Below are 56,797 nucleotides of genomic sequence, written 5' to 3'. Positions count from 1 at the left end.
GCTCTCGTGAGCACGTGGGGGCGTCACCTGCCCCCGAACCACCGACGCCTGGGGCCGCGCCCCGCCGACGGAGCCTCCCCGTCCGGCGGCGGCGCGGTCACCACGTCGAGAACGACCGGCATCCCGAGTCGACTCTGTCCCGGTGTCAGGACGGAGGCGACGCCCGCCACGTGGACGTAATCGCCCGCCTCAGGCACCCGTCTCGCCTCCAGAATTCCTGCGACCGCATCCCGCAGTGCGGCGTGAGCCTCGGCGGGAGCAAGCACCGAGGAGACCAGCTGAACGTCCGGCGCGCCGAAGCGGCCGAGGCCGATGGTGTGGGCGATCGATGCCGTCTCGTCGAGGCGAGCGGCCATCGTGTGGAACCAGTTCAGCGCCGGACGCTCGGACACCTCACCCACGTACATGACGTCCGTGGTCGCGAGATCAGCATCGGGAAGCCAGACCGCGAGGCCGTTCTCCTGCGCGAACGCGGCGCCCAGCTGCGACACGACGTGATGGGCGTCGAACACATCCGTCGGCGCCTCGACGCTCACCACGAGGTGAGCGACATGACGAGCGACCGCCTCGGACACGAGTGCGCTCAGCGGCGACTGGGCGACGGCATAGTCGAGCTCACGGGCTCGAAGCGGCTCGCTGCGCAGGTGGAATGTCACGGGCACACCGTTGACCGTGACCTCGATCCGCGAAACCGGCGCGCCGTGAAGCGATTGCGCCACGGTCGGGGCGACCGGAGCCAGCACCTCACCGATTCCCGCCGGCAGCGTCCTCAGCAGGATCACGATCCGCGCGACGCTCTGCCCACCCGTCTGCGCCGGTTCAGCACCTGTTCCCGTCATGCTCGATCTCCCTCCGACCTCGACGGGAGCCTACGGGCATCGGTCCGCGTCAGCGGCCCCTGGACATCACCGCACTCGCTGGCAGTGCGGGCAGTAGTGGCTCGAGCGGTTCGTGAAGGCGACCCGCACGATGGCGTGGCCGCAGCGGGCACACGGTTCGCCGGTACGCCCGTACGCGTTCAGCGAGTGGGCGAAGTAGCCGGCTTGACCGTTGACATTGACGTACTGGGCGTCGAAGCTCGTGCCGCCCTCCGCGAGCGCCTTCTGCAGCACGGCGCGCACTTCGGCGAGGAGCCGGTTGACGGCGCGGGTGCTCAGCGTCGCAGCTGCGGTCTCGGGATGGATCCTGGCGGCCCACAGGGCCTCATCGGCGTAGATGTTGCCGATGCCGCTCACCACACCCTGATCGAGCAGGACCCGCTTGATGCCCGACCGCTTGCGCGCGACGAGACGGCGAAAGCTCCCGTCGTCGAACGCCGGATCGAGCGGGTCGCGCGCGATGTGCGACACCTGCGTCGGAACGCTCGGGCGATCTGTGCCGTAGCCTCCTGCCGCCCCGTCACCGGTGGGCACGAGGTGATCCAGGGCGAGGGAGCCGAACGTGCGCTGATCGGCGAAAACGACCGCCAGCTCGCCGTGCTGCGGATGCCGGATGTCGAGCCGTACGCGCTCGTGGCGCTCGCGGGGCGCCCCCGGCTCGCGCAGAAGCATCTGCCCGCTCATCCCGAGGTGCGCGACGACGGCCTGCTCCCCCGCGTCCGCCAACGGGATCCAGAGGAACTTGCCGCGGCGCGCCGGGGCGCCGAACGTGCGGCCCGCGAGCTCGGCCTCGAAGTGCGACCCGTCGCCGGAATGGCGGGTGAGCGCGCGCTCATCGAGCACCTCCACGCCGTTCACGAACGCACCATCCACGGCGGGCGCGAGACCCGCGCGCACGACTTCGACCTCGGGGAGCTCAGGCACCTCAGTCGCGTCCGCTGAGGGTGCGCCACGCCGTCAGGGCAGCGGCCATCTCGGCCTGCTTCTTGCTCGTCCCCGATCCCGTGGTGCTCACCTCGCCCACCGTCACGGTGCCCTCGAAGACGCGGGCGTGGTCCGGCCCGGTCGAATCCACCCGGTACACGGGCGCGGGCAGCCCCATCCGGGCCGCGAGCTCCTGCAGCGCGGTCTTCGGGTCGACGGCGGCGTCGTACCGTTCCGGATCGGCGAGCAACGGCTCGATGAGGCGCAGCACGAGTCCGGTCGCGGCCTCCGCTCCGGCGGAGAGGTACGTCGCGCCGATGATCGCCTCGGTCGTGTCGGCGAGGATCGAGTCCTTGTCGTCGCCACGCGTCAGCTGCTCACCGCGGCCGAGCCGGATGTACGCGCCCAGACCGATCGAGCGGGCGACCTCTGCGAGGGCGACCGTCGACACGACGCTCGCCCGACGCTTGGCCAAGGATCCCTCGTCGAGCTCGGGGTGCGAACGGTAGAGCTTGACCGTCACCGCCTGTCCGAGCACCGAGTCGCCGAGGAACTCGAGACGCTCGTTGTGCGGAATCTGGCCGTGCTCGTACGCGTACGAGCGATGCGTCAGCGCCAGCGCAAGAAGCTCGGGGTCGATATCGACCCCGAGCTTCTCGGAGAGTGCGGAGAGATCCGCAGCTGCGTCCGTCACGGAACGCGGCTCAGATGTCAGCGACCTTGCGGCCCTTGTACTCGAGGAACAGCTCGGTACCCTGCGAGTCGGTGACGACCTTCGCCTGGTGCGGGCGGCTGTAGACGACCTTGCCGTTCTCGATGGTCTTGACGAGGGCGGGAGCCTCGGCCTTCCACTGCGCGCGGCGCGAACGGGTGTTGGAGCGCGAAACCTTGCGCTTCGGGGGGTTACCTGCCATGGTCTTCTCTTTCTATGAGGTCTGTGTGCTTTGTCCTGCGTCGCCGGGCTCCGTGGCCGGTTCCGCTACCAGGTCCGCAAGCGCTGCCCAGCGAGGATCGAGGGCTTCGCGCGGTGCCTGCGCGGGGTGGTCTGCCAGACGCTCACCGGTCTCGGGGTCGAGACCTGGGCAATCCGGCCGGCACACCGGCTGGAACGGAAGCGACAGGACGACGCCATCCCTGACCAGATTTTCAAGATCCACGTGGTCGTCTTGAACTTCGAAGTCGGACGCTTCCGATCCAGGATACGCGAAAAGCTCCTGGAACTCGACTTCGACAGGCGCGGCGATGTCGATGAGGCATCGCCCGCACACTCCCGTGTACTCCGCCTCGACGTCGCCCGTGACGAGGATGCCCTCGTGAACGGACTCCAGACGAGCCTCGATGTGCACCTCTTCGCCCTGTGCCACAGAGACGAGTCCCTCGCCCCACTTCTCGGGTGCGGGGACGTCGAAGGACACCTCGCGCATCTCGCCGGGGCGATTGACGATGTCGCGCACACCGATGCTGAAGGGGCCGGGTCGACGATTTCTCACCCGGAGAGTCTAGCCCGCCGGCGCGCGGCGAGATCCGTCAGATGCCCCGGCCCCCGGTGTCCAGGAAGCGCGAGACGACCGGCGGAACGTACGGCGACACGTCCCCGCCGAGTGAGGCGACCTGTCGCACGAGCGAGCTCGATACGAGCGCATGCGAAGGGTCGGGCAGCAGGAAGACGGTCTCGACCCCCGCCAGATGGCGGTTGACGATCGCCATCGGCGTCTCGTAGGCGACGTCCACCTGCGAGCGGATGCCCTTCACCAGCACGCCGGCACCGACCTCGGTGGCGTAGTCGACCAGCAGGCCCACACTCCACGACGCCACTGTGACGTGCTCGGCCGGAAAGCCGTCCTCACGGATCGACTGCTCCAGCAGGGAGACACGTTGCGCGATGGGGAGCATGGCCTCCTTACCCGGATTGTGCACGACGAGCACGTGGACCTCGTCGTACAGACCCGCGGCACGACGGATGACGTCGAGATGACCGAGGGTGGGCGGGTCGAAGGAGCCGGGGACGACGGCGATCCGGTTGCTCACCCTCTCACCCTAGCGGGGCGCCTTCGACAGAAGAGGAACGCGCCGCGAGGCCGTCAGTTCTTTCCCAGCGCCGCGCGTTCGTCGGCGTCCAGTCGACGCTCGATGGCGCCCGCGAGTCCCGGATGCCGCAGCAACGCGGGGTCGTCGGCCAGGATCACCTCGCCGTCGCTGCGCGCCCGCGCGATGAGGTCGGCGTCTGTGACCACGCGCAGCATCCGCAGCGAAGAGCGCGCTCCCGACTGCGCAGCGCCGAGGACGTTGCCCTCGCCGCGCAACTGGAGGTCGACCTCGGCGAGCTCGAAGCCGTCGAGCGTCGCCGCGACCGCTTCGACACGGGTTCGAGCCGATGTGCGCGGTGGTGCGTCCGTGACGAGGAGGCAGAGCCCCGGCACCGAACCTCTCCCGACACGCCCGCGGAGCTGGTGCAGCTGCGAGACACCGAACCGATCGGCGTCGAGGATGATCATCGTCGACGCGTTCGGCACATCGACGCCGACCTCGACGACCGTGGTCGCCACGAGCACGTCGATGTCGCCGGCGGCAAAGGCGCGCATCACCGCATCCTTCTCTTCGGAGGGAAGCTTGCCGTGCAGCAGGGCGATGCGCTTGTCGGCGAACCGGGGATGCTCGGCGAGAAGCCCGACGACCTGCACGACGCCCCACCGTGGACGAGCAGCACCGGCGTCGTCGGGCAGATCGTCGATCGTGGTCGACGGCTCTTGCCCGGCCTCGGCGATGGCGGTCTCAGGCTCGACGTCGATCGCCGGGCACACCACGAAAACCTGATAGCCCTTCTCGACCTCCTCCGCGGCGCGCATCCAGACACGTTCGAACCAGGCGGGCTTCTCCCCCACCGGCGCGACGAACGATTCGATGCCGGCACGGCCTGCAGGCATCGTGCGGATCGTGGAGACGTCGAGGTCGCCGAACACCGTCATCGCCACGGTGCGCGGGATCGGCGTCGCCGTGAGCACGAGCGCGTGCGGGCTCGTGCCCTTGGCCCGGAGCGTCTCGCGCTGCTCGACGCCGAAGCGGTGCTGCTCGTCCACGACGACCAGGGCGAGGTCGGCGAAGGTCGTCTTGTCGCTGAGCAGCGCGTGCGTGCCCACGACGATCAGCGCCTGCCCGGCGGCGACCCGCAACGCCGCCTTGCGTCGCTCAGCGGCGCCCATCTGCCCGGTGAGCAGTGTCGGCATAAGTTCGGGGGCGAGGGCCGGACCGAGCATCTTCGTGAGCGAGCGCAGATGCTGCGCGGCAAGCACCTCCGTGGGGGCGATCAGTGCCGACTGCCCGCCGCTCTGCGCCACCTGGAGCATGGCCCGTAGCGCGACGAGAGTCTTACCCGAGCCCACCTCGCCCTGCACCAGACGGTTCATGGGCCACGGACCCACGAGGTCGGCGGCGATCGCCTCGCCGACCGAGACCTGGTCGGGTGTGCGGTCGAACGGCAGCGCCGCGTCGAAACGCTCCAGCAGCGAGCCCGCAGGCCGGGGCTCGGCCGACAGCGCGCGCACGAGTTGGCGCTGCTGCAGCAAGGCGGTCTGCAGGACGAGCGCCTCCTGCCAACGCAGGGTGTGCACCGCCTGGTCGATGACGTCGTCGAAGTCCGGCCGATGCACGCGCTCGAGGCCCTCGCGGAAGCCCAACAGGCCCTCTCGGGCGCGGATGTCGTCGGGGATCGGATCGTCCAGTGGCGCGAGCAGATCGAGCGTGTGGGAGATCAGCTCACCGATCTTCCAGCTCGAGAGAGACGCGGTCGCGGGGTAGATCGGGATGGGTTGCGAAGCGTACGCCTGCGCGTTCATCAGCGCGACGCTCTCGTCTTCGAAGAGCTGGTAGTCCGGATGAGCGAGCTGCATCTGGCGGCGGTACTCGCCCACCTTGCCCGAGAAGGTGCCGCGCCGGCCCACCTTGAGCTGATCTTGACGCCACGGCTGGTTGAAGAAGGTGAGCACGAGGTCACCGCGGCCGTCGGTGATGACGACCTCGAGGATCGAGCCGCGCCGGTTCTTCATCTTCCGATCGGTGACGCTCTTGACCTGCGCCACGATCGTGACCTGCTCGTCGACGGTCAGCGAGTCGATGGGGGTCAGCTCGCCGTGTTTCGCATAGCGACGCGGGTAGTGCGTGAGCAGATCGCTCACCGTCCGCATCCCGAACGCCCGCTGCAGGGTCGTCGCGGCCTTGCCTCCGATCACCCCGTCGAGGCGGGAGTCGAGGGTGACGGACATGAGCCGATTCTACGGCGGGCCTCCCCCACGCCCGTCGGTAGGGTGAGGGGGTGACGCGCATCATCGCCGGATCCGCCGGCGGACTCCGACTCGACGTGCCGGCCAGCGGAACCCGGCCCACGAGCGACCGTGTCCGCGAGTCCCTCTTCGCCGCGCTCGAGTCGCAGGACATGCTCGCCGGCGCCCGCGTGCTGGATCTGTATGCGGGTTCAGGCGCGCTCGGCCTCGAGGCGCTGAGCCGCGGCGCGGTGCACGTCGACCTCGTCGAGCACAACGCGAAGGCCGCCGCCGTGGTGCGGCGCAACGCCGAGGTCATCGCCCGCGCGACCGGTGCGACGGCGCGGGCGCACCGCAGCACCGTCGCCGCCTTCCTGCGCCAGGGCGCATCCACGTACGACCTCGTGTTCCTCGACCCGCCCTACGACATCGCCGACGAGGATCTCGCCGAGGCACTCGCGCTGCTGCGGCCTTTGCTCACCGACGACGCTCTCGTGGTCGTCGAGCGCGCGAAGCGCTCCGCCGAACCCGAGTGGGAGCGAGCCGACCTGGAGCAGGTGCGCGAGCGCCGTCACGGCGACACCGCGCTCTGGTGGGCTCAGCCGCGACCGGCGTCCCAGTCGGCGTAAGGATCCCATCCGCCGCGATCGGCGGGACTCGCGCCGTCGACCGTGACCGGATGTTCGCCGCGCGTGCGCACCGTCCCGATCGGCCGGAAGGCGTCGGGCAGAGCGAGGTGCGCGGGGAAGGTGGCGAGGAGGGCGTGATCCTCTCCACCGCTCAGCGCGGTGTCGGCATCCGGACCGAGGGATGCCGCATCGAGCGCGATCGTGACCCCCGACGCGTCGGCCAGGCGCGTCGCGTCCAGCACGAGACCGTCGGAGACATCCATCATGGCGTGCGCCCCGGCCGCCGCGGCTCGCGGCCCGATGGCGATCGGCGGATGCGGGCGCAACTGCGCCGCGATGTCGTCGCGTTCCGCATCCGTGAGAATCTGCGGGTCCACCGGCACGGGGCGAAGATCGGTGTCGCGGAACCGCGTGAACAGGAGTCGCAATCCTCGTGCGGCACCGCCCAGCTCCCCCGCGACCGCGACCGTGTCACCCTCCCGTGCGCCGGAGCGGAGCACCGCGGGACCGTCGAGCTCGCCCAACGCGGTGACGGCGACGGTGAGCGTGTCGGAGACCGTGAGGTCGCCGCCCTCGACGGCGCATCCCGGCGCGAGCTCGTCGCACGCCGCGCGCAGGCCGTCCGCCACGGCCTCGACGAAGCCGATCGTCGTGTCGTCGGGCATCGCGAGGGCCACGAGCAACGCCGTCGGGCGAGCGCCCATCGCGGCGACGTCCGCGAGGTTCACGGCGGCGGCCTTCCAGCCGAGGTCGAATCCGCCGGTCCACGCGAGCCGGAAATCCGGACCGTGGACGAGGGTGTCCACGGTCGCCACGATCTGCCCGCCGGGGGCCAGCACCGCCGCGTCGTCGCCGGGGCCGACCACGGCGGAGCCCGTCCCGACGCGCGCCAGGATGCGGCGCAGGATCTCCCGCTCGCTGAGCTCCGCCACGGTCTTCTCGCTGCGCTCGTTCACCCCGCCACGCTACCTTCCACGGCACTGACGCGAGACGGATGCGGCCGCGGCCGGGGTTAGCCTGGAGAGGTGATCCGCCCCCGACTCGGCCGCCTGGCAGCCGTCGCCCTCGCGCTGCTCGCCCTCACCGGCTGCAGCAGCACGGTCGCGCTCGAACCCGCCCCGGCCGCGAACGATCCGCGCTGCGCGGATATCACCGCCTACCTGCCCCAGAATGTGGCGGGCCAGGACCGTCGATGGACGGACGCGCAGGCGACGGGGGCGTGGGGCGACCCGGCCGCCGTGATCCTGACCTGCGGTGTGACACCGCCGGGACCCTCCACCCTCGTCTGCCAGACGGTGTCGGGCGTGGACTGGCTCATCGACGACAGCGACGCGCCCCGATACCGCCTCACGAGCTTCGGGCGCACGCCCGCCGTCGAGATCTACCTCGACAACGACGTGGTCTCCAGCGTCGACGTGCTCGACAGTCTTTCGTCGCTGGTCGCGAAACTGCCGAAGGACGGGGAGTGCACCGCACGCCCCGGCACCTCGTAGGCGTCAGCGCCGCGCGAGCGCCGTCTCGATGAGCTCCGACAGCAGCTCGGAGTAGCTGAGGCCGGACGCGATCCAGCACTTCGGGAACATCGAGATCGGCGTGAAGCCGGGCATCGTGTTCAATTCGTTGACGATCGGGCCGTCGGCGGTCAGGAAGAAGTCGACGCGTGCGAGACCGCGGCCGTCGACAGCAGCGAACGCACGCAAGGCCATGTCGCGAACCGTGTCGATCTCGGCGTCGGTCATGGCTGCGGGGCACACCACATCCACGCCGTCGCCGCCGAGGTACTTGCCCTCGAAGTCGTAGAACTCCCGCGAACTCAACACGATCTCGCCGGGAAGCGAGGCGCGCACGACGCCGTCGCGCCCCTCGAGCACGCCGACCTCGACCTCGCGGCCGACGATGCCCTGCTCGACGAGCACCTTGTCGTCCTCGTCGAAGGCGATCCGCAGGGCCGCGTCGAGCTCGTCAGCGGAGTGCACCTTCGACACGCCCACGCTCGAGCCCGCCCGAGCGGGTTTGACGAACCAGGGAAGCTCCAGGTGCGCCAGGCGCGGGCGCACCGCATCCGTGTCCTCGCTCCAGTCGGAACGCCGCAGCGTCACTCCGGGCGAGACCGGGATGCCGTCCGCCTGCAGCGCGACCTTCATGAAGTGCTTGTCCATGCACAGCGCCGAGTCGATCACTCCGCCGCCCGCGTAGGCCAGCTCGAGTGTGTCGAAGAAGCCCTGGATGGTGCCGTCCTCACCGTGAGAACCGTGCAGGATCGGCAGAACCGCATCGACCGCACCCAGCTCGCGCACGGTGCCGTCGGCGTCGCGGACGCGCAGTACGCGATCCCCCGCGGCCTCGGGCCAGATGATGCGCGTGCCGTTGTCGATCACGGCCGGCAGGCGATCGGCGACGAGGGCGAACTTGCCCGGGTCGTCGTCCTCGAGCACGAACGCGCCCTCGCGGGTGAGACCGACCGGGATCACCCGGTACCGCTCGCGGTCAAGCGAGCCCAGAACCCCGCCCGCCGTGGCGGAGCTGATCGAATGCTCGCTGGAGCGACCGCCAAAGAGCACCACCACTACCGGCTTGTCCATTCTGGGTCCTCTCCCCCTGCGGGGTGTCGTCGTCGGTCGTCAGGTGGGGGGCGATCTCGCGCGGATTCATCGTGCCATCGAGCACGCGCTTGACCTGCTCGACGATCGGCATCTGCACGCCGCTCGCCTTGGCCAGCTGCAGGATGGGGGCGACGGATGCGAGCCCTTCCGCCGTCTGCTGCATCTGCGCCACGACATCCTGGAACTTGTACCCCTGTCCCAGGAGCCTGCCGGCCGTGTTGTTCCGGCTGAGGGGTGATTGGCACGTGGCGATCAGGTCGCCGAGCCCGGCGAGCCCCTGCAGGGTCTCCGGCTGCGCGCCCTGAGCGACGGCGAAGTCCGTCATCTCGACCAGACCGCGCGTGATGATCGACGCCTTCGTGTTCTCGCCGTAGCCGACTCCGTCGACGATGCCGATCGCCACCGCGATCAGGTTCTTCAGCACACCGCCGAACTCGGTGCCGATCACGTCCGTGTTGACGAAGGAACGGAAGTAGCGGTTGCGCGCCGCACGTGCGACGACTTCCGCCGTCTCGGGACTGATCGAGGAGATCACCGCGGCGGTGGGCTGCTCCTGGGCGATCTCGAGCGCAAGGTTCGGCCCGGAAGCCACGGCGATGCGCGCCGGGTCGCAGCCGAGCGCCTGCTCGATGACCTGACTCATCCGCAGTCCGGTGCGCTTCTCGACGCCCTTCATCAGTGAGACGACGGGCACCGAGCTGCCCTCGAGCAGCGGCCGGACACCCGCGAGGTTCTCGCGCAGCGACTGGCTCGGGATCGACAGGTAGACCTGGTCGGCGCCCTCGAGCGCCTCCGCGAGGTGCGAGGTCGCGGTCATCGTGCGCGGCAGATTGATGCCGGGCAGGTACTTCGTGTTGCGCTTACCGGTGTGGATCTCGTTCGCGAGCTCCGGGCGGCGTGCCCACATCACGACGTTCGCACCGCCGTCGGCGAGGATCTTGCCGAAGGTGGTGCCCCAGCTGCCCGCGCCGAGCACGGCGACGCGGGTCACAGGGGTGGCGCCACGCCTACTCAAGACGGCCCGTCTCGCTCTGCCCGTGAGCGCCGGGCTCCCAGCGCGCAGCGGGGGCGGGCTCGCCGCGGAGGTCGGACAGGAGTCCTGCGATCTCGTCCATGACGCGCGTGGTGAGCTCCGCCTGCGCTGCGGGATGGGCGGCGCGGTCGCGGTACTCCTCGAGCGCGATCGGTTGCCCCACTCGCACACGCACGCGCCTGCGGAGCGGCCAGAGGCGGAACTTGCCGTAGCGCGGCATGATCTGCTGCGCGCCCCACTGCGCCATCGGGATGAGGGGGATGTCGCCGGCCAGCGCCAGGCGCGCCGCCCCAGTCTTTCCGCGCATCGGCCACAGGTCGGGGTCGCGGGTGAGCGTGCCCTCGGGGTACACGATGACGCCCGCGCGCCGCTCCGCGAGGTGACGCGCCGTGTCGAGCGCCTGCTTCGCGGCGGCCGCGCTCGAGGCGCGCGCCACGGGGATCATGCCGGTCGCGCGCAGCGCCCAGCCGAGCACGGGAACCCGGAAGAGGCTCTCCTTGGCCATGAACCGCGGGGCACGCCCCATGCGCCACACGGCCACGGCCACCAGAAGCGGGTCGATCTCGCTGTGGTGGTTGGGAGCCAGCACGAACGGACCCTCTTCGGGCAGGTTCTCCTCGCCCTCGATCTCGATCTTGGCGATCAGTCCGACGAACGGGACCACGATCCCGCCGAGCAGCCAGAACACGCTCGGCCGTGTCTTCTCCGTCGACGCGCGCCGCCGACGGGGCGTGGGCGCCGCCATCAGCCGATGACGTCGAAGTCGGCGCCGAGCGCGGTCAGCTTCGCGAGGAAGTCCGCGTATCCGCGGCGGATGATCCCGATGTTGCGCACCGTCGAGGTGCCCTCGGCGGCCAGCGCCGCGATCACGTGGCTGTACCCGCCCCGGAGGTCCGGAACGGTGATGTCGGCGCCGTGCAGCGGGGTCGGTCCGGTGATCACCGCGGCCTGCTCCAGTGAGCGGCGCGGCACACGGCGCGGCCCCTCCTGCAGTCCGTGCGGGTAGACCGTGATGTCCGCCCCCATCTTGACCAGAGCCTGGGTGAAACCGAAGCGGTTCTCGTACACCGTCTCGTGGACGACCGAACGGCCGGTCGCCTGCGTCAGGGCGACGATGAGCGGCTGCTGCCAGTCGGTCATGAAGCCGGGGTGCACGTCGGTCTCGACCGTGACGGGCTTCAGTGCCTCACCGCGGGCGAACAGGATGCCGTCCTCGCGGACCTCGAAGTGCGCTCCGATCTTGCGGAGCACGTTGAGGAAGGTGAGCATCTCCTGCTGGCGCGCACCGGCGACGAAGATCTCCCCGTCCGTGGCGATGGCAGCGCTCGCCCAGCTGGCGGCCTCGTTGCGGTCGAAGATCGACCGGTGGTCGTAGCCGTTGAGCTTCGGGACGCCCTCGATCAGGATGACGCGGTTCGGCTCGTAGGAGATGATCGCGCCCATCTTCTGCAGCAGCGCGATGAGATCCATGATCTCCGGCTCGATCGCGGCGTTGCGCAGCTCCGTAATGCCCTGTGCCCGCACCGCGGTCAGCAGCACCTGCTCGGTCGCCCCGACACTCGGGTAGGGCAGGTGGATGTTGGCGCCGTGCAGACCCCGCGGCGCAGACAGCCGGATGCCGCTGGGCAGCTTCTCCACGATCGCGCCGAACTTGCGCAGCGCGTCGAGGTGGAAGTCGATCGGACGGTCACCGATGCGGCATCCGCCGAGGTCGGGGATGAACGCCTGTCCGAGGCGGTGCAGCAGCGGGCCGCAGAAGAGGATCGGGATGCGCGACGCACCCGCGTGCGCGTCGATCTCCTCCATGTGGGCGCTCTCGACGTCACGGGGGTCGAGCACGAGCGAGCCGGGCTCGTCGCCCTCCGCGACACGCACGCCGTGCACCTCGAGCAGCGATCGCACCACGGCGACGTCGCTGATCATCGGCACGTCGCGCAGGAGGCTCGGGCTCTCTCCCAGGAGGGCCGCGACCATCGCCTTGGTGACGAGGTTCTTCGCCCCCTTGACCTCGACGGTGCCCCGCAGGGGCCGTCCGCCGCGGATCTCGAGGATCTCCGCTTCCTCCGCCAGCGGGCTGGAGGAGTCGGTCGTCTGCCCGAGAAGTGTCATATGCGGTACCTCACTGTGCGGGAAGGGGCGGGAGTGTCCGCGGCTTCCAGGATTCGCGTCGCGCTTCGTAGGCGGCGATCTTGTCTTCGTTGCGGAGCGTCAGCCCGATGTCGTCGAGGCCCTCCAGCAACCGCCATCTAGTGTAATCGTCGATCTCGAACGGTACCCGGAGCTCGCCCGCGACGACCTCGCGCGCCGTCAGGTCGACCGTCATCTCGATGCCGGGCTCTGCGTCGATCGCCGCCCAGAGCGCTTCGACGTCGGCTTCGGTGACGACGCCCGTCACGAGACCCTGTTTACCCGCGTTGCCGCGGAAGATGTCGGCGAACTTGGGGCTCAGCACGACCTTGAACCCGTAGTCGCGCAGAGCCCAGACCGCGTGCTCCCGGCTCGAGCCGGTGCCGAAGTCGGGACCGGCGACGAGGATCGAGCTCTGCGCGAACGCGGGCTGGTTGAGCACGAAGTCGGGATCCTGACGCCAGTTGGCGAACAGGGCGTCCTCGAAGCCCGTCTTGGTCACCCGCTTGAGGTAGACGGCGGGGATGATCTGGTCCGTGTCGACGGCAGAACGCTTGAGCGCGGCTGCGACACCCGTGTGAACGCTGAACTTCTCCATGTCAGACCCCCGCCCCGACGATCGCCGGCTCTTCGACGGGATCGAGATCCCCCGGACTCGACAGCGTTCCGCGCACCGCGGTCGCGGCGGCGACGAGCGGCGAGACCAGGTGCGTGCGCCCGCCCTTGCCCTGCCGACCCTCGAAGTTGCGGTTCGACGTCGATGCGCACCGCTCGCCCGGAGCGAGCTGATCCGGGTTCATGCCCAGGCACATCGAGCAGCCGGCGAAGCGCCACTCGGCGCCGAACTCCTCGAAGATGCGGTGCAGACCCTCGGCCTCGGCCTCCAGCCGCACGCGCGCCGAGCCCGGCACGACCATGACCCGCACGCCCTCGGCCTTCTTGCGGCCCTTCACGATCGACGCGAATGCGCGCAGGTCCTCGATACGGCTGTTGGTGCACGAGCCCATGAAGACCGCATCCACGGGAACGTCCTTCAGCTTCGTGCCCGGGGCGAGATCCATGTACTCCAGAGCCCGCTCGGCGGCCACGCGCTCGTTCGGATCCGCGATCTCGGACGGCGTCGGCACGACGTCGTTCAGCGACACGCCCTGGCCGGGGTTCGTGCCCCACGTGACGAAGGGCTCGAGCTGGTCCGCGTCGAGGAAGACCTCCGCGTCGTACACGGCGCCCTCGTCGCTCGGGAGCGTGCGCCAGTAGGCGACCGCATCCTCCCAGTCCTGACCCTTCGGAGCGTGCGGACGGCCCTTCAAGTAGGCGAACGTGGTCTCGTCGGGGGCGACCATGCCCGCGCGAGCACCGGCCTCGATCGACATGTTGCACATCGTCATGCGCCCCTCCATCGAGAGGGCGCGGATGGCGCTGCCACGGAACTCGAGCACATATCCCTGCCCGCCGTTCGTGCCGATCTTCGCGATGACGGCGAGGATGATGTCCTTCGCGGTGACGCCGGGACGCAGCGTCCCCTCGACGGTGATGGCCATGGTCTTGAACGGCTTCAGCGGCAGGGTCTGCGTCGCCATCACGTGCTCGACCTCGCTCGTGCCGATGCCGAACGCCATGGCGCCGAAAGCGCCGTGGGTCGAGGTGTGCGAGTCGCCGCAGACGACCGTGATGCCGGGCATGGTGAGCCCCAGCTGCGGACCGACGACGTGCACGATTCCCTGCTCGGCGTCGCCCAGCGAATGGATGCGCACCCCGAACTCGGCGGCGTTGCGGCGCAGCGTCTCGATCTGGAGGCGGCTGGTCGGGTCGGCGATCGGCTTGTCGATGGCGAGGGTCGGGGTGTTGTGGTCCTCGGTCGCGATCGTCAGATCGAGACGGCGCAGGCCACGCCCTTCGGCACGGAGACCATCGAAGGCCTGCGGGCTCGTGACCTCGTGCACGAGGTGCAGATCGATGTAGATGAGGTCGGGCTGGCCGTCCTCGCCCTTGACCACCAGGTGGTTGTCCCAGACCTTCTCGGCCAGGGTGCGCGGCGCGGACGCCACGGAGTGATCGGGATTGCTCATGCTGTCGTTCTCCTGAGATGACGGTGGATCAAGCCCGCAACGAACTCCGCGACGAGGGAGGCCTGGGTCTAGGACTCGTCGCGGCTGCGAAGGAGAAGGCGAGCGATCCGCACCCGCACAGGCTACCACCGCGCTCCGGCGGCGCGGCCCACGCGCAGCGGCGCGCAGGTGACGTTGTGTGTCGGCGCACTCGTGCGCGAGCCGTCCGCACACTTAGGCTGCTGCGACCCGAGACGGCAGGACTCCCATGACCGAACCCACCTACGGATTCGCCACGCGACAGGTGCACAGCGGCACCGAATGGACGGATGCGGCATCGCGCACCGTCCCGGTCTACATGACCGCCGGTTTCCGCTTCGACGACTTCGATCACGCGGCTGCCCACTTCGCCACGGGCGACGGTTACGGCTACACACGTACCGGCAATCCGACCATTGACGCGCTCGAGCGGCGCCTCGCCGAGCTCGAGGGCGGTGCCGGCGCGGTGTTCGTCGGCAGCGGCCAGGCCGCCGTCTCGGTCGCGCTGATGTCGCTGCTGTCGGCCGGCGATCATCTGGTGAGCTCCACCCACATCTACGAGGGCACGCGCGGGCTCGTGAACGATCTGCTCGCCCGGTTCGGGGTGACGGTCACGTACGTCGACGACATCGCAAACCCGCGCGCGTGGCAGGACGCGATCCGCCTCGAGACGCGTGCCCTGTTCGCCGAATCGATCGGCAACGCGCGCAACGACCTTCTCGACGTGCCCGCGATCGCCGCGGTCGCGGACGAGCACGGGATCCCTCTCGTCGTCGACAACACCTTCGCAACGCCCTATCTGCTGCGGCCGATCGAGCTGGGCGCGGCCGTCGTCGTGCATTCGGCGAGCAAGTTCCTGGCCGGGCACGGGGCGGCGCTCGGCGGCGCCATCGTCGACGACGGCCGCTTCGACGCCGCTCGTTCGGGCGCACTGTTCCCGCAGCTGGTGACCGCGCGCCACGACGGCGCGCCCAGCGTCTGGGAGCGCCACGGCGCCCGCGCGCGGCTGGCCTATGTGCGCGAGTCCGTCGCCCCGCGACTGGGCCCCACTCCCTCGCCGCTCAATGCCTTCCTCGTCTCGCAGGGGATCGAGACGCTGCACCTGCGCGTGCGCGAGCAGTCGGCGAACGCGGCGCGGATCGCGGCGTGGTTGGAGACCCGCGACGAAGTGGCGTCGGTCGATTACGCGGGGCTCGCGAGCCACCCGCACCACGCCCTTGCGGAGCGCCTTCTCCCCCGCGGCGCCGGCTCCGTCTTCACCTTCACCCTGCACGGTGGGCAAAGAGCGGCCCGTGCCTTCGTCGAGGCCGTTGAGGTCGTGACCCACATGACCCATCTCGGCGATGTCCGTACGCTCGTGCTGCATCCGGCGACGACGAGCCACGCCCAGCACAGCGACGACGCACGCGCGGCGCTCGGCGTGTATCCGGGAACGCTGCGCCTGTCGATCGGCATCGAGGATGCCGACGACCTGATCGCCGATCTCGAGGGCGCCCTCACGGCAGCGTCTCTTGCCGCATCCTCCCGGACGATCGAGGTCATCGGGTGAGTCGTCTTCAGCACTTCGGCTGGTTCCTGGCTCGAGGGTTCGGCCCGCACGGCTGGGGCTTGCCGAGCCTGGACTGGGACTACGACTGGACGGCTCCTCGCCTCTACCAGGAGTCCGCACGCACCCTGGAGCAGGCCGGTTTCGATCTGCTGATCATCGAGGACGCACCCTCGCTCGGCTCTGCGGAAACGATCGACCTGCGGGTGCGACACGCGTTCGGTGGCCCCAAGCACGATCCGTTCGTCCTGGCACCGTATCTGTTCGCGGCGACACAACACCTCGGCGTCGTCCCCACCGTCAACCCTGCGGCGTACCTGCCCTACACGGCCGCGCGCCAGTTCGCGTCGCTGCAGCACCTGAGCGGCCACCGGTTGGGCCTGAACGTGGTGACCGACACCGGCAGCGCCCGTCACTTCGGCACCGACACACCGCTCGGACACGATGCGGCCTACGACCGCGCGGAGGAGTGGCTGGACGGCATCCGCTCGCTGTGGCGCAGCTGGGACGAGGGTGCGCTGGTGCGCGACCGCGCCGATGATCGGTACGCGGACGGCACCCGGATGCGGGCGGTCCGCCATCGCGGCGAACACTTCGGTTTCGACGGCCCGCTGAACGCGCTGCCGTTCACCGACGGTGAACCCGCGATCGTGTCACCGGGCGGGTCGGAGCGCGGTCTGGCCTTCGCCGGAGCGCACTCGGACGTACAGCTCGCTCTCGCCCCTCTGGACGAGGCGAGCGTGCGCGCCAATCGGGAGAGCATCCACCGCGCCGCACGCGAGCGCGGCCGCACCCCGTCGGACGTGAAGGTGCTGTTCGCGATCCAGCCCGTGCTCGTCTCTTCCCCCGAGGAGGCGGACCGACTCGTGGCAGCGTCGCGCACGCCCGACGAGTCCGCGCTGCGCGCGATCGCCAGACGCCAGTCCTCGGATCTGGAGACGGATCTCACCGCGCTCGATCTCGACCGGCCGTTGCCGGACGGGCTCTTCGCCCCGCACGTGTCGCACGGCAGCATCCGTCGGCTCGTCGGCGACCACGATGCGCGCGAGACGCCCCTGCGGCAGATCCTGGCCGCGCACGCACGCCTCGGTCGCATCTCTGACGGCTCGGGTTGGGTGGGAACCGCGGGCGAGCTCGCGGACCGCATCGAGCAGCTCGGCGACTGGGGCAACGACGGCGTGCTGCTGTGGGGTGATCTGCATCCGGTCACCGTGCACCGCATGCTCGACGAGCTCGTGCCGATCCTCCGCCGTCGCGGAGTCCTGCGCCGCGAATACGACGGCGCCGGCCTCGGCGCCAATCTGCGCGCGTTCTGAGCGAACCGCTCAGCTCTCGTCGACGGATGCGGCCTCGCGCCGCGCCGCCACGACACTCGCCACAGTCGCGGTCGCCATGGCGACCACGATGACGATGAGCGAGACCCACGCCGAGATGTCGGGCGCCCACTCGACGCCGTGACCGCCGTTGATGAAGGGCAGCTCGTTCTCGTGCAGGGCGTGCAGGAAGAGCTTCACGCCGATGAAGGCGAGGATGAATGCGATCCCGTAGTGCAGGTAGCGCAGCCGATCGAGCAGCCCGCCCAGCAGGAAGTAGAGCTGGCGCAGCCCCATGAGCGCGAAGATGTTCGCGGTGAAGACGATGAAGGCGCTCTGCGTGATGCCGAAGATCGCCGGGATCGAGTCGATCGCGAAGACGAGGTCGGTGAAACCGATCGCCACGAACACGAGCAGCATCGGGGTGAAGACCTTCTTACCGCCGACCACCGTGCGCAACTTGGATCCGTCGTACTCGTCGCGGATCTGGATGAAGCGCCGCAGCATCCGCACGACGGCGTTCTCGCGCTGCTCGCCGTGCTCGTCGTCGCCGGGGAACGCCTGGCGCCACGCGGTCCAGACGAGGAACAACCCGAACACGTAGAAGATCCACGAGAGGTTGTCGATCAGAACGGCACCGAATGCGATGAAGATGCCCCGCAGGACGAGCGCGATGATGATCCCCACCATCAGCACCTCCTGCTGGTACTTGCGCGGGACGGCGAACTGACCCATCAGCAGGACGAAGACGAAGAGGTTGTCGACCGAGAGGCTGTACTCGGTCAACCATCCGGCCACGAACTGGCCCGCCGCATCGCCGCTGCCCGACACCCACAACAGGATGAGGGCGAACACGAGCGCGAGCGACACGTAGAACACGACCCACAGCGTGGCCTCCCGCGCGGAGGGGGTGTGCGGTCGACGGAGGATGAGGAGAAGGTCGGCGGCCAGGATCAGAACGAGCACGATGAGCGCGACGATCTGGAACCACACCGGGATCTCGAAGCCCATGAGAGCCTTTCGGAATCGGCGGACGCCACAGTTTATGCGGATCTGAGACGATCGCGCGGACGGGGACACCTGAGGGTGAGAGAAGACGACGGCGCATCCGACGCCGAGGGATTGGGGCACGATGACCAGCGATCGGGAGCTGATCGCCCGCGCATCGCACGGAGACCAGGAGGCCTTCCGGGCGCTGTACCGCGGCAACATCGACGCCGTGTACCGCGTCGCGGCGATCCTGTTGCCGACGAGCGCCGATGCCGAGGATGCGGCGCAGGAGACGTTCGTGACCGCGTGGCGCAAGCTCCGCGGGTTCCAGCTGGAGGGGGCCTCCGCTCTGCCGTGGCTCGCCACGATCTGCCGGCTCGTATGCGCCAACAAGCTGCGGGCGCTGCGCCGCGAACGCGACCACGTGGGCGCGACGCTCGACGAGCGGATGCCTGCGGCGATCGATGTGGAGCAGGCGGTCATCGACGCCGAGCTTGCTGATCGCGTCGCCCGCGAGGTGGCGAAGCTCGACGAGCTCGATCGCGACCTGTTCATCCTGTGCGCGGCCCGCGGCTACGCCTACGATGCCGCCGCTGCGGCACTCGGCCTCAGCCACGGCGCCGTCCGCAATCGTCTCTCCCGCATCCGCAGCCGCCTGCGCGGCACCGTCCAGGAGGGGAACGCATCATGACGATCGACGACCGGGATCAGGGGCACGATCTCTCCCTGCCGGATGCTCCGACCGCTCAACAGATCGACCGGATCGAGCGAGGCATCGAGCGGGATCTCGAGTTCGACCGTGTCCACCGACGGGCACGGCGCCGCGGGGGCTGGGCGGTCGCCGCCGCCGGTGTCTCGGTGGTCGCGCTGGCGGCGCTCGTCTCCCCCGTCGTGCTCGGCAGTCGCGGCGTCGAGATGAACAGCCCGGTGTCACTCACCGGAACCGCGGTGGCTGGGCAGCCCGAGACGGGGCCTCTCGTGGTCCAGGACGGGGCCGGAAGTGCGGACGCGAGCAGGTCGGGGTCCGCGGATGCCGGGCGCGAAGTCTCCGCGTCCGGTTGGCTGCAGATGACGGTCGACGACCCGAAGGATGCCCAGCAGCAGATCACCGCGATCGCGACGGGTGCGCAGGGGTACGTCTCGTCATCGAACACGGCGGAATCGCCGACCGCAACGGATGTGGCCTACCCCGTGCCCGCGCAGAGTTCCATCACGGTGCGCGTTCCCGCTGAGCGCCTGCAAGACGTGATCGACCAGGTCAGCGCGTTGGGAACCGTGTCCACGTCATCCGTGGACCGCGTCGACGTCACCGATCAGGCGGTCGACCTGCGCGCACGGATCGCAGCCCAGGAGACCTCCGTCGCACGCCTCACCGAACTGCTCGCGCAGTCGGGCTCCGTGTCGGACCTCATCGCCGCCGAGTCCGCGCTCGCCGACCGACAGGCGGCGCTGGATGCGGATCGACAGCAGCTGGAGATGCTCGAGGATCAGGTCGCGATGTCTACCTTGACCGTCAACCTCGCTGCGCGGGACGCAGCGCCCCAGGCCGACCCCGCCGGCTTCGGCGACGGGATCGCGGCCGGCTGGGCAGGGCTCGTCGCGACCGTCAACGGCATCGTCATCGGATTCGGCTTTCTCCTGCCATGGCTCGCCGTGATCGCCGTGGCCGGCGTCATCGTATGGGCCGTGCGAGCTGCCCTTCGTCGCCGGCGCGCCCACCGAGCACAGCCCGTTGCGCCGGCCCCGCAGCGGCCGACGGACCCGACTGAGGCCGGCTGAGGCGCACTATCACGCAGCGCTTCTCGTCGCGCGCCCCCGGGGCCGGGGTGCGCGATGAGGCATGCTGGTCAACGTGGTGATCGACGGAGTCAACATCCCCGAGGACGGCTCGGGGGGAATCGACCATGTGGCGACGTTGCTGGCGGCCATCGCCGGCGGCGATCAGAGCGCCTTCGCACAGTTGTACGACATGCTGTCGCCGCGCGTGTTCGGCCTGATCCGTCGCGTCCTCGTCGACCCGTCGCAGAGCGAAGAGGTGCTGCAGGAGGTCTTTCTCGAGATCTGGCAATCCGCTTCGCGGTTCGCTCCGAAGAAGGGGCAAGGAAGGTCGTGGGTTCTCACCATCGCGCACCGCCGAGCCGTCGACCGCGTGCGGGCGTCGCAGGCCAGCGCGGACCGTGACGCACGCATCGGCCTCCGCGATCTCGACGTGGCATATGACGGCGTCGCCGAGACGGTGGAACTGAAGATCGAGGGCGGGCGCGTCGCCGAGGCGCTCGCCGAGCTACCCGAAGCGCAGCGCGAGACAATCGTTCTCGCATACTACGGCGGCTACTCTCAGACCGAGATCGCAGCCCTCGTCGCGGCGCCGTTGGGAACCGTGAAGACGCGCATGCGCGATGGACTGAACAGATTGCGAACCAGGATGGGGGTGCAGTGATGGAAGAGGAAGAGTTCCGCGACCTCGCCGCCGGCCATGCCCTGAATGCGCTCTCCGCCGAAGACGAGATGCGCTTCCAGGAGCTGCTCGCCGCCCATCCCGCGTGGAGCTCGATCGTAGCCACCGAACTCGACACCGCGGCCGCCCTTGCCGATGGCGTGGACGAGGTGGTACCCCGTCCGCAGGTGCGCGACGCGCTTCTCGCGAAGCTCACCTCCGTCCCCCAGGACGCTCGCGTCGATGACGCGGCCCCTGCCCCCGCGCAGCGCCGCTCGCGCTCGCGGATGTGGTTCGCGCTCGCCGCCTCCCTCGCCTTCATCCTCGCGCTCGGCATCGGCGGCCTCGCACTTGGGCGCCTTCTGACCCCTGAGGACAGCGCTCAGGTCGCGCTGGAGCAGATCCAAGACGCCCCCGACGCCCAGTCCGCGAGTGTCGTCCTCGACGACGGCGCGTCGGCGACGGCGCATTGGTCCGCATCCACAGGTCGCGCGGTTCTTGTCACGGACGGCATGCCGACCCTCGAGGACGACAAGACGTTCGAGATGTGGTTCATCCGCGACGGCGCCCCGCTTCCAGCCGGCACGTTCTCGTCGGATGACCCCGTGGCCGAGCTGGACGGCACGTTCCACTCCGGCGATGTGATCGCCGTCACCGTCGAGGCCGCCGGCGGCTCCCCGAACGGGCTCCCGACCACCGACGCCATGTTCGCCATCACGACCTGACCCAGGCGGAATTCCGCACGGGCGCCGCTCCTTCGTGGAGCGGCGACGTGGCTGCTGGCGAGCGAACCCGCGCACACGAGCATCGTGGGCGTCGCAGTGTGTGTCGGCCTCAGCGCGGCACTCGGGGCCTGTGCGGCGGCGGCGACCCACGCCAGCGTGCCCGCGCAGCGTCTGCGGGTCGGTCAGCTGCTCGCCGCTGCCGCGCTCATCGCAGCGTTGGTGACGCCCGCCCTCGGCGCCGTGCAGGACGGCATCCTGCTGCGCGATGACGGCACCGTTCCGGTCGTCCCGCACCACTGAGGCGTCAGCGCCCCTCGTCGTCCGGCAAGTCCTCGAGGAGCTCGGCGAGGATCTCGAGCGCCGCGTGCGTGGTCGCCTCGACGATCTGCTCCGGGTCGTCTCCCTCGAAAGAGAACTCGCGCGCGCCGGCGTGCGGTCCCCGTGCCCATCCGATGAAGACGGTTCCGGGCGCGTGCCCGTCTTGCGGGTCGGGCCCGCCGATACCCGTCGTGGCGACCGCCGCGTCCACCTCGAGCGCATCACGCACCCCGGCAGCCATCGTGCGCGCGCACTCGGCCGAGCACGGGTCGATGTCCGTCGGAACGCCCAGGACGAGATTCTTCGTCTCGATCGTGTAGGCGACGACTCCCCCGGCGAACCATTCGGATGCCCCCGGCGTCGCGCCGAGAGCCGTGCACACCTGCCCGCCGGTCAGCGATTCCGCAGCAGCGACGCGGATGCCCGCATCCGTCGCCAGCTCACCGATCTTCTCGGTCACGTCCACGTCCTGCTCCCCTCGATCGCGTCGGACCTCGGCACCGTATGCCGCGACCGCATGCGGGCAGAGGGGATTGCATGGGCGACCTGCGCGCACTACGCACCGCACCGCAGTAGCGCTGGTCCCCACGCGCCTCTAGCGTCGAGAGGTGCCGAACGATCTGGAGAAGTCGATCCTGCGGTTCGAACAGGAACGGCTCGGGACTGTCGCCCGGGTGACCGCATACAACAACGTCGAGGACACTCTGTCGATCCCCGTCGCCCTCCTTCCGGCGTGCCCTCAGCCAGGGCTCACCACCGTGGCGACAATCGGTCTCAGTCAGTACGACAACGGCCTGACCGACGCTACCGGACAGCCTCTGCGTGTTGAGATGCTGGCCACTGGCCGCTCCGACATCGACTTCCTGGGCGACGTGGTCGCGAACGCGGCGCTGAATGTGGCATCGGAGGAGTTTCACGCGCGTCCGGGTGTGGTCTTCCCCGGTGTCTTCGGCGGATACTCTCGCGAGACGACGACCCCGCACGCTCTTCTCTGGCATCCGTTTCCGTGGGGCGATCGACTGAGCGGATTCGACCATCACGGGCTGCGCGTCGAGTGGCTGCTTCTCATTCCCCTCACCGACGCAGAGCTCGGTTTCATCGCGACCGTCGGTCCCGGAGTCGGCGGTGCGGGCTCCGAGCGACTTGTCGACGCTTTCGAACAGCAGAAGACCGACGTCTGGGATTATGGCCGCCGCAGCGCCGTCTGAGGGCCGCGCCTCGGTGACGTCATGGGTCGCGATCCGCGCGCGGCCGAACGTCATCGAGAAAACAAGAAAACCCCCGGATGAACCGGGGGTTTTCTGTTGGTGACCCCAGCGGGATTCGAACCCGCGTTACCGCCGTGAGAGGGCGGCGTACTAGGCCGCTATACGATGGGGCCGCTGCCGTGGCAACCGTTCAAGTATGCCATGCGGTCTTGCGTTGCGCCAAATCGAGGCCGGGATTCGTGTCGGGTTTGCCCCGGCGACCCGCGAAGAGTTGACTCGCGTCATGCGAATCACCAAGCACGAGCATGCCGCCCTCACCCTCGAGAAGCAGGGCCGCAAGCTCATCATCGACCCCGGTTCGTTCACGACTCCCCTGCCCGACACGGCGAACGTCGCGGCCCTCGTGATCACCCACGAGCACCCCGACCACTGGACGGCCGATCACATCGATCGCCTCGTCGCCGCCAATCCCGGGCTGCCCATCTACGCGCCCGAGGGCGTCAAGAACGCCGCGCCGGGATACGACGTCACCGTCGTGGCCCCCGGCGACACCGTCGAGGTGGAGCCGTTCCGCCTGCGCTTCTTCGGCGGGCGCCACGCCGTCATCCACGAGAGCATCCCGGTGATCGACAACGTCGGCGTCCTGGTCGACGACACGTTCTACTACCCGGGCGACTCGTACGCCCTCCCCAAGGGCCACGACGTGGCCGTGCTCGCCGCCCCCGTCGGCGCGCCCTGGTTGAAGATCGGCGACGCCATGGACTTCGTTCTCGCCGTGAAACCACGCCAGGTGTTCGGAACGCACGACATGACGCTGTCCGTCGCCGGCAAGGAGATGGGCCGCGCCCGACTGAAGTGGGCCGCAGAGCAACACGGCGGAGAGCTCGTCGTGCTCGAGCCGGGCGACACGCTCGAACTCTGAGCACGAACGACGAAGGCGGATGCGGCACCCGCAGGTGTCCGCATCCGCCTTCGTCGTCTGAAGGACGCTCTACTCGGCGTCGAGATCCGTCTCGAGCAGCGTGACGAGCTCATCGAGGGCCTGCTCGGCCCCCTCACCCTCCGCCTTCAGGGTCACGACACTGCCGTGCGAGGCACCGAGACCGATGATCGACAGGATGCTTCCCGCGTTAAGGTCGGGGCCACCATCGAGCGCGATCGTGACGGGGAGCTTCTTCTCCTGCACCGCCTGCACGAAGAGCTTGGCGGGGCGGGCGTGAAGGCCCGAGCTGCTGGCGATTGTCGCCTGACGTTCTGCCATGAGTGATTCCTCTCGTCTTACCCTTCTATGCTCTCAGGCCGCGACGGGTGCTGCGGTCGCTTCTGCCTGAGCGAGTTCCTTGCGTCCGACCCACTTCTTCAGCGCGACGACCACGAGGGCGGTCGCGACGGTTCCGGCCACGACCGAGATCAAAAAGCCCCAGATCGGGTCGATGGCGAAGAAGACGAAGATGCCGCCGTGCGGTGCGAGCGACGAGACGCCCAGTGCCATGCTGAGACCACCGGTGATGGCGCCGCCGACGAGGTTGGCCGGGATCACCCGGAGCGGGTCGGCAGCGGCGAACGGGATGGCGCCCTCGCTGATGAAGGCGGCACCCAGCAGCCAGGCCGCCTTGCCGTTCTCCTTCTCGACCGGCGTGAACAGGCCACGTGCGAGGACAGTCGAGGCCAGCGCCATCGCGAGCGGCGGGACCATGCCCGAGGCCATGACGGCGGCCATGATCAGGAACGGCACCGCGTGGATGTCGGCCGTCGATACGCTCGCCAAGCCCGCGGTCGCAAAGGCATAGGCGACCTTGTTGACCGGTCCGCCGAGGTCGAAGCACATCATGAGGCCCAGGATGATGCCGACGACGACGATCGCGCCGGTTCCGGCCAGATCCGTCAGACCGACGTTGAGGGCGTCCATGAGCGCCGCGATCGGGCGGCCCAGGAAGAGGATCATGAGTCCCGAAGCGATGATCGAGCCGATCAGCGGGATGATCACGACCGGCATCAGACCGCGCAGCCAGCGGGGCGGGTTGAGGCGCCCGAGCCACCAGGCGATGAAACCGGCGAGCAGACCGCCGATGATGCCGCCGATGAAGCCGGCGTTCATGAGCACGGCCACCGCACCGGCGACGAAACCGGGGGCGATGCCGGGGCGGTCGGCGATCGCGAAGGCGATGTAGCCGGCCAGCGCCGAGACCAGGAAGCCCATCGACGTCGCACCGATCATGAAGGCGACGGATCCCAGGTACTGACCGAGCGGGCCCAGCGGCGACGTGATGTTCTCCGTCGGCAGGTTCCACAGCGAGTTGTCGATGATCACCTTGCCGGCGTCAGCGGTGACCTGGTAGCCGCCCAGGAGGAAGCCGAGAGCGATCAACAGACCACCGCCGGCGACGAACGGGATCATGTAGCTCACACCCGTGAGGAGGATGCGCTGGATCTTCGCGCCCCATCGCTCGTTCTGGGCGGGAGCGCTGCTCGACGCCGAACCGGAGCCGGACGCGGCCGGCACGCGTGCACCGTTCGGGTCCTTCGCCGCGGCGAGAGCCTCGGTGATGAGGGCGACGGGCTGCTCGATGCCGCGCTTCACTCCCGAGCGCACGACGGGCTTGCCCGCGAACCGCTGCGGCTCACGCACGTCCACGTCGACGGCGAAGATCACCGCGTCGGCGTCGTCGATCACGCTCTGCGGAAGCGCCTTATAGCCACTGGAGCCCTGGGGCTCCACGATGAGGTCGATGCCCTGCTCCTTGCCGGCCGCGGTCAGCGCGTCGGCCGCCATGAAGGTGTGCGCGATTCCGGTGGCGCAGGCGGTGACGGCGACGATCCGCGCGGGGCGGCCGTCGACCTCGAGCGCGGCGGAGGCGGATGCGGCGGGCGCCGCCTGGGTCGTCGCGGGCGCTGCGGCCTGCTCCTCGCCGATCGCCTGGCGCACGGTGGACACGACCGCGGCGGCGTCGGCGGCGGCGCGCAGGTCGCTGGTGAACGACTCCTGCATCAGGCTCCGCGCGAGGCGCGACAGCACGGCGAGGTGCTCCTCGGCGGCGTCCGCGGGAGCGGCGATGAGGAAGACGAGATCGGCCGGCCCGTCGGCCGCGCCGAAGGCGACGGCGGGCTTCAGCCGCGCGAAGGCGAGAGAGGCCTGCGAGACGGCGGGGCTCTTCGCGTGCGGGATCGCGATGCCGCCGGGCAGGCCGGTCTCATCCTTCTCCTCGCGCGCCCAGGCATCGGCGAAGAGCGCGTCGGCATCCGTGGCCCGACCCGCGGCGACCACGCGCGCGGCAAGGGCCCGGATGACGGCTGCCTTGTCGGCGCCGAGATCCTCGTCGAGGACGACGAGCTCCGGTGTGATGGTGTCGGACACGATGACCTCCAGTGGTCGGGTTCGTCAGCGGATGATCCGCTGCACGGGAATCTCGGCGGTCACAAGATCCGCCGGGGTCGGGGGTTGGGTTCCAGGAAGGGATGCGGCGGCCGCGCCGTATCGCATCCCCATACGCAGACGTTCGGCGGGCTCGGCGCCGGCCACATCGGCCAGCAGGTATCCGGCGAGGGAGCTGTCGCCCGCGCCCACCGTGCTGACCGCGGTGATGCGAGGGGCCGTTCCCACCCAGACGCCGTCCTCTGTGACCAGCAGCGCACCCGCGGCGCCGAGCGTCACCAGGGCAGCACCGACACGCGGACCGACGAGGTCCTGCGCGAGAGCGACGATGCCGTCGATGTCGCGCGTGTCGGCGGGAGCGCCGGTCAGCTCGGCGAGCTCGTGCTCGTTGGGCTTGATGAGATCCGGGCGGGCCTCGGCCACGGCCGCCGCGAGTGCGGCGCCGGAGGTGTCGAGGGCGATGCGAGGAGTCGCGTCGCCGTGCGCGGCGCGCACGGCGACGATCGCGCGCACGTAGAAGTCGTCGCCCGCACCCGGCGGCAGGGATCCTGCGAGCACGAGCCAGTCGGCGCCTGCCGTGGCCGCGACGATCGTCTCGATCAACGCGTCCGCATCCGCCGCGCCGAGCTCGGCGCCGGGCAGGTTGACCTTGGTCGTCGTGCCGTGCGGGTCCGCCAGGGTGAGGTTCGCGCGGGCGTGGCCGTGCACGGGGACGGACCGCACCGGGATGCCGGTCTGAGCGAGCGCGGCGGCGTAGGGATCCTGGTCGGCCAGCGGAAGAACGGCGAGCGTCGCCGTTCCGGCGGCCGCGACGACGCGGGAGACATTCACGCCCTTCCCGCCCGCATCCTCGCGCACGGCGAGGGCGCTTTGCACCTCGCCGACCTGGAGCGGGGTTGCCAGCGAAACGGCTCGATCGAGGGACGGGTTGGCGGTGACGGTGACGATCATGCGACCACCACCTCGATGTCGGCGCGCTCGAGCGCTTCCGCCAGCGCGGCGGGCGGAGCCGCATCCGTTACGAGCACGTCGAGTGCAGACAGCGGCGCGAACGACACGAGGAGCTCGAGGTCGAACTTCTGCGCATCGCAGAGCACGACGACGCGCCGCGCCGCCGCGACGGCCGCGCGCTTGACGGCAGCCTCTTCCGGATCGGGGGTGCTGAGACCGAACGCGGCGGAGAGTCCGTTGGTGCCGAGGAAGGCGACGTCAGGGCGAAGACCCTGGAGCGCGGCGACCGTCGTCGCCCCGACCGCAGCGCCCGTCACGCGACGCACCCGACCGCCCACGAGCGTGAGGTCGATCCCGTCCTGTTCCGCGAGCAGAGGCGCGTGGGCGAAGGAGTGCGTGACCACATCCGCGCGGCCGCCGCGTGCCACGAGAGAGGATGGCAGTTCTTGCGCAAGTGCGCCCACTGTAGAGCCGGCATCCAACAAGACGGATCCGCTGAAGCGGTCGCCGAGGAGGTTCAGCGCCGCGCGGGCGATCCGGCCCTTCGCGTCGCTGCGTTCGTGAATGCGTTCGCTGATCGATGTCTCACGAGTGCTGGAGCGACCCTGGGCGACGGCTCCGCCGTGCACGCGCTGCAGGACACCGCGCTGTTCCAGAGTCGCGAGGTCTCGCCGGACGGTCTCTGTGGTGACGTCGAAGCGTTCCGCGAGGTCGACGACGACCAGTCGTCCCTCGGCGTCCAAGATTCGCTCGATCGCCGCCTGGCGCTCCGTTGCGTACATGATCCTCCTCGAAGGATCAACACATTACAACAGAAAACAACACAAAGAAATGCTCGAGCCGGGGAAAACCACACGGGGTCGATCACATGAGCCGAGGGTCCGCCGGTGTGAGCGTGACGATCATCCAGCTGCGCTCTCCGTCGGAGGTGCGTCGCAGGCAAGCCCAGTGCCCGGTCGAAGTCACGACAGCGTCGCCTCGCAACAGACGCCGTGCGTCGATCTGGCCGAAACCCGCACTCGCGATCGCGAACTCGATCGCCTTGCCGTCGGTGGCGGACATGTCGACACGCACGAACGAGGCGACCACAGCGACGAGAAGGCTCAGGAACCCGCCGAAAGCGAGAATCAGCACTGCGGGCACCACACCCAAGCCGGCGAATGGGATCGTCACCGCCAGGATGGCCGCGACGATCAACGCACCCCCACCCACGATCGCGCAGACGACCGTCACGATCATCCATGTGCGCATTGCCCGCGCTCTGGGCGCGTCGATGACCACCTCACTCGGCTGCATGCCCTCCCCCTCGTTCCGCTCCATCCTGAGTCATCGCCTCCTGACGGCCCCGCCTCTTGACGCGCGAGCGCGCGCACGCAAAACGGTGGCCCGATCCGCGCTGCGGATCGGGCCACCGTTGTGAGGGGTCTCAGGCCTCGCTCATGGCCTGGACGGCCGCCTGGCCCTTCGCGGCGTAGTACGCGGCGCGCGCCGCATCCTTACGCGCCTGCTCGGCGTAGCCGTGCTCGAGCACGTCCTGCGGAACTTCCACGCTCTCGACGTGGTTCACACCGTGGTACTTCTCGATGTAGGCGTCGAGCTCCGGGCCCGACGTCCACGAGGTGATGAGGCAGTAGCGCGGGTCGGTGCCGTTGTGCGTGGCCGCGTGCCAGAGGCGCTGGGTGTCGATGATCAGCTGGGCGCCGGCGGGGAGCGCGATGCGCACCTCGCCACGCGGGTCCGTGCGGTTCTCGCGCAGAACGAAGTAGCTGTCCTTGTCGTCCGTCAGGTTGAAGAAGCCGCGCACGACCCAGCCGGTTCCGTCCGGGTTCAGGCGGTTGTTGTCGTCCTGGTGCAGGTTGTAGAGGCAGTCGCCGTAGGGCGTGGGCTGCAGCTCGATGACGCGGCAGCGGCCCACGTTCGCACCCGGCTCCTGCGCGCGGCGCACGAGATTCGGGGCCTTCGCGACCTGCGAGTCGATCCACACGCCGTCCTTGTCGGTGCGCGGCGGCTTGTGGTTCCAGAACCCGTTGCACTCGATCTCGCCGAAGGCGCTGGCAAGAGGAGCGAACCGGGTGTCGCCCGAGGACTTCCAGTCGTTGTACTCGATGTCGAGCCACTCCTTGGGATCGAGCTCCTGGTTGTAGCTGTCGAGGACGACGTAGCCGGTCTCCTCGAGAGCGGCGGACTTGATGTAACCCATGACGAATCATGCCTTTCGGTGGGGGGTCAGCGCGTTTTTACTGGCCCAGGTAAGGTCAGCCTACTCGGGCACCTCGGCAATACCCGGGAGCCCCGTTGCCCCGGCCTAGAGTGGTCTGGTCGCCCCGCGCGACGCGCTTCGCCCGCAACGAGATCGAGGATCATGGCCACCGCCACCAACGTCGATGCGACTGCCGTCAACACGATCGCCTGGCTGAGCGATCCCGACCTCGCCATCGTCGTTCCCGTCTACCAACGGCAGTACCGCTGGGACATCGGCGGCTGCGAGCAGCTGCTGGCCGATGTGCGCCAGGTCGCTGACCTCCCGGAGGGACACACGCACTTCCTCGCCTCCATCCTGTCGTCGCGCGGCGGGGACTCCGACGACGCAGAGCTCGTGCTGATCGACGGCCAGCAGCGCATCACGACGCTGATGCTTCTGGTCGCCGCCCTCGAGCACACCGTGCGAGACAGCGACCCCGCGCTGGCGGCACGCCTGCACGAGGTTCTCGTGCGCGGCGGCGAAACCCACCGCACGAAACTGCGCCCCCACCGGGCGTGGGCGGACGTCTTCGAGAGCGTGGTGCTGGATCGACGACAGGCCGACGCCGACGATCGCACATCGCGCTTCGACGACAACTACGCGTTCTTCCGCAGCCAGATCCGCCCCGAGGAGGCGCCCCGCATCTGGCGAGGGCTCCAGCGCCTCGAGCACGTCGCCATCGCGCTCGGCGCCGATGCCAACGCGCAGCAGATCTTCGAGAGCCTGAACTCGACGGGCGAACCCCTGCGCGACCACGAGCTCATCCACAACTACATCCTCATGGGTCTCACCCACGCGGAGCAGACCGAGATCGAGGAGCGGTTCTGGCTGCCGATCGAACAGAACACGGGTGAGGCGATCGCGGACTTCTGGCGGCACTACCTGGTGATGCGCACCGGACGCGAGCTCACGGGCGGCACGACGCGCGCCGTGTACGACGCGTTCCGCGGCGAGTTCCCGGTCCTCGAAGCCGAGACCCTCGAGCGGGATGCGGCCGAGTGGAAGGCGTACTCGGAGATCTACCGCGTGCTCCTCGAGCCCGCGCACGCCTCCGACGAGGGCGTCGCCGCGCAGCTTCGCTTCCTCGGCACGTTCGGGCGCGGCACCTTCCCCCTGGTGATGGCCGCCTACCGCGACCATGAGCGGGGCGTCATCGACCGCGGCGCACTGATCGAGACGCTGGAGGATCTGCAGGCGCTTCTGCTGCGCCGGCTGGTCGCCGGTCTCACCAACGATCGGCTCGTCGCGCGTCTCTGTCGTGCGCGAGCCGAGGGCCCCGAGGCGCTGAGCCACGCGTTCGGGCGCATCACGCCCTCCGACGAGCGGATGCGGATCGCCCTCAAGTTCACTCCGCTGCCGCATCCCGCCTACGTGCTGGCACGCCTCGCGGGGCTCGACTCCGCGGCGGATCTCGACGTCGAGCACATCGTTCCGCTCGCACCGGGCGATGGCTGGAGCGGCGACGGTGTCCGCACCTGGAGCGAGTTCACGGAGGACGAGCAGAACAGCCACCGCGCGCTGGCCGCGACACTGGGCAACCTGGCGCTGCTCGAGGAACCGCTCGCGGAGCGCGCGCTCGATCGCTCGTTCCCGGACAAGCGCGACCTGTACCGACGCAGCGCCGTCGAGCTGACCGCATCCGTCGCTGACCTCGAGGCGTGGAACACCGCCGCGATCTCCCGGCGCACCGTGGTGCTCATCGAGCAGTTCCTCGCGGTGTGGCGACGCAGAGCCGATGTGCTCATCGACGACGACGATCTGACCCCCATCCTCGACGCGAAGAAGCGCCGCGGGTTTCCGCCGGGCTGGCAGCAGGAGTGGTCGTACGTGGAGTACCGCGGCGAGCACTGGGAGATCTACGACATCGCGTCCCTGTTCAACCGCATCTTCAAGCGGCTGTGGGCCGATGCCCGTGAGGACCTCCTGTCGTTCAGCGCTCGGCGCGGCGGGCCGGTGTACGAGACCCGGGCATGGAACGGCCAGTGGGACGAGCTCGGCGACGGAGCCTTCCTCTACATGGGCTGGGATTCGCGATACATGCTCGCCGCCGTGCAGGGCGTGCTCGAAGAGGCGGGGATCGCCGCAGAGGTCTTCGTGAAGTACTCCTACATCGGCAACGCGATGCGCGACTGAGTCGCAGAGCTCAGGCGTCTCGCTGCGGGTCGCGCGCCCGCATCCAGGCACGGTCGTCAGGTCGGCGAGGCGCAGCGACCGGCCTCACCGCGACGGCCACGGTGATCGCGGCGACCAGAGCGAGCCCGCACGCCGGCAGTTGCAGGGCGACCTCGGGCCAATCGGCGGGGATGTCGACGGTCGCCCATACGCCGATGATGACGGCGCCCAGCGCCGTCGCCGGGGTGAGCCACCAGAAGACGTCGCGGACGAGACCGGGAGCCATCCGGCGCGTCCCGCGCACGCGCCAGGCGACGACGGCGGTCAACCCCAGTGCGACCGCCATGGCGGCGGTCGAGAGCACGATGATCGTGGGAAGCGCCCACGCCAACTGCTCGGCGTCGCGCGCAGCGGGATTTGGTCCCGCCCAGGTGCCCGCGGGGAACTCCAGGAGCACGCCGAGATCCGCATAGAGGCTGTCGGTGGGGTACCCGTACTCGCCGTGGGTGACTCGGAGGGAATGCACACGTGCGTCCGACAGTGATTCGTCCGATTCCGTGATCGTGCCCGCCTCCTCGCCGGAGGAGGGCGGCGGCTCCAGCTCCGCCTCCAGCGTGCCGAAGGCGTACGAAGAGTCCTTCCAATCGCGCGCATCCTCGGCTGTCTCGGGGTCCTCGCGCAACCAGCCGGCAGAGAAGGCCCGCTGGGCGACCTCGTCGTCGACGCGCAGCGTGACGGTGACCGGATCGGGCTCGGACGGATAGGTCCACCCGCTCTCCCACCCGTCGACCAGCGCCGCCCACCGGATGCGGTCGACCGACTCACCCTCTCGCCCCGATGCTCGCGAGGCCTCCCCCGCGACGGCCGGCGAGGTGTACGCGTAGCGCACCTCGACCTCGGCCCGGCCGCTGCGCACCTGGGTCATCGCGGTTGTGATCGTGCCCGCGTCGTCGCGCAGCGACAGATGGAACGGGACGGCCTCACCGTCGACCCGCACCTCGTCGACCTCCAGCCCGAGCGACTGACCCTCGATCGCTGTGCGCACGGGGGTCGCGAACTGCGGCACGCGATGGGATTCGTCGTCGAAGTCCACCACCGTGGTCTGCACGACGTCGAGACGCGGTCGGTCGCCATCCGCGCTGAGGCGCGCGTCGACGTCCACACTGGCGACCTGCGTGTAGAGCGTGCCGGGGTCTTCGAAATCCCACCGCTCGTACGTCGTGAGCCGAAGGTAGGGATTGGGCAACACGGCAACAAGCACGACCGCACCCGCGACAATCAGGAGAGCGGCGGAGCGCACGAGCAGACGGGGCCACGACAGGAAGTCCGAGGTGCGCCATGCGCGCAGCTCTGCGTCGCCGCCGAGTTCGCGCTCGACGAGCGCCGAGACGCGGCGCCCCGCCTCCCGTGGGTCGGCCACGATCACGGCGTAGGGCAGCAACGCGTCATCGATCGTGGTGCGCGTCAACATCGAGGTGCGCCGGGCGTAGACGTCGATGCCCGCCAGATACTGCCGCGCGAGAGCGCCCTTCCGGGTCAACGGGCGGGCGGAGACGGCGATCCACAGCACGATGGCCGACACCGCGAGCGAGACGAGCACAAAAACGCCGGGCCACCAGATTACGGCGAGCGTCTCCTGGTGTGAGAGCTGGCGGATGATGGCGAACTGCACGACGGTCAGCGCGAGCGGCGCTGCGATGAACCAGTCGCGGACGAAGCCGCTCGGGATGCGGCGGAATCCGTCAGCGATCTGACGCGACCTGGTTCGGTCGAGCAGGTATCCCGCGCGTGCCCGGAAGCCGTCGCCGACCCGCCCGCTCCGCCGCGCAGCGCGCCCCGCGGCGATCAGGGCCGCGCGTCGGGCGGATCGACGTGTGCCGCGCACCGCGGCGACGGCGAGGGCGAGCTCGCGGTTGCGGGGACGTTGCACGATCTGCACGGCCTGTGCGACGGAGACGCCCTTCGGCGGGTCGTCCTGCGCGACGTACCAGGGGCGACCGCGCGCATCGCTCCACGCCACGGCACGCGCGGCGATGGCGAAGGGCAGCGTGAGCAGCAGGATCGCCAGCGGCAGGAGCGGACCGAAGGTCTGCAACAGGAACAGGCCGGTCGGCGGTGGCATCGTGAAGGTGCCCTCGGGGAACAGCATCCGGAACCATGCGGTCGCGTGCGGGGGGACGTTCTGGTCGACGGTGAACGCGTACGTCTTCTGGCCCGGCGGCGAGCTCTCCTCGGGCTCGAGCCAGTCCATCCCGCTCACCAGTGTCCAGGCGACGCCGCCGGAAGGTTGACGGACCAGCAGTGCGTCGAGCTCATCCGGCACCGTCACGCTGACGTCGAGCGCAGCGAAACCCTGCGGCCAGTCCGGGCCGAAGACGCTCCACTCCAGCAGATCGACGCCGTCACCGGTGATGTCATCGGTCGAGGTGTAGGCGAGATCCTGGATGCGGTAGCGCAGCACGAACTCGTGGTCGCCGCTCAGCCGCTCGCCCGTGTCGAGCACGAACGTGAGTCGGTCCCCTCGCTCGCGCAGGCGGGGCTCGACAGCGACGCCGTCGATCGACGCCGTCACGTCACGCGGCGCGAGGTCGTGTCCCTGGTACTGCGTCGACAGCACGCGCCGGATGCCCGACTCATCCACGTCGTCGGGGAAGAAAGCCGTGATCGTCTCGACGACCTCCGCCTGCATCCGCCCCTCATCGTCGCGCGTCAACGTGTAGTCGACGTCGAAGTCCCGCGCGATCCAGGTGTCGGTGGCGTTCTTGGCGGAGTCGGTGATCTCCTCCAGCCCCAGCGGCGGGTTGATGACCGGTCCGACCAGAAGGAAGGCGGCGACCGCCGTGACCGCGAGCCAGAAACCGCCGATCGCCATGCGAAGCGGCCGACCACCGTGAGAGCGAAGCCACCCCTCCCACCGCACCAGCCACCGCGACAGCAGTGCCCAGAGCGGGGTCGGCCGGGGACGGTCATCGGCGAATCGCTCTTCGCCGTCCGCGCGCGGGGCGAGCTCCCCCGGGTCCCCCTCGCCGCTCATTCGACCCAGCGTAGGGGGTCGCGGAGGGTGCGCTACGCCTCTTGTGGACCGCGGGCCAGACGCATGCCGATGTCGTCTCCGCCCGCATCCGGGAGCGCGCCACGACGCGTGGATGCGCGAGCGCTGAACGCATCACTCGCGAAGCTTCCCCCACGGAATACCCGACGATCGTCGTCTGCCGAGGGGTCGAGCAGATCCCAGCACCACTCCCACACGTTGCCGAGGGTGTCGAAGAGTCCGTTGAGGTTCGGCATCTTCCCACCCACCGGCTGCGGACGAGCCGCTCCGTCCGCCGCCGTCCATGCGACCTCCGTCAAAGGGCCGTAGTGCGCGGCCGTGGAGCCGGCGCGGCACGCGTACTCCCACTCAGCTTCGGTCGGGAGGCGGTAGCCGTCGGCATCCCGGTGCCAGGTGACCTCCGCACCGTCGAACCCGTAGGCGGAATCGAGTCCCTCCCACTCGGATGCGGCGTTGCACAGACGGACCGCGCGCAGCCAGCTCAGGTCGGTGGCCGGCACCCGCGGGTGGCGCACCTCGATGCCGAGCAGCTCAGCGAGGACCTCCTCCGTCACGGGGTACACGCCGATCTCGAAGGCCCCGACCTCGACGGTGCGCCGCGTTCGTCCCCGCGCGTCACCCAGCGTCACCGTTCCGGCCTCGAGTGCCCGCATCTCGATATCGACCATCCCGCCACCCTATGTCGCCCCCCGCCTCGACGCCTCCTCCGCGAAACAGCATTTCGAGCACGAGATCACGGGTAATGACAGTGATCTCGTGCAGGAGATGCAGTCTCGCGGTGCGGAGCGGGCGTGCTACCAGGCTTCGTCGCCGGCGGCATCCGGATGCTGCTCGATCACGACGAGCCAGTGCTCCTTGATGTTCTTGAGGTAGTAGCGGATCTCCCCGCCCACCGTGCGCTCCTCGACCTTGTCGGATGCTTCGAGCTGTTCCTTCGTTGACTCAGTCATGGGCTGAGCAGAGGGGCGGGCACTCGGCGAGCGCGAGCATTGCGCCACAGTAGCCAGGCACACAGGAGCCCCTGCGTCATCACGATCGCGCTGATGGTGGACGCGATGACACCCGCGGACTGATTCGCAGCCGTCAACAGATCGAATCCGGCGTGCCAGATGAGCACCGGCACGATGCTCCAGTGCGCACCCTGCGCCATCCATGTCAGAAGGAACGATCCCGTGACCAGAGCGAGGATCCAGCCGATGATCCCGGCACCCATGGCGGTGTAGGTGGGGTTGAACAGGAACGCGGGAGCGTGCCATCCGATCCACACCGCGGCGACGATCAGGGTCGCCCAGAATGCCGACAGCCTGCGCGTGAGCGCGGGCAGCAGCCACCCACGCCATCCCGACTCCTCCCCCAGCCCGAAGGTGACGACCCACACCAGAGCCACGAGCGGCCAGGCCAGACCGGGCAGCTTCTCTGTCGCGCCGAACCCGGCCAGATCCGGCCAGGAGCCGGAGACTGCCGCGGCGACCCCGTACCCGATGAGGAAGTACGCCACGGGCATGCCGACAGCGGCGATCCACCACGGCGCGGCGAACCGCACCGAGAACGCCCGCCGCGCCCATCTCCGCAGCTCCGCCCGCCCGCCTTCCCAGAAGGATGCGGCCAGCGCGCCGCAGGCGGGGCCGAGCGACCCGAGGAAGAACGTCCACGGCACCTGACCCAGCCCTCCGGACTGCGCCTCGACGACGAGCGGCGCCCACACGATCCACGTCACGCCGAACGTGACGCACAGGAACACCGCAACGCCGCCGCGGCGTACGGCTGCCTGCGGGATGCGGCCCGAGCCGGTCATGTCGTCAGTGCACACCCGCGCGCGTCCGCGCGCTACTTCGCCGCGCCGGGGATATTCGCCAACCACCCGCGAAGCGACGCCGCCACCTCCGCCGGGGCATCGGAGGGCAGGAAGTGTCCGGCCCCCTCGATCACCTCGACGTGCGCGTGCGGGGCGATGGTGCGCCACCGGGCGAGCTCGGGCTCCCGGAACGCGATGTCGCGGTCACCCCACATGATCAGAACGGGAATCCCGGACAGGACCGAGAGACCGGCCTCCAGTTCCACGAGGTGGGGCGTCGCCGCCACGATCTCCCGTGGGAGAACCGCGCTGAATCCCCGCCGCCGTGCGGTGCCCAGAGCGCGGCGGTAGTGCGCCATCTCGGCTCGCGTCACCCGACGACGTCGGTGACCCATGGGGATCATCAGGTTCACGAAGAGATTGCCGTGACGGGTGAAGAACGCCCCCACTCGGCCGCCCATCGCGCCGGCGAACCGCGCGAAGTGGGGGTCGTCGGCGACAGGCCACGCCCACGTGTTGCACAGCGCCACTCCCCGGAACCTCTGCGGAGTCCGCTCGAGCAGTCGCAGGCCGATCGGACCTCCCCAGTCCTGGGCGACGAGCACGACGTCCTCCAGGCCGAGTGCATCGACGAAGCGCTCGATGGCGTCGGCATGCGCGACGAAGGTGCCGTCGAAGTCGTCTGCCGCATCCGACAGGCCGAAGCCGGGCAGATCCGGCGCGACACATCTCACGGTTGCCTGCAGCGCACGGATGACGTCGCGGTACACGAACGACCAGGTCGGGTTTCCATGCAGGAACAGCAGTGTGGGCCCGCTCTGTCCCGGTGCGGCCGTGTCGACGTAGTGGATGCGGTGGCCGCCGACGTTCGCGATCGCACTCGAGAACGGGTACTCATCTCGGTCCACCCACGACGGCCGGACCGCCTGTTCCTGCGTGTCCATGAACATCTCCCCTCCGATGGTGGATAATTTAAACCGTCAGCGTGCACGAGATCAAGGAGAAGTTGTGAGCGGCTATCACCAGTTCTGCGGGCTCGCGGTGGCCCTCGACGTGATCGGGGACCGCTGGAACCTCCTCATCGTGCGAGAACTGCTGATCGAACCGCGACGGTTCCGGCAGCTGCGAGCGTCGCTGCCCGGCATCGCCAGCAACCTGCTGACCGCCAGGCTCCGGACGATGGAGGAGGCGGGAATCGTCAGCCGGACGGACGAGGCGGGAAAGAAGGCGGTCGTCTATTCGCTGACCCCTCGCGGAACGCAGCTGCGCGAGCCTGTCTTCGCCCTCATCCGCTGGGGCGCCGGCTTCATGACGGACGGTCCGAGGGACGGCGATACCGTGCGCGGAGAGTGGGTCGGGCTGGCCGCCGAAGCGCTCCTGTCCCCCGGCTCGCAGATCCGGGCGTCCGCGACGGTCGACGAGAACTCGAGCCACGTGCGCGTCGAGCTCGGAGCCGAGAGCGCCGAGGGGCGCGCCGTCCTTGACGGGCCGCCGGCAGCCGTGCTCGGCGCCCTCGCCGGAGCACTTCCCGTCACCGCCCTGGTGCAGCGCGGGGGCAGCATCGACGACCCGGACGACCTCCTCGGGCGGGCTCGAAGCGGCATTCTCTCCTGACGGCACCCCTGTACACACGGCGCACGCGGATGTGCGCACACCGGGACGGCGGTTATCCTCCCTGAGTGGCTCCGGACGCCACGGAATCCGTCGAAAGCGAGCACCACGTGAGTCTTCTCCGCACCAAATCGGTCGAGCAGTCCATCGCCGACACCGAGGAACCGGAGTTCCGCCTCAAGAAATCGCTCAGCGCTCTCGATCTCACCGTCTTCGGCGTGGGAGTCGTGATCGGCGCCGGCATCTTCACTCTCACGGGGCGCGCCGCGCACGAGGTCGCCGGCCCATCGATCGTCATGAGCTTCGTGATCGCGGCGATCGCGTGCGGCCTCGCGGCCATGTGCTACGCCGAGTTCGCCTCGACGGTGCCGGTATCGGGGTCGGCCTACACGTTCTCGTACGCCTCGCTCGGCGAGTTCTTCGCCTGGATCATCGGATGGGACCTGATCCTCGAGATGTTCCTCGGCGCGAGCGTGGTCGCGCAGGGATGGAGCGCCTATCTCGGAGCGTTCCTCGAACAGCTGGGCATCGTGCTTCCGGAGCAGCTGTCGTACGGCGGCGCGGTGGACGTGCCGGCCATCCTGCTCGTCCTGGTCCTCGGCACTTTGATGACGATCGGCATCAAGGAGTCACTGCGCGTCAATCTCGTCCTGGTCGCGGTGAAGCTGTTCATCGTGCTGTTCGTGATCATCGCCGGACTCATGTTCGTCAACCCCGCCAACTATGCACCCTTCGTCCCGTCGGCCGAGGCGACCGCATCCACCTCCGGGCTCACGCAGCCGCTGCTGCAGTTCCTCTCGGGCATCGAGCCGGCCACCTTCGGCGTCGGCGGCATTCTCGCCGGTGCCGCTCTCGTGTTCTTCGCCTACATCGGATTCGATGTCGTGGCGACGACCGCGGAGGAGACGCGCCGCCCGCAGCGCGACATGCCGATCGGCATCATCGCCTCGCTCATCATCTGCACGATCCTCTACTGCGCCGTCGCTCTCGTGGTCACCGGCATGGTCTCCTACCGCGACCTCGACCCCGAAGCGGCTCTCGCCAACGCGTTCGCGTACCACGGCCAGTCGTGGATGGCGACGGTCATCTCGGCCGGCGCGGTTGCGGGGCTCACCACCGTCGTACTGACGCTGCTGATCGGTGCGACGCGCATCATCTTCGCGATGTCGCGCGACGGGCTGCTGCCGCAGAAGCTGGCACGGGTACACCCGCGCTGGCGTACGCCGTGGGTCATCTCGATCGTGGTGACGATCATCGTCGCCGTCGTCGCGGGCGTCACCCCCGTGGGCGTACTCGAGCAGATGGTCAACATCGGCACGCTGTCGGCGTTCGTGCTGGTCTCGGTGGGAGTCGTGGTCCTCCGTCGCACGCGACCCGACCTGAAGCGCGGCTTCCGCGTGCCGTGGAGTCCGGTTCTCCCCATCCTGTCCGCGCTGATCTGCACCTATCTCATGCTGAATCTCTCGGTGGAGACGTGGCTGCGCTTCCTCATCTGGCTCGCCCTCGGCGTCGCGATCTACTTCGCCTATTCCCGTCGGCACGCGCGGGTCGGCACCGGCGACTTCCTGAACCCCGCGACGCCGCGGGTCGTGGCGCCTCCCGAGAAGTGAGCGTCTCCGCGGACGCCGCGTCCTCGGAGACCACAGCGGACGCATAGCGTCACATAGCCCTGTCGACGCTGAGACATGGGTCGCACAGGCAACCGCCCCGTATCCATGGAGGCATGGCCCCCAAACGTCGACCTCCCACCGCCGACTCGTTCGCCGACGGCGCGCGACCCACGAACCGACGACGCAGACGATGGAGCAAGCGCTCCCGACGCGTCGTCATAGCCACCTCGGTGACGCTGGCCCTCATCGTCGGGGGCGGCGCGTGGTGGGCCGCGGATCGCTTCCTCATCCCCCACGTCGAGATCTCGGACGTGTCCGCCTACGAAGCGGAGCATTCGACGGTCACCGCGACGACGGAGGCGTCGTCGCCGGCGACCACCGTACTGACCGACACGCAGTACAGCGACGGGTCCACGACGGTGACGATCTCCACGGTCACCGAGGGCAGCGGCTCCGACACGGTCACGTACTACGTGGCGGACGTGGTGCTGGGAGACGCTACAGATCTCCGCTCCGCGTTCGCGAACGATCAGTTCGGCGAGAACATCATCGAGACGACGAGCGCGATCGCCGAGGACAACGGTGCCGTCTTCGCCATCAACGGCGACTACTACGGCTTCCGCTCGACGGGCATCGAGATCCGCAACGGCGTGATCTACCGCGACGAACCTGCCCGCGAGGGACTGGCCTTCTATACGGACGGCCATGTCGAGGTCTACGACGAGACGCAGACGAGTGCTCAGGCCCTGCTCGATGCCGGAGTGTGGAACACGCTGAGCTTCGGACCGGCCATCGTCCAGGGCGGGCAGACCGTATCGGGCATCGAGGACGTGGAGATCGACACGAACGTGGGCAACCACTCGATCCAGGGCGATCAGCCTCGGACCGCGGTCGGCGTGATCGATGACAACCATCTCGTGTTCGTGGTCGTCGACGGCAGACAAAGTGGCTACAGCGAGGGCGTGACCCTTCCCGAGCTGGCCGACATCATGATCTCGCTCGGCGCGAGCACCGCGTACAACCTCGACGGCGGTGGCTCATCCACCATGTACTTCAACGGGCAGGTGATCAACTCGCCGTCGAACGGGGGCGAACGCGGCACGAGCGACATCCTCTATGTGGCGGGCTGAGTGATGTACGTGTTGATCCCGTCCTTCGAGCCCACACGGCAGCTCCCCGAGCTCGTGGCCCGGCTCGCTCAGACAGCTCCGGAGCTCGACGTCCTCGTCGTCGACGACGGGAGCGGGCCGTCCTCTGCTGCGCTGTTCGATGCGGCGCGCGCCGCGGGGGCCGAGGTGATCGCGCACGAGCGCAACCGAGGCAAAGGCGCCGCCTTGAAGACAGGGCTGGGGCACATCGCCGCCCGCGACCCGCACACGGCCGTCGTCACCGCAGACTCCGATGGCCAGCACACGGTCGCCGACATCCTGCGCGTCGCCGAGACGCTCCGCGCCGACGCGGATGCCGGCGGGGCTTCGCTGGTACTCGGCGTGCGACTCTTCCGCGGACGAGTGCCGCTGCGAAGTCGCGTAGGCAACGCGGTCGCCGGCGGGCTGTTCCGCGCCGCCACCGGGCGGCGCATCTCGGACACCCAGACAGGACTGCGCGGCATCCCCGCGGCGCGCATCGCGTGGGCACGCCGCATCCCGGGCGAAGGATTCGAGTACGAGCAGAGGATGCTCCTGCGCCTCGCGCCGGACGGCGTCCACCTGCGTGAGGTTCCCATCGCCACCGTGTACCTCGACCGCAACGCATCCAGTCACTTCCGCCCCGTTCGCGACTCGGTGCGCGTGCTCCTTCCGGTGCTGCTGTTCGCCGGATCCTCGTTCGCGGCCTTTCTGATCGATACCGCCGTGCTGCTGGTCATGGAAGCGGTCACCGGCTGGCTCATCGCGTCGATCATCGTGGCGAGGATGCTCTCGGCCACCGCCAACTTCCTCATCAACCGGCGGGCGGTCTTCCGCGCCCGAGAGGGAGCGATCGCGGGCCAGGCGGTCCGGTACGCCCTTCTGGCGAGCGCGCTGCTCGCCTCGAACATCGCGTGGATGTCGTTCCTGACCAGTGCCGGGTTCGCGGTGCTGCCAGCCAAAGTCATCACGGAGGGCGTGCTGTTCGTGCTGAGTTACGGCGTCCAGCGCAGCGTGGTCTTCGCCCGGACGGATGCGGGTCCTCGCTCATACGAACCGCATAGCAATCGGAGAGATCCCGCTGACGCGGCGGAGACGGATCGCATCAGTGCGACCGGTGGAATCGAGGGCACAACGACCATCACAGGGAGAACCCGATGACGCCCATCGCCTTCGCGCTCGTCGCGACCGACATCCTCGCCGCCGTCGCTCTGAGCGCCGTCTATTTCCACCGGCACCGCCGTCGCGACCTGGTCGTGGCCTTCCTCGGCGTCAACGTGGGAGTACTCGCCGTTGCATCGGTGCTCGGGACAGCGGAGGTCGCGCTCGGGCTCGGACTCGGCCTGTTCGGCGTCCTCTCGATCATCCGGCTGCGCTCGAGCGAGATCACGCAGCGGGAGGTCGCGTACTACTTCGCGGCGCTCGCCCTCGGCCTGATCTGCGGCCTGCCCCACAGCGAGCTCGCCGCACCGATCATCCTCGTGGCGCTCATCGTGTCGGTGCTCACGATCGCGGACCACCCCCGTCTCCTGTCGCGAGCGCGCCATCAGGTCGTGCACCTCGATCGCGCGATCGCGGACGAGGCCGAACTGCGTGCGGAACTGGAGAACATCCTCCACGGCGATGTGACCGCACTGACCGTGCAGCAGCTGGATCTCGTGGACGACACGACACTGGTCGACGTGCGCTTCCGCGCCCGGCCGGCTGCGCACACGCCATCCGCACAGGCGCCTGCTCCACGACGCTCCGACACCACGCGCGGTGCGACGTTCGCCGACATCGTGGGGGGCACCCAGTGAGCGCCGGCACCGGACTCGATGCTGTCGTCGCGGCGCTTCCCGCGGTCGATCTCGACACGATGACGGCAGACGCGGCTCTGCTCAGCCGGGTGGATCGCAAGTACGTCGTGCCGGTAGAGGATGCGCGACGACTCCTCGCCTCGGTGGGCGAGATCGCGGGAGTTCCGGCGGCGTTGGAGATCGACGGCCAGCGCGAGCTCGCCTACCGTTCGGTCTACTTCGACACGCCCGACCTGCTCAGCTACAGGCTGGCTGCGCGGGGGCGTCGCCGCCGATTCAAGCTGCGTACCCGCACCTACGTCGACACCGGCGCCGCGTATCTCGAGCTCAAGACACGCGGCGCGCGTGGACTGACTCTCAAGGAACGAGGCGCGTACGACCCGGATGAGGCCGACCGTCTCACGAGCGACGCGCGTGAGGAGGTGGCCGTGGCGTTCGGTGCCATCGGAGTCGACCCGGCACGGGCGGATGAGCTCGACGCGAGGATGCAGACGATGTACCGACGGGCGACGTTGCTCTGGCCCGGCGCCGCGGGCGCTGCCTCGTCGCGATCGACGTTCGACACGGATCTGCGTTGGGTGGACGCCGACGGCGAGGGCTTCATGCTGCCACGGTTCGCCGTGATCGAGACCAAGACCGATGGGAGGCCCGGGGCGCTCGATCGTGCCCTCTGGCGCGCGGGTCACCGCCCCCAGCGCATCAGCAAGTACGCCACCGGAATGGCGGCGATGCGCGTGGAACTTCCCCGTAACCGGTGGCACCGGGTCCTGACCGGAGCCTTCGCCTCATCGACCGAACTCCGCACTGATCGAAAGGACGCGAGATGCGACGCCGACTGATTCCCCTCACGCTCTCCCTCGGGCTTGCCGGTCTGGTCCTGGCGGGGTGCGCCGTGACGACGCAGGCGACCACCACGTCGCGGGCGACGACCTCGACCTCGGAAGTGATCTCCGACGTCGATCCCGCGATCCCGCAGGCTGCCGCCGAGCTGCTGGCAGCCAACGCCGACGGCACGGTCGTCACGGACGACGAGTGGAGCCTGGCCGATGCCGTCTCGATCACCCTCTCCGGCAGCACGGCGTCGACCGAGGCCGAAGGTGTCGATATCTCCGGGTCGACCGTGACCGTCACCTCGGCGGGTGTGTACCGACTCTCGGGCGAACTCGACGGACAGGTCGTCGTCGACGCTGCGGATGACGCGCTCGTCGTGCTCGTGCTCGACGACGCGACGATCTCCGCCGTGGACGGGGCGGCGATCCAGATCGTCGGGGCGGACGATGTCGCGGTGAATCTCGCCGCCGGCACCACGAACACGATCACCGCCTCTACATCCTCCGAAGACGAGGCCAGCGCGGCGATCTATGCCGACACCGACCTGACGATCTCCGGGACGGGATCGTTGTCCGTCACCGACACGGGCAACGACGGCATCTCCGCCACCGACGATCTCGCCGTCATCGGCGGCACGATCACGGTCGACGCCGCGGACGACGGGTTGCGCGGCAAGGATTCGCTCGTGATCACCGCCGGCGCCATCACGGTGACCGCTGGAGGCGACGCACTCAAGAGCGACCAGACCGACGACGCCGCCCGCGGTTACGTCTGGATCGCCGGAGGCACGCTCGAGGCCACGGCGGGCGATGACGGAATCGATGCCCAGACCGACGCGATCATCACCGGCGGAACGGTCGAGCTGGCCGCGGACGACGACGGCATCCACTCCGAGACCGCGCTGGCGATCGCCGGTGGATCGATCACGATCAGCCGCTCATACGAGGGCATCGAATCCGCCGACATCCGCATCGCCGGCGGCGCCACCGAGGTCAATTCGTCCGACGACGGGATCAACGCGTCCGGGAACACGTCCTCGGGCGCCGCGGGCGGTGGCGGGATGAGCGACAGCGGGGAGACCCTCACGATCTCCGGCGGCGCACTCCTCGTGAACGCCGACGGCGATGGGCTGGATTCCAACGGCACGATCGAGATGACAGGCGGTACGGTGACCGTCTACGGTCCGACCGCACAGAACAACGGGGCACTCGACTCCAACGGCGGCATCAGCGTGTCCGGCGGCGTCCTGGTGGCGATCGGCAGCAGCGGAATGGCCGAGTCGCCGGACGAGTCTTCGCCGCAGGGATGGCTCGCGGCGAGCGCGAACGGTTCGGCCGGCTCCACGGTGGAGATCAGCGATGCCTCCGGCACGGTGATCGCCTCCTACACCGCCACCAAGATGTTCGCCTCGGTCGTTTTCTCATCGGCCGACGTGACAGACGGCGAGAGCTACACGGTGGCCGTCGACGGCTCCACGACGACGGTGACCGCAGGGCAGGCCGCCGCGGGCGGAATGGGCCAGGGAGGAGGCGGACGCCGCTGAGTGAGACGGGTGCCGCGCCCGCGTCCACGTCGACGTTCTCAAGCCGCACACGCATCGGATGCGCGGCGCCCATTCCCTTCAACACCGACGTCGCTCCGCGTGGCGAGTTCGTGGCGCGCAGGCCCGACACCACGATGCCCCGGAACCGCGGGACGTTCGGGCCGTTCGGTGTCGCTGATGGTGTCGTCGGCGACGAGCACGTCGCTCACGCCGGCCGTCGTCAGCGGAGGTCGTCGCCGATCCACTCGGGCGTCACCGCGAACGACGACGGATGCTGGGGGTCGAGCACCAGAACGTCGAACGCCCCGCCGATGAGTCGCAGAATCTCGCGCCCGGAGCGCGGGACCACCGTGATCTCCTTGCCCGCGTAGATCGCGTCAACCCGTTCCGAGTCGGTGAAGGCGAGGATGATCCGCTCGCCGCGACCGTTGACGATGCTGGCGGGAGTGGAGCCGTCGCCGGCTGGATCCAGGACGACGAACAGCTCGGCATTCGCGATCTCTCGGACGACCGCGGCGTAGGTCTCGTCGTTCTGCGCCGCCGTGTACGCCTCGGCGGCAGCCTGCACGCGGGGAGCGATGACGACGGCAGCCGTCGAATCACGCTCCGCCGGTATCCACTGCCGGAAGAAGCGCAGGTTCGACAGCGACGTCCATGGTCCCGGTGAGTCCAGAACGATCCCGGCGACACCGTTCTGCGCGAAGGATGCGAGCCAGTCGAGCGCCTGCGGCAGCGGAACCGCGAGCAGCGTGGCCTCCATGCTTCCCACCTCCGCCGCACGCTCGGCGGTGCTGTAGACCCCGATGAGCGTGCCGACACCGTCGAACTGGAATCCGCCGGGCATCGGCTCTTCCGGCGTCCCGCGGTTGACGATGAACCAGTCGGGCAGCTTCGACGCCGCTTCCCAGACGGCCATCTCGGCTTCGGTGTTCCCCGCCGCAGCCCGAAAGGTCTCCTTGCGAAGGTCCAACTCGCGGACAAGGGCATCACGTGTGTTCTCACTCACCCTGCCATCCTGACCGCTCGCCCGCAGCGAGCCGCGCGTCTTGCCCGGGCCGATTTCTTGCGGTATTCGCGGGGGCGGCCGTCTTGCCCCTACGGCTGTGCTTCCTTGGCGATACCGGTGCCGCAAGTAGGGTGCAGGTCAACCTCTATCGCTCAACTCAATCAAGAAGAAGAGCGATCTCCAGTACGTCACCAGCGGGAACCTGCTGCTGATCTGCGAAGACGCCGCGGTGTTCAACAAAGACGCACGCAGCATTCTCGATGACGCATTGAAGACGAGGAACCGTTGCGGGCATCCGACCGGTTACGTCGTAGGTCGCGAAGAGATCGTTGTGTTCATCGAGCGGCTCATCAACAACATCATCAGCGGGGCGACAATCGACTGGAACTAGCGCAGGCTCTCCCCGCCAGCCCCGTTCTCGTCGGAGGGGTTTCGGAGGCGATCGCCTGATCCGCACTCGTCAACGCAAGAGCCCCGGTGATCCGTTTTGGAGGAAGCCCGGCTCGTTGGCGGCGACGGCGGTGAACGAGCCCAGGGCGCGCAGATCGGATGCGGCCAGCTCGACGCCGATCTCCTCCGCCAGTTCACGGCGGAGCGTGAGGTCGGGGGTCTCGCCCGCCTCGGGCTTGCCGCCGACCAAGGTCCGCCTCGCCGAGGAGGGGTTCCACGCCCCGCTCGACCTGGTCGACGGCGCGGCGCGCGTGTACGACCCCATCGTGCGCGGCGAGGCCGGCGACGACCTTTTCGGCGTGTTCCTCAAGGACTACGCCCCCGGCGCATGGTGAACCTCCCCGCTCCCGGACGCCGCGTCGTGGTGCGCTATCTGCTGCCCGACGGCCGCGCGACCGATGCGCTCGGTGAGCTGCTGAGCGCGGATGCGGCGACCGTCGTCGTCGACGGCAAGCGCGGCCTGGAGCGCATCCCCCGCGGCGCGATCATCGCCGCCAAGGAGGTCCCGCCGCCGCCGGTTCCGCGGTCCCGGACGTTCTGACGAGCCGGAGACGACGAAGGGGGCGGCGCGCTGTACGCACCGCCCCCTTCGCGTGTTCGGTTACGACGCGGTCATGCGGCGGCGTCGGACGAACAGCACCACACCGACCAGGATCAGCCCGCCGGCAATCCCGCCGATCAGCAGCGACAGCGTCGCCTCACTACCCGTCGCGGGCAGGTCGTAGGAGCCGTCGATACGGAACTCCGTCCAGCCCACCAGCCCGCCGGCCGTGTCAAGGACGGCCAGACGGTGCACGCCCGCCTCCAGGCCGGTCGGCAGGGTGTAGGTCGCGCGACCCGCGCCGTCCGCCAGCGTCCAGCCGAGCGGCTGGGGCGTCGAGTACACGTACCCGAAGTTCCACGCGTCGGCCCCGAGACCCGTGACCGTCAGCTCGCGTCCGGAGACGGCCACCGTGATGACGTCGCGGAACACGAGCGGCAGGTCGCTGCCGTCGATGCTGGGAGCACCGGGGACGAAGCCCGGACGCGGGTTGCCCGGCTGCTCGGTCCCGGGCTCCTCGGCGCCCGGCTCCTCGGGGTCCGTGCCCGGCTCCTCCGGATCGGTACCCGGCTCCTCGGGGTCCGTGCCGGGCTCCTCCGGGTCGGTGCCCGGCTCCTCCGGTGCCGCGAGCCCGTTGATCGCCTGCTGCAGTGAGCTGTACGCGGCGGAGAAGACCTCGTAGGTCGCCCCGGCCTCGACGCCCCGCGCGGTGGCGAGTGCCGCGTCCAGCGCGGCGAGGGTCTTCTCGCTGTAGCCGTCACGGACGATCGCCTCGGCCTCGGCGATCAGCAGCGGAAGCGTGCGGACCACCTTCCAGACGAGCTGACCCTGCGCCGTGGTGAGCACACGGAGGGCCTCGTCGACCTGCCCCTGCGAAGCGGCGGCGTCCTGCGCCACCCGCGAAGCCTCGTCAAACGCGAGACGGAAGACCGCGAGATCGATCGCGATGTACCGGTCGGCGTTCGCGAGCACCTGCTCCGCCTCAGTGACCGCCGCCTGCAGCGGACCATGGTCCGCCGGCTGCTGCGCGTCGGGGGCGGGAGCGAACTCCCACCAGTCGAAGTTGGACACGTAGTGGAACTCCTGGCCGGACACCCGGTCGGTACGCATGACCACGATCAGCGTGTGGCGACCGGACACCGGACGCTCGAGATCGACCGTCGTGGTGACGTAGTTGCCCCAGCCACCGGTCTTCGGCAGCGCGACCGACGCGATCCGGTTACCCGGCGTCTTGTCGTCGAGGTAGAACTCGAGGCGCGGGTTGGCCCCGACGCGCTCGTCACGGGTGGACGAACGCACCGTGACCGTGGTGAGCGGGCCCTTGCCGAACGCCGCGTCGTAGGTCAGCTCGCCGCCGTCGTAGGTTCCCCCGACGTTGCCCTTGGGGCTCGTCCCCTCGGCCACGAGCGAACCGCCGCTCGACGACGCGAAGCTCTCGGCCTCGATGCGTGCCGGGACGACCGCAGCGGCCTCGTCGGCACGCAGCACCGTCACCCGGTCGAGGGCGATCACACCCGGGTCCAGACGCAGGCTGACTGTGGGCTTCCACGTCTTCAGCTGCTCGGCCGTGAGTGCGGGCGAGATCGACGCGCTCCGGAGCTTCGTCCAGACGCCGCCGCGCTCCATCCACGACGTGATCTGACCGTTGTCGATGACGGTCGCGAGCCGATCGCCCGGCTGCCAGGTGATACCCCCCTGGTTGCCCGCTCCCAGGTTCACGCCCTGGCCGCCGACGACGGCATCGAAGCCGGTCTCGCTGCGGGTGTTGTTGAACCAGCTGTGCACGCGGTTGCCCACACCGTTGGTCACGCCGATGAACATGCTGTCCTCGAAGTCGCCGGTCGCCGCGAAGCTCTTCGGCTCGACGACGATCGCGAAGCGCTCGCTCGTCTCCGTCGGGATTTCGATGTGGCTCCACCGACGTCCGCTCGTCGAGGTCGCGGTGAGCACGCCCGCCGCCGTGTCGACCACGTGGTCGGCCGCGGCCTCGCTCACGTCGCCACGCGTCGTGTACTCGCCGAGACGGTCGGTCGAGAAGTCGTCGTCGAAGGCGACGGTGCCATAGGTGACGCCGTCGAGGATCGCCCGGTCGGTCGCTGCGGCGATCCGCAGCGCCGCCGCGGCGCGGTTGAGCGCGTCCAGAGCGGAGCGCACGGCACCCTCCGTTGCGGCCTCATCGGCCAGCACGGCCCGTGCCGCATCCCGCGCCGCCGCGAAGGCGGTGAAGGTGGCGGTCGAGTACGCGCCACGCTCGACCAGGTCGGCCTCGGCCAGCGCGCTCGCGAGCTGACGCTTCCACTCCCGGTCGACGGACAGCGTCATGACGCCCAGTCCCGACACCCCGTCGCCGCGCAGTTGCGCCGCCGTGACGCCGCGCAGAGCGGCGTCGGTGAACGCCAGCGCGAACGTCGCGGTGCTCGCCGCACCCAGCGACCCCGTCAGGCGCAGGTCGACCGTCGACGCCGAGCGCTTCGTGGCCGTTGCGGTGACGCCGGCCGGCAGGCCGGGAACCGTGAGCGCCGCATCCACGACCAGGTCGCGACCGTCGCCACCGGCGAACGTCGCGCCCGTGAGCACCAGCGCCACCGTGGTGTCGACCGTGCCGTCGGCAGCGGCCAGCAGCGCGGTGCGCTCGGCAGTCAGGGTCGCGCCCTGGAAGGTGACCTTCATCGTGAACTCGCGGGTCCCGGTCGAGGGCTTGCGCGAGAACGCCGCATCCGACACCGAGATGACGAGGTCGTCGATACTGTCGAACTCGTTCGATGCCACGGCGTTGCCCGTCAGCGACAGCGTGACCGAACGGTCGCCGGTGCGGACGGCCGAGAGCGTGAGTCCGGTGGGAACGTTCGTCGCCGTGATCGCTCCGGATGCGGCGAGGTCCGCTCCCGTGGCGCCGGAGAACGTTCCGTTGCTGATGTTGAGCGCGATCGTGTCGCCGATCGCTCCGTCACCGGCGTCCGACTCGCGGAACTGACGCGACGACACCGATACTGCGCTCGTCGGGTTGTAGATCGAGCTCGGCAGCACGTCGCTGAGCGACGGCGCGGCCACGCCATCGGCGGCCCAGTCGGATGCCTGCGCGCCCATCTGGAACGCGAGCCGGCCGCCGCCCGTGATCTGGTCGTACGTGAGCCACGTGCGGTCGAAGGACTCGCCGTTCAGCTGCGCCGACTGGATGTAGTACGCGGAGGGCGAGACGCCCTGCGCCGCGATGTCGAAGGTGCGTCCCGACTCGTACGAGATGCGCACGTTCTCGAAGAACGGCGAACCGATCTGGTACTCGTCCGAGCCCGCGGCGACCGGGAAGAGGCCGATCGCGGCGGCGACGAACATCGACGACATCGTGCCGGTGTCGTTGTCCATCGTCGGCAGGAAGCCCTGCGGCGAGTTCTTGTACACCTTCGTCTTGATCGGCGGGGTGAACTCGCCGCCTCCCGACGGCGACTCGTGCGTCGAGCCGGTCGCGATGTAGCGGTTCCACGTCTCGGCGGTGTAGATGTTGCGCGCCCAGTACTGCGTGCGAGAGGGGGCCCCGACGTAGTTGAAGAGGTAGGGCGCCTGGAGGTCGATCTCGTTCGCGTTCGCGTGGAGCATCCGCGAGCCGTCGCCCGGGGCGTGCTCGCCGAACATGAAGCTCAGGGTGGCGCGCGCCTTGGCCTCGCCGCCCATCTTCTCGATCATTCCGCCCATGTCGGGGGCGACGTACCAGTTGTACTGCCACAGCGTGCCCTGGTAGACGTTGCCGGCCTCGAAGCGCTCCGGGTCGACGTCCGCCCACGCTCCGCTGGCGTTCTTGGGGAACACCAGGCCCGAGCGCGAGCCGTCGGCGAGGGTCACCGAGTCGGCCTTGAACAGGTTGGTCCAGTTGGCCGCGCGCAGCCGGTAGGCGGCTGCCTCGTCGGTGCGACCGAGCGCGTCGGCGATCGTGGCCATGGCGGTGTCGTCGTAGGCCGTGCCGAGGGTGTCATCGACCTCGTTCGCGATGTAGCCGTTGCGCACGTTGTCGGCGTTGCCGTAGCCGCCCTGCGACTGCGACACGAGAGCGGGCCAGGCGACGTCCAGGTCGCGCAGCTGCGCGCCCTTCGCGACGGCGTCGGCCACGACGACGGCCGCACGCTCGAAGCGCACGGTCGGCACCGCGTGCACGGCGTTCGACAGCGAGCCCTTGCCCGTGGCGGCGAACGTCGCGTAGAGGTCGACGATCGACTGCGCCATGTCGCGGAATACCTCGGGGTAACCCACCGCGAGGACCTCGAACTTGCGGAAGTCGTCCCAGAAGCCCCAGCCGTCGTAGTGCGTGTAGCCATCGGCGGTGTGAACCTCGCCGTCGAGACCGCGGTAGGTGCCGCTCGTGCTCGTCGCATTCACCGGAGCGCCGAACATGCGGTACAGGTGCGTGTAGAACAGCTCGCTCAGGTTGCCCGTCGGATCGCTCGTCGCCGAGGCCGTGACCTTGAGGCGGCCGAGGATCTCGTTCCAGTGGGCCTTGGTCTCGGCCCGCACATCGTCGAAGCTGCGCGCGCCCATCTCGACACCGAGGTCGACCTCGGCCTGCGCCGCGCTGATCGGCGAGATGGCGACCTTGAGGCCGACCTCCTGCCCGGCGGCGACGTCGAACTGCAGCACGGCGCCGACGTCGGTGCCCGTCTGCGTGGCGGCCGTGGTCAGCGCGTTCGCGCTCCCCCACGTGCGCACGCTCGATGCCGCGCTCGTCGACTCCGCGTAGTAGTACATGCGGTAGTCGTAACCGTTGAAGTGCCCCATGAACTCGCCGGAGAGCGCGACGCGACCGTCGGGCAGGGTCTCTGTCTGGATCGCGGCGTCGCGGCGGCTGGTGAAGTTGTTGCGCAGGTCGACGACGACCGATGCGGTGCCCGCCTGCGGGAACGTGAAGCGATCCTGTCCGGTGCGCACGTCCGTGGTCGCCTCGGCGAGGATCGCACCCCGCGAGGTCTGCAGCTCGACGCCGTAGTAGCCGGGCTCCGCCTCCTCGGCGTCGTGGCTGTACGTCTTGGCGTACGAGCTCGTCGACGGCTTCGAGGTGTAGGTCTCGTAGGTCGGGACGACGAGCAGATCGCCGCCACCGCCCGAACCGCCCACGCCGTTGAGGTTCGTGTGCGTGAAGCCGGCGATCCGGCTCTCCGCGTAGTCGTATCCGCTGTGCGAACGACCGGGAGTCGTCATCGGGTTGATCTTGATGATCGAGTTGGGCGCTTCGGCGCCCGGAAGGTCCTGGCCGAAGTCGTCCTCGGTCGAGACGAAGCTGTTGACGAGGGCGGTGAAGTCGGTCGACGTCTCGGGCACGGCGGTCGCGGCCGATGCGGCGGTCGGCACGAGTGCCGATCCGACCACGGCGGCGACGATGCCTGCCCCGACGAGTCGGAGAGAGCGGGAGGTGAGCGACATGCGCGGGGGTCTCCTGGGGTGCGGGTGGTTCACGAGAGAACGGGCTGCCGCGGCGATGGAGCGCCCCGCGGCGCGAGTGTCGGGGGCCGGAACCTGGGTTCCGACCCCCGACATCAGGGGTGTCAGCGCGTGGCGGCGCTGCGGCGACGCGCGATCACGAGCACGCCACCGGCGGCGAGGAGCGCAGCGCCGAGGGCACCGAAGCCCCAGAGCATTGCGGTATTCCCACCGGTTGCCGGAAGCGCACCGGGCGCTGCGGCGGGGCCGGCGGCGATCGTGACCTCGGTCCAACCGACCAGCGTGCCCTCGGCGTCCAGGACCGCGATGCGGTGGGCGCCGGCGGCGAGCGAGTCCGGCAGGGCGACCGTCACGGAGCCCGCTGCCGAGCTCTGAGCCCAACCGAGCGCGGTCGGCGTGGAGTACGCGTACAGGTAGTGCCACTCACCGGCGGGCAGGCCGCTGACGGTGACAGTACGACCGTTCACGACACTGACCGAGACCTTGTCCTTCAGGTCGACGGGCAGGTTGTCGCCGTTGCTCACGGGCGCGACGGGGGTGCCCGTCGGCTGCTCGTTGCCCGGCGTCTCGGTCGGCTCCGGCGTGGGCTCCGTGGTCGGCTCGACCGTCGGCTCCGGGGTGGGCTCCGTGGTCGGCTCGACCGTCGGCTCCGGGGTGGGCTCGGTGGTCGGCTCGACCGTCGGCTCCGGAGTCGGCTCCGTGGTCGGCTCGACCGTCGGCTCCGGCGTGGGCTCGGGGTCCACGGGTCCCGCGACAACCGTGATGGTGCGCGTGGCGGTGGTCTCGTTGCCGCGTGCGTCCTTGACCGAGTACGTCACGGTGTAGGTGCCCGGCTTGGTCGTGTCGACCACACCGGATGCGGTGACCTTGGCGGTCAGGTCGCCATCGACGTTGTCGACGGCCGAGACACCCGCGAAGGTGTCGAACTCGTCACCGACGGTGAGCTCGCTGTCGGCCGGAACCGTCAGCTCGGGTGCGGCGTCCTTCGTGAGCACGACCTCGTCGACGACCGAGTTGACCGGCTTGGCCGAACCGTTCGCCTGGCTGCGCAGGGTGCGCACGGTGAACTCGTCGTCGGTCACGTCGATGACCGAGTAGTTGCGCACGCGCTCCTGGTTGATCACCGAGGCGAACCAGGCGTCGGGCGCTGTCGTGTTGTAGTACTTCGAACCGCTGGCCGAGTTGGCCGTGACGTAGAGCACCTCACCCGGCTTGGCCTCGACCATGGACTGACCCTTGAGCTCGGCGGCATCCGCCATCTGACCGTTCTTGATCAGGTAGCTGCGGGTGTAGTTGTGGTCGTGGCCCATGAGCACGACGTCGAAGTCGAGCTCGGAGATCTTCGAGGGCATCGTGTTGCGCCGGTCGATGATGTCGCTGTCGCCGTAGTGCGAGGCCACCGAGTAGATCGAGTGGTGGAACGCCAGCACGCGCCACTTGGCGTTCGCGCCCTGCTCGGCGATGACCTTGTCCATGAAGGCGTTGTGCGAGGCGTAGTCGCGGCTGTTCGAGTTGAGGTTGACGAACAGCACGTCTTTGTAGATGAACCAGTAGTCGCCACCCGACGAGCTTGTCCCGCCGGCACCGGCGGTGAGGTCCTCGTTGGGCAGGTTGTAGTGCTGCTCGTACGCCTTCGAGCCGACGTCGTGGTTTCCGTTGGTTGCCACGAACGGGATGCGCTGCATCTGCTCGGGAGCGAACAGGCCCTCGTACTGCGCCTCGTTGCCCGCCGACTCGACCTGGTCGCCCGCGGAGAAGAGCATCTCCGCGTCGGGGTAGCTCTGCGTCGCGACGTTCAGCGTGTCGAGCCATCCGGCGTTGTCGTTCGTGAGGTTGCCCGACGCGCCGAGCTGCGGGTCACCGAAGAAGAGGAAGGAGAAGTCCCCCGCGAAGTCCTGCGTGCGGAACGTCTTGACGTCCGACCAGCCCTTGGCCTCGCTGCCGACGCGGTAGGCGTACGCCGTGTTCTCCGCGAGACCGGAGAAGGTCGCGTTGCGGAAGAACTCGCCGCTCGAGGTGCCACCTGTGGCGGAGGTCTCGACCGTCTTCGCCGAAGCGGGGAACACCCCGTTCACGACGGCGGATGCGGGCGCGATCTGCGCGACCTGCTCGACGTCGACGTTCGTGTACCAGTTGAGGTTGCGCTCGGCCTCGGTCGCGCCCACGCCCAGCACCAGGTCGGTGATGTTCGCGGTCTCCGGCTCGGGGACGATCTCGAGCGGGGCGAGCGAGGTGACGTCGAGGTAGATGTCGCTCGAGCTGGCACGGTCCTGGTAGAGCGCGACGGCGATGGTGTTCTCGCCGGCCTTGAGCGCCTCGACCGGAACGGTGAAGGTGCTCGTGACGGGGTCGCCCGCGCTGTTTCCCGCGTAGGTCAGATTCTGGTTCGGCGCGGTCGCGACGCGGTCGTCGGCGAACCCGGCGACCTTCTGGCCGTTCACGAACACGCGCACGGCGTCGTCGTAGGTGATCGAGCCGGTGAGGCCGTCGAGCTGGGCGAGCTGCCCGGCCGAGATGTCCACGTCGGTGCGGAAGTGGTACGTCTCGATCGTGTCGGACGAGCCGGTCTTCGCGTACTGGATCAACGTGTCGGCCTTGAAGCCGCCACCGAGGTCGGCCGCGCCCTTCTTCGAGCCGAACGAACCAGCGGCGCTCTTCCACGCCGAGTCGTCGAAGTCGGCCGTCGTCCACGACAGCGTGCCGTTGCCCGAGGGGTCGGTGCCGTTGTCCGAGTAGCGCCACTCGTCGTCGGTCGTGAGGTAGGTCGCGGGAAGCGCCTCCGGGCCGAACTCGAAGTAGTCGAAGTTGCCGACGTAGGGGTGGTTCGCGTCGGGCGTGACGGCCATCGTGACGATCAGCTTGTGGTTACCCGAGACCGGTCGCGGCAGGTCGACCGTCGTCGTGTTGTACGCGTTCCAGTTGCTTCCGGTGACCGGGAGCGCGACCGTCGTGAGCTTGTTCTCCTCGGTCTTGGAGTCGAGGTAGAAGGTGAGCGACGGGTTCTGACCCACGCGGCTGGAGTTGTTGACGTAGCGCACCGTGAGCGTCGACAGCGGGGCCGAACCGAGGCTGATCTGGTCGTAGACCAGCTCGCCGCCGTTCCAGGTGCCGCCGACGTTGCCGAGCGACTGGCCGGTCGCGTCGGTGCCGGATTCCTTCTTCAGACCGTTGCCGTTGTCCGAGGTGTAGCTCTCGGCCTGGATGCGCACCGGCTCGACGGCGATGCCATCAGCGGCCGCGGCGACCGGGCCGGAGCCGAGGGGGGCTGCCGCAGCAGGAAGGGCGGCAGCGGCGCCGGACGCCGCTACCACAGAGAACAGGGCCGCCGCGGCGAGGGAGCGCCGCGCGAACGAGCTCCGAGAAGAGGCACCGACGGGGGTCGGATGAGCTTCGTGGGTCAACAAGAGATGTCACGCCAATCTGAGTCATAGGGAGCACAGAGGATAGGAAAAGCGCGCACACAGGGCACGCACAATCCGGCACTCTCACAACTCAGAGTGACTCGATGGGAACGCCCTCATTAACGGCGGGAACCTGATCGTTCACCTGTTGCTCACCTCGCCTGATCAGCGGGCGAAAACCCGCCTCCCGGCCTTCAACGAGACGCTGAGACTTCGACGACGACACCGGTGACGCCGTCACTGATGCTGGCGAGCCCCGCGACCGCCGCGTCGCCGGCGAGCCGGTCGCTCGGCGGCGCACCGTCGAGCGGCCCGTCGGCGGACGCACCCGAGCCGCGCGACGTCGCCCCGTCCCACACGACCGCCGTGACGTTGGCGGTCGGCTCGGCGAGCTGAGCACCGAGGACGAGGAACTGCTGCGACAACTGCTTCGGGGTTTCGAACGAGAAGACGTCGACGACGTCGGCGCCGAGTCCGACCAGCAGATCGGGCTGCGTGTCGAGCGCCGAGGCGAACGCCGATTCGACATCGGCCTCGCTCGCCGCTTCGAAGAGCTCGATACTCGCGCCCGCCTGAGCGACCACCTCCTCGAGACCCGCGAGCAGCGCGGTGGCCGGCTCCGACGGGACCCACACGACCGAGAGCGTCGCCCCGCTCGCGAGCACCGACGTCACGTCGTCGACGGACGTCGCCGCCACCGTACGGCCCGGCTCCGGCAGTGTCTCGCCGCTCGCCGCCGGCGAAGTCGTGCCGGCGCCGCCGGCGGCGGAGCATCCGGCGATCGAGATCGCCAGCACCACGGTCGTGGCGAGCAGCAGAGGAGGTCGTCGCGAGTTCAGCACCGACACAGTGAAC

The 56,797-nt window shown here is 69.3% G+C and carries 54 protein-coding genes, 1 tRNA gene and 1 pseudogene (1 of these 56 only partly in view); 23 read left to right on the top strand and 33 right to left on the bottom strand.

Going from position 1 to position 56,797, the window contains the following annotated elements; all coding sequences use genetic code 11:
- Nucleotides 1-10: the final stretch of a GNAT family N-acetyltransferase gene (locus KYX17_RS14510; RefSeq protein WP_243227679.1), read on the top strand. It extends 1,070 nt beyond the left edge of the window; 10 of the gene's 1,080 nt are visible here — the last part of the coding sequence; its start codon lies beyond the left edge, outside the window; it ends in the stop codon at nt 8-10.
- A gap of 13 nt (nt 11-23) precedes the next feature.
- Here KYX17_RS14510 and KYX17_RS14505 read toward each other — a convergent pair whose 3' ends face one another.
- The 7 genes from KYX17_RS14505 to KYX17_RS14475 form a co-directional block, all read right to left on the bottom strand.
- A complete protein-coding gene (locus KYX17_RS14505) occupies nt 24-839 on the bottom strand; it encodes a hypothetical protein (protein ID WP_243227678.1) in 816 nt (271 codons plus the stop codon).
- Nucleotides 840-905: 66 nt separating this feature from the next.
- Nucleotides 906-1,802, bottom strand: a complete 897-nt coding sequence (gene mutM, locus KYX17_RS14500) for a bifunctional DNA-formamidopyrimidine glycosylase/DNA-(apurinic or apyrimidinic site) lyase (RefSeq protein WP_243227677.1) — start codon at nt 1,800-1,802, stop codon at nt 906-908.
- A gap of 1 nt (nt 1,803) precedes the next feature.
- Nucleotides 1,804-2,496: a ribonuclease III gene (gene rnc, locus KYX17_RS14495; RefSeq protein WP_243227676.1), complete on the bottom strand. Its 693-nt coding sequence runs from the start codon at nt 2,494-2,496 to the stop codon at nt 1,804-1,806.
- A 10-nt stretch (nt 2,497-2,506) separates the two neighbouring features.
- On the bottom strand, nt 2,507-2,716 hold the full coding sequence (gene rpmF / locus KYX17_RS14490; RefSeq protein ID WP_045248451.1) for a 50S ribosomal protein L32: 210 nt from the start codon (nt 2,714-2,716) through the stop codon (nt 2,507-2,509).
- A 12-nt stretch (nt 2,717-2,728) separates the two neighbouring features.
- Entirely contained in the window at nt 2,729-3,226 is a 498-nt protein-coding gene (locus KYX17_RS14485) for a DUF177 domain-containing protein (protein ID WP_243228192.1), read from the bottom strand.
- Between the two features lie 103 nt (nt 3,227-3,329).
- Nucleotides 3,330-3,830 (bottom strand): pantetheine-phosphate adenylyltransferase, encoded by a 501-nt coding sequence (coaD, locus tag KYX17_RS14480; protein WP_137417165.1) that lies wholly within the window; start codon nt 3,828-3,830, stop codon nt 3,330-3,332.
- Nucleotides 3,831-3,883: 53 nt separating this feature from the next.
- Nucleotides 3,884-6,061 (bottom strand): ATP-dependent DNA helicase RecG, encoded by a 2,178-nt coding sequence (locus tag KYX17_RS14475; RefSeq protein WP_243227675.1) that lies wholly within the window; start codon nt 6,059-6,061, stop codon nt 3,884-3,886.
- 50 nt (nt 6,062-6,111) lie between these two features.
- On the opposite strand from KYX17_RS14475, the gene rsmD reads away from it, so the two are divergent.
- Nucleotides 6,112-6,687, top strand: coding sequence for a 16S rRNA (guanine(966)-N(2))-methyltransferase RsmD (gene rsmD, locus KYX17_RS14470; RefSeq protein ID WP_243227674.1), 576 nt, complete (start codon nt 6,112-6,114; stop codon nt 6,685-6,687).
- Here rsmD and thiL read toward each other — a convergent pair.
- Nucleotides 6,657-7,643: a thiamine-phosphate kinase gene (thiL, locus tag KYX17_RS14465; protein WP_243227673.1), complete on the bottom strand. Its 987-nt coding sequence runs from the start codon at nt 7,641-7,643 to the stop codon at nt 6,657-6,659. The genes rsmD and thiL overlap by 31 nt on opposite strands.
- 69 nt (nt 7,644-7,712) lie before the next feature.
- Here thiL and KYX17_RS14460 point away from each other — a divergent pair, with 69 nt between their 5' ends.
- Nucleotides 7,713-8,180, top strand: a complete 468-nt coding sequence (locus KYX17_RS14460; RefSeq protein WP_243227672.1) for a DUF3515 family protein — start codon at nt 7,713-7,715, stop codon at nt 8,178-8,180.
- A 3-nt stretch (nt 8,181-8,183) separates the two neighbouring features.
- On the opposite strand, the gene KYX17_RS14455 is transcribed toward KYX17_RS14460, so the two are convergent.
- The 6 genes from KYX17_RS14455 to leuC are packed head-to-tail and all read right to left on the bottom strand — an operon-like array spanning nt 8,184 to nt 14,519.
- Nucleotides 8,184-9,269 (bottom strand): D-alanine--D-alanine ligase family protein, encoded by a 1,086-nt coding sequence (locus tag KYX17_RS14455; protein ID WP_243227671.1) that lies wholly within the window; start codon nt 9,267-9,269, stop codon nt 8,184-8,186.
- Nucleotides 9,175-10,281, bottom strand: a complete 1,107-nt coding sequence (locus tag KYX17_RS14450; protein WP_243227670.1) for an NAD(P)H-dependent glycerol-3-phosphate dehydrogenase — start codon at nt 10,279-10,281, stop codon at nt 9,175-9,177. The genes KYX17_RS14455 and KYX17_RS14450 overlap by 95 nt, the downstream gene beginning before the upstream one ends.
- A 16-nt stretch (nt 10,282-10,297) precedes the next feature.
- A complete protein-coding gene (locus KYX17_RS14445) occupies nt 10,298-11,068 on the bottom strand; it encodes a 1-acyl-sn-glycerol-3-phosphate acyltransferase (protein WP_243227669.1) in 771 nt (256 codons plus the stop codon).
- Nucleotides 11,068-12,432, bottom strand: a complete 1,365-nt coding sequence (gene murA / locus KYX17_RS14440) for a UDP-N-acetylglucosamine 1-carboxyvinyltransferase (RefSeq protein WP_243227668.1) — start codon at nt 12,430-12,432, stop codon at nt 11,068-11,070. Before murA ends, KYX17_RS14445 begins: the two co-directional genes overlap by 1 nt.
- A gap of 10 nt (nt 12,433-12,442) precedes the next feature.
- Nucleotides 12,443-13,048 (bottom strand): 3-isopropylmalate dehydratase small subunit, encoded by a 606-nt coding sequence (leuD, locus tag KYX17_RS14435; RefSeq protein ID WP_243227667.1) that lies wholly within the window; start codon nt 13,046-13,048, stop codon nt 12,443-12,445.
- A gap of 1 nt (nt 13,049) precedes the next feature.
- On the bottom strand, nt 13,050-14,519 hold the full coding sequence (gene leuC / locus KYX17_RS14430; protein ID WP_243227666.1) for a 3-isopropylmalate dehydratase large subunit: 1,470 nt from the start codon (nt 14,517-14,519) through the stop codon (nt 13,050-13,052).
- A gap of 247 nt (nt 14,520-14,766) precedes the next feature.
- Between leuC and KYX17_RS14425 the strand changes: the two genes are divergently transcribed.
- Nucleotides 14,767-16,086 carry an O-acetylhomoserine aminocarboxypropyltransferase/cysteine synthase family protein gene (locus KYX17_RS14425; RefSeq protein WP_243227665.1) on the top strand — a complete coding sequence of 440 codons (1,320 nt, stop codon included), beginning with the start codon at nt 14,767-14,769 and terminating at the stop codon, nt 16,084-16,086.
- Entirely contained in the window at nt 16,083-17,399 is a 1,317-nt protein-coding gene (locus KYX17_RS14420; RefSeq protein WP_243227664.1) for an LLM class flavin-dependent oxidoreductase, read from the top strand. Before KYX17_RS14425 ends, KYX17_RS14420 begins: the two co-directional genes overlap by 4 nt.
- A 9-nt stretch (nt 17,400-17,408) precedes the next feature.
- On the opposite strand, the gene KYX17_RS14415 is transcribed toward KYX17_RS14420, so the two are convergent.
- The gene (locus tag KYX17_RS14415) at nt 17,409-18,407 is read right to left on the bottom strand and encodes a TerC/Alx family metal homeostasis membrane protein (protein ID WP_243227663.1); all 999 of its coding nucleotides are present in this window, start codon (nt 18,405-18,407) and stop codon (nt 17,409-17,411) included.
- Nucleotides 18,408-18,528: 121 nt separating this feature from the next.
- Here KYX17_RS14415 and KYX17_RS14410 point away from each other — a divergent pair, with 121 nt between their 5' ends.
- The 5 genes from KYX17_RS14410 to KYX17_RS14390 all read left to right on the top strand — a co-directional run bounded on the left by KYX17_RS14410 (nt 18,529) and on the right by KYX17_RS14390 (nt 21,848).
- Nucleotides 18,529-19,077, top strand: coding sequence for an RNA polymerase sigma factor (locus KYX17_RS14410; RefSeq protein ID WP_243227662.1), 549 nt, complete (start codon nt 18,529-18,531; stop codon nt 19,075-19,077).
- The gene (locus KYX17_RS14405) at nt 19,074-20,165 is read left to right on the top strand and encodes a DUF4349 domain-containing protein (RefSeq protein WP_243227661.1); all 1,092 of its coding nucleotides are present in this window, start codon (nt 19,074-19,076) and stop codon (nt 20,163-20,165) included. The genes KYX17_RS14410 and KYX17_RS14405 overlap by 4 nt, the downstream gene beginning before the upstream one ends.
- 61 nt (nt 20,166-20,226) lie before the next feature.
- On the top strand, nt 20,227-20,826 hold the full coding sequence (sigK, locus tag KYX17_RS14400) for an ECF RNA polymerase sigma factor SigK (protein WP_243227660.1): 600 nt from the start codon (nt 20,227-20,229) through the stop codon (nt 20,824-20,826).
- Nucleotides 20,826-21,548, top strand: a complete 723-nt coding sequence (locus KYX17_RS14395) for an anti-sigma factor domain-containing protein (protein WP_243227659.1) — start codon at nt 20,826-20,828, stop codon at nt 21,546-21,548. The genes sigK and KYX17_RS14395 overlap by 1 nt, the downstream gene beginning before the upstream one ends.
- A gap of 84 nt (nt 21,549-21,632) precedes the next feature.
- Complete coding sequence (locus tag KYX17_RS14390) at nt 21,633-21,848, top strand: hypothetical protein (RefSeq protein ID WP_243227658.1); 216 nt, start codon at nt 21,633-21,635, stop codon at nt 21,846-21,848.
- A gap of 4 nt (nt 21,849-21,852) precedes the next feature.
- Here the strand turns inward: KYX17_RS14390 and KYX17_RS14385 are convergent, their stop codons facing one another.
- A complete protein-coding gene (locus KYX17_RS14385) occupies nt 21,853-22,326 on the bottom strand; it encodes a CinA family protein (RefSeq protein ID WP_243227657.1) in 474 nt (157 codons plus the stop codon).
- Nucleotides 22,327-22,474: 148 nt separating this feature from the next.
- Here KYX17_RS14385 and KYX17_RS14380 point away from each other — a divergent pair, with 148 nt between their 5' ends.
- Complete coding sequence (locus KYX17_RS14380; RefSeq protein ID WP_243227656.1) at nt 22,475-23,074, top strand: suppressor of fused domain protein; 600 nt, start codon at nt 22,475-22,477, stop codon at nt 23,072-23,074.
- Nucleotides 23,075-23,171: 97 nt separating this feature from the next.
- Here KYX17_RS14380 and KYX17_RS14375 read toward each other — a convergent pair.
- Nucleotides 23,172-23,247, bottom strand: a tRNA-Glu gene (locus KYX17_RS14375).
- A 110-nt stretch (nt 23,248-23,357) separates the two neighbouring features.
- Here KYX17_RS14375 and KYX17_RS14370 point away from each other — a divergent pair.
- Entirely contained in the window at nt 23,358-23,996 is a 639-nt protein-coding gene (locus tag KYX17_RS14370) for an MBL fold metallo-hydrolase (protein ID WP_243227655.1), read from the top strand.
- A gap of 69 nt (nt 23,997-24,065) precedes the next feature.
- Here KYX17_RS14370 and KYX17_RS14365 read toward each other — a convergent pair whose 3' ends face one another.
- The 6 genes from KYX17_RS14365 to KYX17_RS14340 form a co-directional block, all read right to left on the bottom strand.
- The gene (locus tag KYX17_RS14365) at nt 24,066-24,335 is read right to left on the bottom strand and encodes an HPr family phosphocarrier protein (RefSeq protein ID WP_243227654.1); all 270 of its coding nucleotides are present in this window, start codon (nt 24,333-24,335) and stop codon (nt 24,066-24,068) included.
- Between the two features lie 33 nt (nt 24,336-24,368).
- On the bottom strand, nt 24,369-26,429 hold the full coding sequence (locus tag KYX17_RS14360) for a fructose-specific PTS transporter subunit EIIC (RefSeq protein WP_243227653.1): 2,061 nt from the start codon (nt 26,427-26,429) through the stop codon (nt 24,369-24,371).
- A 24-nt stretch (nt 26,430-26,453) separates the two neighbouring features.
- The gene (locus tag KYX17_RS14355) at nt 26,454-27,398 is read right to left on the bottom strand and encodes a 1-phosphofructokinase family hexose kinase (protein ID WP_243227652.1); all 945 of its coding nucleotides are present in this window, start codon (nt 27,396-27,398) and stop codon (nt 26,454-26,456) included.
- Entirely contained in the window at nt 27,395-28,180 is a 786-nt protein-coding gene (locus KYX17_RS14350) for a DeoR/GlpR family DNA-binding transcription regulator (RefSeq protein ID WP_243227651.1), read from the bottom strand. The genes KYX17_RS14355 and KYX17_RS14350 overlap by 4 nt, the downstream gene beginning before the upstream one ends.
- A gap of 82 nt (nt 28,181-28,262) precedes the next feature.
- Nucleotides 28,263-28,694, bottom strand: coding sequence for a hypothetical protein (locus KYX17_RS14345; RefSeq protein WP_243227650.1), 432 nt, complete (start codon nt 28,692-28,694; stop codon nt 28,263-28,265).
- A 130-nt stretch (nt 28,695-28,824) separates the two neighbouring features.
- The gene (locus tag KYX17_RS14340; RefSeq protein ID WP_137417202.1) at nt 28,825-29,598 is read right to left on the bottom strand and encodes a hypothetical protein; all 774 of its coding nucleotides are present in this window, start codon (nt 29,596-29,598) and stop codon (nt 28,825-28,827) included.
- A gap of 162 nt (nt 29,599-29,760) precedes the next feature.
- Here KYX17_RS14340 and KYX17_RS14335 point away from each other — a divergent pair, with 162 nt between their 5' ends.
- On the top strand, nt 29,761-31,773 hold the full coding sequence (locus tag KYX17_RS14335) for a DUF262 domain-containing protein (protein WP_243227649.1): 2,013 nt from the start codon (nt 29,761-29,763) through the stop codon (nt 31,771-31,773).
- A 10-nt stretch (nt 31,774-31,783) separates the two neighbouring features.
- On the opposite strand, the gene KYX17_RS14330 is transcribed toward KYX17_RS14335, so the two are convergent.
- The 5 genes from KYX17_RS14330 to KYX17_RS14310 all read right to left on the bottom strand — a co-directional run bounded on the left by KYX17_RS14330 (nt 31,784) and on the right by KYX17_RS14310 (nt 37,543).
- Entirely contained in the window at nt 31,784-34,786 is a 3,003-nt protein-coding gene (locus tag KYX17_RS14330) for a DUF2207 domain-containing protein (protein ID WP_243227648.1), read from the bottom strand.
- Nucleotides 34,787-34,818: 32 nt separating this feature from the next.
- On the bottom strand, nt 34,819-35,472 hold the full coding sequence (locus KYX17_RS14325; protein ID WP_243227647.1) for an SUMF1/EgtB/PvdO family nonheme iron enzyme: 654 nt from the start codon (nt 35,470-35,472) through the stop codon (nt 34,819-34,821).
- Nucleotides 35,473-35,598: 126 nt separating this feature from the next.
- Nucleotides 35,599-35,754, bottom strand: coding sequence for a hypothetical protein (locus KYX17_RS14320; protein WP_243227646.1), 156 nt, complete (start codon nt 35,752-35,754; stop codon nt 35,599-35,601).
- Nucleotides 35,751-36,599, bottom strand: a complete 849-nt coding sequence (locus KYX17_RS14315) for a CPBP family intramembrane glutamic endopeptidase (RefSeq protein WP_243227645.1) — start codon at nt 36,597-36,599, stop codon at nt 35,751-35,753. The genes KYX17_RS14320 and KYX17_RS14315 overlap by 4 nt, the downstream gene beginning before the upstream one ends.
- A 32-nt stretch (nt 36,600-36,631) precedes the next feature.
- The gene (locus KYX17_RS14310; RefSeq protein ID WP_243227644.1) at nt 36,632-37,543 is read right to left on the bottom strand and encodes an alpha/beta fold hydrolase; all 912 of its coding nucleotides are present in this window, start codon (nt 37,541-37,543) and stop codon (nt 36,632-36,634) included.
- A 64-nt stretch (nt 37,544-37,607) separates the two neighbouring features.
- On the opposite strand from KYX17_RS14310, the gene KYX17_RS14305 reads away from it, so the two are divergent.
- From KYX17_RS14305 to KYX17_RS14275, 7 genes are all read left to right on the top strand, one after another.
- Complete coding sequence (locus tag KYX17_RS14305; protein WP_243227643.1) at nt 37,608-38,213, top strand: helix-turn-helix domain-containing protein; 606 nt, start codon at nt 37,608-37,610, stop codon at nt 38,211-38,213.
- A 107-nt stretch (nt 38,214-38,320) separates the two neighbouring features.
- Nucleotides 38,321-39,820: an amino acid permease gene (locus KYX17_RS14300; protein WP_243228191.1), complete on the top strand. Its 1,500-nt coding sequence runs from the start codon at nt 38,321-38,323 to the stop codon at nt 39,818-39,820.
- Between the two features lie 113 nt (nt 39,821-39,933).
- Nucleotides 39,934-40,950 carry a phosphodiester glycosidase family protein gene (locus KYX17_RS14295; protein ID WP_243227642.1) on the top strand — a complete coding sequence of 339 codons (1,017 nt, stop codon included), beginning with the start codon at nt 39,934-39,936 and terminating at the stop codon, nt 40,948-40,950.
- Nucleotides 40,951-40,953: 3 nt separating this feature from the next.
- Entirely contained in the window at nt 40,954-42,108 is a 1,155-nt protein-coding gene (locus KYX17_RS14290) for a bifunctional glycosyltransferase family 2/GtrA family protein (protein WP_243227641.1), read from the top strand.
- Nucleotides 42,105-42,746, top strand: coding sequence for a DUF4956 domain-containing protein (locus KYX17_RS14285; protein ID WP_243227640.1), 642 nt, complete (start codon nt 42,105-42,107; stop codon nt 42,744-42,746). Before KYX17_RS14290 ends, KYX17_RS14285 begins: the two co-directional genes overlap by 4 nt.
- Complete coding sequence (locus KYX17_RS14280) at nt 42,743-43,585, top strand: polyphosphate polymerase domain-containing protein (protein WP_243227639.1); 843 nt, start codon at nt 42,743-42,745, stop codon at nt 43,583-43,585. The genes KYX17_RS14285 and KYX17_RS14280 overlap by 4 nt, the downstream gene beginning before the upstream one ends.
- Complete coding sequence (locus KYX17_RS14275) at nt 43,570-45,120, top strand: carbohydrate-binding domain-containing protein (protein WP_243227638.1); 1,551 nt, start codon at nt 43,570-43,572, stop codon at nt 45,118-45,120. Before KYX17_RS14280 ends, KYX17_RS14275 begins: the two co-directional genes overlap by 16 nt.
- 220 nt (nt 45,121-45,340) lie before the next feature.
- On the opposite strand, the gene KYX17_RS14270 is transcribed toward KYX17_RS14275, so the two are convergent.
- Entirely contained in the window at nt 45,341-46,126 is a 786-nt protein-coding gene (locus tag KYX17_RS14270; protein WP_243227637.1) for an SseB family protein, read from the bottom strand.
- Nucleotides 46,127-46,355: 229 nt separating this feature from the next.
- Here KYX17_RS14270 and KYX17_RS14265 point away from each other — a divergent pair, with 229 nt between their 5' ends.
- Entirely contained in the window at nt 46,356-46,517 is a 162-nt protein-coding gene (locus tag KYX17_RS14265) for a hypothetical protein (protein WP_243227636.1), read from the top strand.
- A 69-nt stretch (nt 46,518-46,586) separates the two neighbouring features.
- Here KYX17_RS14265 and KYX17_RS14260 read toward each other — a convergent pair whose 3' ends face one another.
- The gene (locus KYX17_RS14260; protein ID WP_308220890.1) at nt 46,587-46,766 is read right to left on the bottom strand and encodes an NUDIX domain-containing protein; all 180 of its coding nucleotides are present in this window, start codon (nt 46,764-46,766) and stop codon (nt 46,587-46,589) included.
- Here KYX17_RS14260 and KYX17_RS14255 point away from each other — a divergent pair.
- Nucleotides 46,759-46,911, top strand: a pseudogene (locus KYX17_RS14255) (short-chain dehydrogenase); the annotation flags it as partial. The gene KYX17_RS14260 and the pseudogene KYX17_RS14255 overlap by 8 nt on opposite strands.
- Nucleotides 46,905-47,117, top strand: a complete 213-nt coding sequence (locus KYX17_RS14250) for a hypothetical protein (protein WP_243227635.1) — start codon at nt 46,905-46,907, stop codon at nt 47,115-47,117. The pseudogene KYX17_RS14255 and the gene KYX17_RS14250, both read left to right, overlap by 7 nt.
- Nucleotides 47,118-47,177: 60 nt before the next feature.
- On the opposite strand, the gene KYX17_RS14245 is transcribed toward KYX17_RS14250, so the two are convergent.
- The 3 genes from KYX17_RS14245 to KYX17_RS14235 all read right to left on the bottom strand — a co-directional run bounded on the left by KYX17_RS14245 (nt 47,178) and on the right by KYX17_RS14235 (nt 56,784).
- Entirely contained in the window at nt 47,178-52,523 is a 5,346-nt protein-coding gene (locus KYX17_RS14245; RefSeq protein ID WP_243227634.1) for a glycoside hydrolase domain-containing protein, read from the bottom strand.
- 122 nt (nt 52,524-52,645) lie between these two features.
- Nucleotides 52,646-55,942 (bottom strand): immunoglobulin-like domain-containing protein, encoded by a 3,297-nt coding sequence (locus KYX17_RS14240; RefSeq protein ID WP_243227633.1) that lies wholly within the window; start codon nt 55,940-55,942, stop codon nt 52,646-52,648.
- Nucleotides 55,943-56,136: 194 nt separating this feature from the next.
- Nucleotides 56,137-56,784 (bottom strand): hypothetical protein, encoded by a 648-nt coding sequence (locus KYX17_RS14235; RefSeq protein WP_243227632.1) that lies wholly within the window; start codon nt 56,782-56,784, stop codon nt 56,137-56,139.
- Between the last annotated feature and the right edge of the window lie 13 nt (nt 56,785-56,797).

The sequence above is a fragment of the Microbacterium sp. CIAB417 genome, from assembly GCF_022788845.1.
This window is presented reverse-complemented; position numbering and strand designations above follow the sequence as displayed.

Excerpts from the sequence above, each read along its gene's own strand:
- rpmF (WP_045248451.1), bottom strand. The coding sequence starts at position 2,716 with ATGGCAGGTAACCCCCCGAAGCGCAAGGTTTCGCGCTCCAACACCCGT.
- KYX17_RS14295 (WP_243227642.1), top strand. The coding sequence starts at position 39,934 with ATGGCCCCCAAACGTCGACCTCCCACCGCCGACTCGTTCGCCGACGGC.
- KYX17_RS14290 (WP_243227641.1), top strand. The coding sequence starts at position 40,954 with ATGTACGTGTTGATCCCGTCCTTCGAGCCCACACGGCAGCTCCCCGAG.
- sigK (WP_243227660.1), top strand. The coding sequence starts at position 20,227 with ATGCTGGTCAACGTGGTGATCGACGGAGTCAACATCCCCGAGGACGGC.
- KYX17_RS14395 (WP_243227659.1), top strand. The coding sequence starts at position 20,826 with ATGGAAGAGGAAGAGTTCCGCGACCTCGCCGCCGGCCATGCCCTGAAT.
- murA (WP_243227668.1), bottom strand. The coding sequence starts at position 12,432 with ATGACACTTCTCGGGCAGACGACCGACTCCTCCAGCCCGCTGGCGGAG.
- KYX17_RS14425 (WP_243227665.1), top strand. The coding sequence starts at position 14,767 with ATGACCGAACCCACCTACGGATTCGCCACGCGACAGGTGCACAGCGGC.
- KYX17_RS14325 (WP_243227647.1), bottom strand. The coding sequence starts at position 35,472 with ATGGTCGATATCGAGATGCGGGCACTCGAGGCCGGAACGGTGACGCTG.
- KYX17_RS14245 (WP_243227634.1), bottom strand. The coding sequence starts at position 52,523 with ATGTCGCTCACCTCCCGCTCTCTCCGACTCGTCGGGGCAGGCATCGTC.
- leuC (WP_243227666.1), bottom strand. The coding sequence starts at position 14,519 with ATGAGCAATCCCGATCACTCCGTGGCGTCCGCGCCGCGCACCCTGGCC.
- KYX17_RS14370 (WP_243227655.1), top strand. The coding sequence starts at position 23,358 with ATGCGAATCACCAAGCACGAGCATGCCGCCCTCACCCTCGAGAAGCAG.
- KYX17_RS14315 (WP_243227645.1), bottom strand. The coding sequence starts at position 36,599 with ATGACCGGCTCGGGCCGCATCCCGCAGGCAGCCGTACGCCGCGGCGGC.
- KYX17_RS14340 (WP_137417202.1), bottom strand. The coding sequence starts at position 29,598 with ATGGGTTACATCAAGTCCGCCGCTCTCGAGGAGACCGGCTACGTCGTC.
- KYX17_RS14455 (WP_243227671.1), bottom strand. The coding sequence starts at position 9,269 with ATGGACAAGCCGGTAGTGGTGGTGCTCTTTGGCGGTCGCTCCAGCGAG.
- KYX17_RS14485 (WP_243228192.1), bottom strand. The coding sequence starts at position 3,226 with ATGCGCGAGGTGTCCTTCGACGTCCCCGCACCCGAGAAGTGGGGCGAG.
- KYX17_RS14475 (WP_243227675.1), bottom strand. The coding sequence starts at position 6,061 with ATGTCCGTCACCCTCGACTCCCGCCTCGACGGGGTGATCGGAGGCAAG.
- KYX17_RS14355 (WP_243227652.1), bottom strand. The coding sequence starts at position 27,398 with ATGATCGTCACCGTCACCGCCAACCCGTCCCTCGATCGAGCCGTTTCG.
- KYX17_RS14445 (WP_243227669.1), bottom strand. The coding sequence starts at position 11,068 with ATGGCGGCGCCCACGCCCCGTCGGCGGCGCGCGTCGACGGAGAAGACA.
- KYX17_RS14365 (WP_243227654.1), bottom strand. The coding sequence starts at position 24,335 with ATGGCAGAACGTCAGGCGACAATCGCCAGCAGCTCGGGCCTTCACGCC.
- KYX17_RS14405 (WP_243227661.1), top strand. The coding sequence starts at position 19,074 with ATGACGATCGACGACCGGGATCAGGGGCACGATCTCTCCCTGCCGGAT.
- KYX17_RS14415 (WP_243227663.1), bottom strand. The coding sequence starts at position 18,407 with ATGGGCTTCGAGATCCCGGTGTGGTTCCAGATCGTCGCGCTCATCGTG.
- KYX17_RS14320 (WP_243227646.1), bottom strand. The coding sequence starts at position 35,754 with ATGACTGAGTCAACGAAGGAACAGCTCGAAGCATCCGACAAGGTCGAG.
- KYX17_RS14505 (WP_243227678.1), bottom strand. The coding sequence starts at position 839 with ATGACGGGAACAGGTGCTGAACCGGCGCAGACGGGTGGGCAGAGCGTC.
- leuD (WP_243227667.1), bottom strand. The coding sequence starts at position 13,048 with ATGGAGAAGTTCAGCGTTCACACGGGTGTCGCAGCCGCGCTCAAGCGT.
- KYX17_RS14275 (WP_243227638.1), top strand. The coding sequence starts at position 43,570 with ATGCGACGCCGACTGATTCCCCTCACGCTCTCCCTCGGGCTTGCCGGT.
- KYX17_RS14410 (WP_243227662.1), top strand. The coding sequence starts at position 18,529 with ATGACCAGCGATCGGGAGCTGATCGCCCGCGCATCGCACGGAGACCAG.
- KYX17_RS14350 (WP_243227651.1), bottom strand. The coding sequence starts at position 28,180 with ATGTACGCAACGGAGCGCCAGGCGGCGATCGAGCGAATCTTGGACGCC.
- KYX17_RS14330 (WP_243227648.1), bottom strand. The coding sequence starts at position 34,786 with ATGAGCGGCGAGGGGGACCCGGGGGAGCTCGCCCCGCGCGCGGACGGC.
- KYX17_RS14250 (WP_243227635.1), top strand. The coding sequence starts at position 46,905 with ATGGTGAACCTCCCCGCTCCCGGACGCCGCGTCGTGGTGCGCTATCTG.
- KYX17_RS14285 (WP_243227640.1), top strand. The coding sequence starts at position 42,105 with ATGACGCCCATCGCCTTCGCGCTCGTCGCGACCGACATCCTCGCCGCC.
- KYX17_RS14310 (WP_243227644.1), bottom strand. The coding sequence starts at position 37,543 with ATGGACACGCAGGAACAGGCGGTCCGGCCGTCGTGGGTGGACCGAGAT.
- KYX17_RS14335 (WP_243227649.1), top strand. The coding sequence starts at position 29,761 with ATGGCCACCGCCACCAACGTCGATGCGACTGCCGTCAACACGATCGCC.
- KYX17_RS14345 (WP_243227650.1), bottom strand. The coding sequence starts at position 28,694 with ATGCAGCCGAGTGAGGTGGTCATCGACGCGCCCAGAGCGCGGGCAATG.